At 69.5% G+C, this 57,671-nt stretch carries 37 protein-coding genes and 3 pseudogenes (1 of these 40 running past the window's edge); 27 read left to right on the top strand and 13 right to left on the bottom strand.

The window, feature by feature from the left end; all coding sequences use genetic code 11:
* Positions 1-114 carry the 3' portion of a glycoside hydrolase family 95 protein gene (locus ACZ7L9_RS21730; RefSeq protein WP_471417131.1) on the top strand. It extends 2,121 nt beyond the left edge of the window, so only the last 114 of its 2,235 coding nucleotides appear in the window; the start codon falls outside the window, past its left edge; the stop codon is at positions 112-114.
* Here ACZ7L9_RS21730 and ACZ7L9_RS21725 read toward each other — a convergent pair.
* Positions 90-2,303, bottom strand: coding sequence for a terpene synthase family protein (locus tag ACZ7L9_RS21725; protein WP_471417129.1), 2,214 nt, complete (start codon positions 2,301-2,303; stop codon positions 90-92). The genes ACZ7L9_RS21730 and ACZ7L9_RS21725 overlap by 25 nt on opposite strands.
* 384 nt (positions 2,304-2,687) lie before the next feature.
* Between ACZ7L9_RS21725 and ACZ7L9_RS21720 the strand changes: the two genes are divergently transcribed.
* Positions 2,688-4,019 carry an N-acetylmuramoyl-L-alanine amidase gene (locus tag ACZ7L9_RS21720; RefSeq protein WP_471417127.1) on the top strand — a complete coding sequence of 444 codons (1,332 nt, stop codon included), beginning with the start codon at positions 2,688-2,690 and terminating at the stop codon, positions 4,017-4,019.
* Between the two features lie 110 nt (positions 4,020-4,129).
* Here ACZ7L9_RS21720 and ACZ7L9_RS21715 read toward each other — a convergent pair whose 3' ends face one another.
* Positions 4,130-5,317: an ROK family transcriptional regulator gene (locus tag ACZ7L9_RS21715; protein ID WP_471417125.1), complete on the bottom strand. Its 1,188-nt coding sequence runs from the start codon at positions 5,315-5,317 to the stop codon at positions 4,130-4,132.
* A gap of 165 nt (positions 5,318-5,482) precedes the next feature.
* Between ACZ7L9_RS21715 and ACZ7L9_RS21710 the strand changes: the two genes are divergently transcribed.
* Genes ACZ7L9_RS21710 through ACZ7L9_RS21685 form a run of 6 tightly spaced genes read left to right on the top strand, consistent with a single transcriptional unit; the run spans position 5,483 to position 14,238 of the window.
* A complete protein-coding gene (locus ACZ7L9_RS21710; protein ID WP_471417123.1) occupies positions 5,483-6,970 on the top strand; it encodes a sugar ABC transporter ATP-binding protein in 1,488 nt (495 codons plus the stop codon).
* Positions 6,967-7,983: an ABC transporter permease gene (locus ACZ7L9_RS21705; RefSeq protein WP_471417121.1), complete on the top strand. Its 1,017-nt coding sequence runs from the start codon at positions 6,967-6,969 to the stop codon at positions 7,981-7,983. The genes ACZ7L9_RS21710 and ACZ7L9_RS21705 overlap by 4 nt, the downstream gene beginning before the upstream one ends.
* Positions 7,980-8,984 (top strand): ABC transporter permease, encoded by a 1,005-nt coding sequence (locus ACZ7L9_RS21700; protein ID WP_471417119.1) that lies wholly within the window; start codon positions 7,980-7,982, stop codon positions 8,982-8,984. The genes ACZ7L9_RS21705 and ACZ7L9_RS21700 overlap by 4 nt, the downstream gene beginning before the upstream one ends.
* Positions 8,981-10,198: a substrate-binding domain-containing protein gene (locus ACZ7L9_RS21695; RefSeq protein WP_471417117.1), complete on the top strand. Its 1,218-nt coding sequence runs from the start codon at positions 8,981-8,983 to the stop codon at positions 10,196-10,198. Before ACZ7L9_RS21700 ends, ACZ7L9_RS21695 begins: the two co-directional genes overlap by 4 nt.
* Positions 10,195-11,070 (top strand): sugar phosphate isomerase/epimerase family protein, encoded by an 876-nt coding sequence (locus ACZ7L9_RS21690; RefSeq protein WP_471417115.1) that lies wholly within the window; start codon positions 10,195-10,197, stop codon positions 11,068-11,070. The genes ACZ7L9_RS21695 and ACZ7L9_RS21690 overlap by 4 nt, the downstream gene beginning before the upstream one ends.
* Before the next feature lie 51 nt (positions 11,071-11,121).
* Positions 11,122-14,238: a ThuA domain-containing protein gene (locus ACZ7L9_RS21685; protein WP_471417317.1), complete on the top strand. Its 3,117-nt coding sequence runs from the start codon at positions 11,122-11,124 to the stop codon at positions 14,236-14,238.
* Between the two features lie 68 nt (positions 14,239-14,306).
* Here ACZ7L9_RS21685 and ACZ7L9_RS21680 read toward each other — a convergent pair whose 3' ends face one another.
* Positions 14,307-15,443: a phosphotransferase gene (locus ACZ7L9_RS21680; RefSeq protein ID WP_471417113.1), complete on the bottom strand. Its 1,137-nt coding sequence runs from the start codon at positions 15,441-15,443 to the stop codon at positions 14,307-14,309.
* A 231-nt stretch (positions 15,444-15,674) separates the two neighbouring features.
* On the opposite strand from ACZ7L9_RS21680, the gene ACZ7L9_RS21675 reads away from it, so the two are divergent.
* Complete coding sequence (locus ACZ7L9_RS21675) at positions 15,675-17,174, top strand: DNA-binding protein NsdB (protein WP_471417111.1); 1,500 nt, start codon at positions 15,675-15,677, stop codon at positions 17,172-17,174.
* 142 nt (positions 17,175-17,316) lie between these two features.
* Here the strand turns inward: ACZ7L9_RS21675 and ACZ7L9_RS21670 are convergent, their stop codons facing one another.
* The gene (locus ACZ7L9_RS21670; protein WP_471417109.1) at positions 17,317-18,777 is read right to left on the bottom strand and encodes a PP2C family protein-serine/threonine phosphatase; all 1,461 of its coding nucleotides are present in this window, start codon (positions 18,775-18,777) and stop codon (positions 17,317-17,319) included.
* 341 nt (positions 18,778-19,118) lie between these two features.
* Here ACZ7L9_RS21670 and rpmG point away from each other — a divergent pair, with 341 nt between their 5' ends.
* Complete coding sequence (gene rpmG, locus ACZ7L9_RS21665; protein ID WP_389794836.1) at positions 19,119-19,283, top strand: 50S ribosomal protein L33; 165 nt, start codon at positions 19,119-19,121, stop codon at positions 19,281-19,283.
* A 316-nt stretch (positions 19,284-19,599) separates the two neighbouring features.
* Here the strand turns inward: rpmG and ACZ7L9_RS21660 are convergent, their stop codons facing one another.
* Entirely contained in the window at positions 19,600-20,256 is a 657-nt protein-coding gene (locus tag ACZ7L9_RS21660; protein ID WP_471417107.1) for a YoaK family protein, read from the bottom strand.
* A gap of 140 nt (positions 20,257-20,396) precedes the next feature.
* On the opposite strand from ACZ7L9_RS21660, the gene ACZ7L9_RS21655 reads away from it, so the two are divergent.
* Positions 20,397-21,176 (top strand): tyrosine-protein phosphatase, encoded by a 780-nt coding sequence (locus ACZ7L9_RS21655; RefSeq protein ID WP_471417105.1) that lies wholly within the window; start codon positions 20,397-20,399, stop codon positions 21,174-21,176.
* Between the two features lie 196 nt (positions 21,177-21,372).
* Positions 21,373-21,888 (top strand): DinB family protein, encoded by a 516-nt coding sequence (locus ACZ7L9_RS21650; RefSeq protein WP_471417103.1) that lies wholly within the window; start codon positions 21,373-21,375, stop codon positions 21,886-21,888.
* Positions 21,889-22,529: 641 nt separating this feature from the next.
* Here ACZ7L9_RS21650 and ACZ7L9_RS21645 read toward each other — a convergent pair.
* From ACZ7L9_RS21645 to ACZ7L9_RS21635, 3 genes and pseudogenes are all read right to left on the bottom strand, one after another.
* Positions 22,530-23,189 carry a hypothetical protein gene (locus ACZ7L9_RS21645; protein WP_471417101.1) on the bottom strand — a complete coding sequence of 220 codons (660 nt, stop codon included), beginning with the start codon at positions 23,187-23,189 and terminating at the stop codon, positions 22,530-22,532.
* A gap of 534 nt (positions 23,190-23,723) precedes the next feature.
* Positions 23,724-23,888 (bottom strand): hypothetical protein, encoded by a 165-nt coding sequence (locus ACZ7L9_RS21640; protein ID WP_471417315.1) that lies wholly within the window; start codon positions 23,886-23,888, stop codon positions 23,724-23,726.
* Positions 23,889-24,097: 209 nt separating this feature from the next.
* Positions 24,098-24,295, bottom strand: a pseudogene (locus ACZ7L9_RS21635) (IS1182 family transposase); the annotation flags it as partial.
* Between the two features lie 492 nt (positions 24,296-24,787).
* Here ACZ7L9_RS21635 and ACZ7L9_RS21630 point away from each other — a divergent pair.
* Both ACZ7L9_RS21630 and ACZ7L9_RS21625 read left to right on the top strand, forming a co-directional pair.
* Positions 24,788-25,217 (top strand): annotated as a pseudogene (locus ACZ7L9_RS21630) (DoxX family membrane protein).
* Positions 25,218-25,367: 150 nt separating this feature from the next.
* Positions 25,368-26,456 (top strand): annotated as a pseudogene (locus tag ACZ7L9_RS21625) (cation diffusion facilitator family transporter); the annotation flags it as partial.
* Positions 26,457-27,293: 837 nt separating this feature from the next.
* On the opposite strand, the gene ACZ7L9_RS21620 reads toward ACZ7L9_RS21625, so the two are convergent.
* The gene (locus tag ACZ7L9_RS21620; protein WP_471417099.1) at positions 27,294-29,480 is read right to left on the bottom strand and encodes an NHL repeat-containing protein; all 2,187 of its coding nucleotides are present in this window, start codon (positions 29,478-29,480) and stop codon (positions 27,294-27,296) included.
* A 189-nt stretch (positions 29,481-29,669) separates the two neighbouring features.
* Here ACZ7L9_RS21620 and ACZ7L9_RS21615 point away from each other — a divergent pair, with 189 nt between their 5' ends.
* From ACZ7L9_RS21615 to ACZ7L9_RS21565, 11 genes are all read left to right on the top strand, one after another.
* Positions 29,670-30,698: a LacI family DNA-binding transcriptional regulator gene (locus tag ACZ7L9_RS21615; protein ID WP_471417097.1), complete on the top strand. Its 1,029-nt coding sequence runs from the start codon at positions 29,670-29,672 to the stop codon at positions 30,696-30,698.
* A 30-nt stretch (positions 30,699-30,728) separates the two neighbouring features.
* Complete coding sequence (locus tag ACZ7L9_RS21610; RefSeq protein ID WP_471417095.1) at positions 30,729-33,773, top strand: glycoside hydrolase family 2 TIM barrel-domain containing protein; 3,045 nt, start codon at positions 30,729-30,731, stop codon at positions 33,771-33,773.
* A gap of 89 nt (positions 33,774-33,862) precedes the next feature.
* Positions 33,863-34,930 carry a LacI family DNA-binding transcriptional regulator gene (locus ACZ7L9_RS21605; RefSeq protein WP_471417093.1) on the top strand — a complete coding sequence of 356 codons (1,068 nt, stop codon included), beginning with the start codon at positions 33,863-33,865 and terminating at the stop codon, positions 34,928-34,930.
* 793 nt (positions 34,931-35,723) lie between these two features.
* Positions 35,724-37,496 (top strand): alpha-galactosidase, encoded by a 1,773-nt coding sequence (locus tag ACZ7L9_RS21600; protein WP_471417091.1) that lies wholly within the window; start codon positions 35,724-35,726, stop codon positions 37,494-37,496.
* Between the two features lie 79 nt (positions 37,497-37,575).
* On the top strand, positions 37,576-40,404 hold the full coding sequence (locus ACZ7L9_RS21595) for a DOMON domain-containing protein (RefSeq protein ID WP_471417089.1): 2,829 nt from the start codon (positions 37,576-37,578) through the stop codon (positions 40,402-40,404).
* A 208-nt stretch (positions 40,405-40,612) separates the two neighbouring features.
* A complete protein-coding gene (locus ACZ7L9_RS21590) occupies positions 40,613-41,884 on the top strand; it encodes an enolase C-terminal domain-like protein (protein ID WP_471417087.1) in 1,272 nt (423 codons plus the stop codon).
* A 25-nt stretch (positions 41,885-41,909) separates the two neighbouring features.
* Positions 41,910-43,271: an ABC transporter substrate-binding protein gene (locus ACZ7L9_RS21585; protein ID WP_471417085.1), complete on the top strand. Its 1,362-nt coding sequence runs from the start codon at positions 41,910-41,912 to the stop codon at positions 43,269-43,271.
* A gap of 29 nt (positions 43,272-43,300) precedes the next feature.
* A complete protein-coding gene (locus ACZ7L9_RS21580; protein WP_471417083.1) occupies positions 43,301-44,200 on the top strand; it encodes a carbohydrate ABC transporter permease in 900 nt (299 codons plus the stop codon).
* The gene (locus tag ACZ7L9_RS21575; RefSeq protein WP_471417081.1) at positions 44,197-45,150 is read left to right on the top strand and encodes a carbohydrate ABC transporter permease; all 954 of its coding nucleotides are present in this window, start codon (positions 44,197-44,199) and stop codon (positions 45,148-45,150) included. The genes ACZ7L9_RS21580 and ACZ7L9_RS21575 overlap by 4 nt, the downstream gene beginning before the upstream one ends.
* Positions 45,147-49,166: a fibronectin type III domain-containing protein gene (locus tag ACZ7L9_RS21570; RefSeq protein ID WP_471417079.1), complete on the top strand. Its 4,020-nt coding sequence runs from the start codon at positions 45,147-45,149 to the stop codon at positions 49,164-49,166. The genes ACZ7L9_RS21575 and ACZ7L9_RS21570 overlap by 4 nt, the downstream gene beginning before the upstream one ends.
* A complete protein-coding gene (locus ACZ7L9_RS21565; RefSeq protein ID WP_471417077.1) occupies positions 49,163-49,987 on the top strand; it encodes an NAD-dependent epimerase/dehydratase family protein in 825 nt (274 codons plus the stop codon). The genes ACZ7L9_RS21570 and ACZ7L9_RS21565 overlap by 4 nt, the downstream gene beginning before the upstream one ends.
* A gap of 240 nt (positions 49,988-50,227) precedes the next feature.
* On the opposite strand, the gene ACZ7L9_RS21560 is transcribed toward ACZ7L9_RS21565, so the two are convergent.
* Together ACZ7L9_RS21560 and ACZ7L9_RS21555 are read right to left on the bottom strand one after the other, a co-directional pair.
* A complete protein-coding gene (locus tag ACZ7L9_RS21560) occupies positions 50,228-51,085 on the bottom strand; it encodes an SMP-30/gluconolactonase/LRE family protein (RefSeq protein ID WP_471417075.1) in 858 nt (285 codons plus the stop codon).
* Positions 51,086-51,126: 41 nt separating this feature from the next.
* The gene (locus ACZ7L9_RS21555; protein WP_471417073.1) at positions 51,127-51,909 is read right to left on the bottom strand and encodes an SDR family NAD(P)-dependent oxidoreductase; all 783 of its coding nucleotides are present in this window, start codon (positions 51,907-51,909) and stop codon (positions 51,127-51,129) included.
* A gap of 307 nt (positions 51,910-52,216) precedes the next feature.
* On the opposite strand from ACZ7L9_RS21555, the gene ACZ7L9_RS21550 reads away from it, so the two are divergent.
* A complete protein-coding gene (locus tag ACZ7L9_RS21550; RefSeq protein WP_471417071.1) occupies positions 52,217-54,250 on the top strand; it encodes a beta-galactosidase in 2,034 nt (677 codons plus the stop codon).
* A gap of 226 nt (positions 54,251-54,476) precedes the next feature.
* Positions 54,477-55,469: a LacI family DNA-binding transcriptional regulator gene (locus ACZ7L9_RS21545; protein WP_471417069.1), complete on the top strand. Its 993-nt coding sequence runs from the start codon at positions 54,477-54,479 to the stop codon at positions 55,467-55,469.
* 116 nt (positions 55,470-55,585) lie between these two features.
* On the opposite strand, the gene ACZ7L9_RS21540 is transcribed toward ACZ7L9_RS21545, so the two are convergent.
* Both ACZ7L9_RS21540 and ACZ7L9_RS21535 read right to left on the bottom strand, forming a co-directional pair.
* The gene (locus ACZ7L9_RS21540) at positions 55,586-56,662 is read right to left on the bottom strand and encodes a mannonate dehydratase (RefSeq protein WP_471417066.1); all 1,077 of its coding nucleotides are present in this window, start codon (positions 56,660-56,662) and stop codon (positions 55,586-55,588) included.
* A 141-nt stretch (positions 56,663-56,803) separates the two neighbouring features.
* Positions 56,804-57,544: a GntR family transcriptional regulator gene (locus ACZ7L9_RS21535; RefSeq protein WP_471417065.1), complete on the bottom strand. Its 741-nt coding sequence runs from the start codon at positions 57,542-57,544 to the stop codon at positions 56,804-56,806.
* Positions 57,545-57,671 lie beyond the last annotated feature (127 nt).

Raw genomic sequence — 57,671 nt, 5'->3', positions numbered from 1 at the left:
ATCACGGCGAGCCGCAGCCGCGAAGTGACCGTCCGCAGCTCGCTGTTCGCGAGCGGCGAGAAGGTCTTCAAGGCACGTGCGGGCGGGTGCTACACGCTGGTGGCCGAGAGCTGAGCGAACAGCGCGGTCACCCGCGCCGCCGAGACGCCGAGCCCCGTGGGACCGCTGAGGTGCCACGGGGTGCCGGTGCCCCGTCGCAGATCCTGCTCGCGGTAGCGCCGGCAGCCCCGGTGCCAGATCAGGATGCCCGCGAGCCAGTGCTTGAGCTCCTGCACGTACCCGGCCAGGATCTCCCGCGCCTGGGCGTCCAGCCCGAAGTCGTCGTACAGCACCGGGAGTTCCTGCTCGGCGACGTGCAGGAACTGCCGCAGCCGCGATTTCATCAGGTCGTGCACGATCGCCACCCCGGTCGGATAGTCCACCCCGAAGAAGTTCTGCACGACCAGGACACCGTTGTGCACCTCACCCTCGTACTCGATCTCCTTCTGGTACGAGAACAGGTCGTTGAGCAAGCACGCGTAGTCGGACGCGGCGTTCTCCAGCGAGCGCAGCGGCCCGCTGTGGTAGATCTCCGCCGGCACCTTCCTGCCGTGCCCCAGTCGGCACAGGCTCATCGTGAGGTCGGAGCCGAAGGTCTTGCGGCGCATCTCGACGTAGTCCACCGGGTCCGGAATGCGGTTCTGCACCTGGTTCGCCAGCTCCCACACCCAGCTCGCGGTCATATCCTCCACCGCAGTCCGGAAGGCGCGGCGCCCGCTCGCGTCCATCGGCGCCGCGGTCTTCGCCCAGAGATCCGCCAGCCCCCGCTCCAGCGCGTTGACCGGCTCGGGAGTCCCGGACCCGTCCAGCGGCATGAACAGCGACAGACGTTCATTGGCCAGCTTGGCCCCCGCCAGGTCACGGGCCCGCCCGTGCACCACCGGGAACCAGTCGTCGCCGTACGTCCCCCAGGTCAGCCACTGCGAGGACAGATCCAGCTCATCCGGTGTCGCGTCCGGGTGCAGTCCCGCCGCGCACAGCGGCAGGTCGGTCGCGATCAGCCGCTCCTCGTCCCAGATGTGCGAACCCGGCACTCCCGGCTGCGCCTCCAGGATTCCCATGCGACGGGCCCAGTCGACGATCCGCATCCGCGCCCCGTCCAGATACGGGCTGAGCGCCGTACCGAAAGGCAGCTCGAAATCGGGCAGCAGGGACGGACCGACATGCTGGTAGGGCACATGGGTGTGGCTGCGCAGCCGGGCCGACTCCGAGCGGGGGGTAAACCGGATCGAGGCCGCCGCCGTGCCGAAACCGAGAGCGGTCTCACCGGCCCCGCCGCCGTTCATGTAGCGGCTGGAACGCATGTGCCACTCATGACCGCCCGACTGCCAGTCCTGCAACCCCTTGACGTACGCCAGAACCGCCGCGGTGTCCGCCGGGCCGAGCCCTTTCGCGGCGCAGAGCGGACCGAGTTCGGTGAGCGCCGTGTTCTCGAACTGCTGCAGCCGCGACGTCAGCAGATCATTCACCGCGTCGGCGGCCTCCTGCGTGGAGCAGCCGAGAAAGTGCTCAAGGACCAGCACACCATTGCTGTTCTCACCCTCGTCCTCGACCTCCCGCTGGTACGAGAAGAGGTCATTGCGCAGATGGACGCCGTCGGAGAAGGCATCCCGCAGCACCCGCAGCGCACGTTCCTCGGCCACCGACTCGGGGACCTCCGCGCCCGCCGCGTACTCCACGAGACCCGCCGACCACGGGGCACCGCCCACCTTGCGGCGCATCTCGATGTACTCGACGGGGTTCGCGATGCGCCCCTCGTTGATGTTGGCGAGCTCCCACAACGACTCGTTGAGCAGGTTCTTCGTCGCCTCGGCGAACCGGACCCGCCAGGCGTCGGACATGCCCGGCACCGTCCGCGCCCACAGATCGGCCAGCCCCGCCTCGACCGGATTCGTCGGCTCCGGCATCCGGGCCTCGCGGTCCATCGGCATGAACGCCGGCAACCGGTCCAGATACCGCTTCCCGCCCTCACGGTCGGGAGTGCGCTTGAACAGCGCCAGGAAGTGGTCGTCGAAGAAGAAGACCCACACGTACCAGTCGGTGACCAGTGAGAGCGCCTCGGACGAACAGTCGGGATGGGTGTACGCACACAGCAGCGCGTAGTCGTGGGAGTCGAGGTCCTTCTCCTCCCAGATGCCCGAACCCTCCAGCATCCCTATGCTGCGCGCCCACTTCCTGGTGTGCGCTCGCGCCTCCTCGACATGGGCATTGAGTCGCGCCGGATACGGAACGTAAAAGTCCGGCAGGGTGAAGGGCTGAGCCATGTGCGTCCGGCCTTTCCGAGATCTCCATGCGTACGCCGCACGGACCGGTGGTGTCCGCGCGAGCACTACCCTTCGGCCGTTCGGGGCACGCACATCCAGAATTAGTCACACAAAAAGTGCGCTCGTTTGTGGCGTGCCACCGCATGCCGCCGGTCGGCCGGCCGCTCGTAAAACCCGGGTAACGAGGCGCCGCCAACGACTGGTTGCTTCTTTCCGGATGCAGGTCAGGCACCCTGCCAATGGTCTGGTCCACTGACTCGACGCATGACCCCCACCGAACCCTTGACGCGCCATCACCTCAGGTCAGAGAGTGTGCGCGCACAACGGAACAGTGAGATCGGATCACGCACGGCTCCATCACGCACGGCTCCAAGAAGGGTTGTCATGACGTCCAAGCAGAGGACCGGACTCGCACTCGCGCTGACCACGGTCGGCGCACTGAGCATGGCACTGCTCAGTCCCGCGGCGCAGGCCGGTGCGGACGGGGTGCGGCCGGAATGCCCGCGCGGCCTCGAATGCGACTGGGTACCGGCGGCCTACCGGCAGACGGGTGACCCGGCCGACAAGGAGACGTACGGGAATTACGACACCTCGGACCGGCCGCACACCAACAAGATCAGATTCATTGTTCTGCACGACACCGAGGAAGACTTCGACACCACCCTGAAGATCTTCCAGAACCCGCTGAAACAGACCTCCGCCCACTATGTGGTGCGTTCGGGCGACGGCCACGTCACGCAGATGGTCAAGGGCAAGGACGTCGCCTGGCAGGCGGGCAACTGGTACGTCAACAGCCACTCCATCGGCATCGAGCAGGAGGGTGTCGCCGTCGAGGGTGCCAAGTGGTACACCCCCGAGATGTACCGCTCGACCGCCAAGCTGGTGCGCTACCTCGCCGCCAAGTACGACATCCCGCTCGACCGTCAGCACATCATCGGCCACGACGGAGTGCCGCCCACCAGCGCCGCGGGCACCAAGAACATGCACTGGGACCCGGGCACGTACTGGGACTGGAACCACTTCATGACGCTGCTCAAAAAGCCCACTGTGCCGAGCGCCCCGAAGAGCAGTGAACTCATCACCGTCAGCCCGGACTTCAAGCAGAACAAGCAGGCGTTCCGCGACTGCGAGAAGGGCGTCGACCTGCCGGTCCAGGGCTCCAGCGCCGTCCCGCTCCACACCGCGCCGTCCACCGACGCGCCGCTCTTCTCCGACCCCGGCCTGCACACCGACGGCTCACCCGGCACGAACTGCGCCGCCGACTGGGGCAGCAAGATCAGCGCGACCCAGCAGGCCGTCGTCGCGGACCACGCACCCGGCTGGACGGCGATCTGGTGGTACGGCCAGAAGGCCTGGTTCCAGACCCCGGCCGCGACCCGGACCACCACGCCCACCGCCGGCTACGTGGTCGAGCCGAAGGCCGGCCGTACGGAGGTGCCGGTGTACGGGGTGGCGTACCCGGAGAAGTCCGAGTACCCCGCGGACTTCGCAGACCGGCGGGTGGGCTCGCCACTGCCGTACACGATCAAGGCCGGCCAGTCCTACCCCGGCGGCGGTGAGGCACCCACGGGCTTCTTCTACGCCCCGACGATCGACGCCTCGTACCCGCTCGATCACGCGTACTTCCAGGGCAAGGAAAAGTACGTGACGGTGCAGATCGGCCACCGGGTCGCCTTCGTGAAGGCGTCCGACGTGGACATCGTGCGCGCGCACTGAGACCGCGGGTGTGCCCTGTGCCCCTCTGTGCGCGGCATTCGTGTACGGAGGGGCACTTGATCCTTCCGGGCACGGCCCGGGTTCGTCCGGGCCCCCTCAACCCGCGACCTTCAGCCCGCCACCTGCCGGTTCACCTGTGCGGGAGAGAGAGCGTGCTCGATCGCGAGGATGCCCGCCCCCACCGCGGCCGCGTTCTCGCCCGTACGGCTCGGCTCGATCCGCAGCAGTTGCGTGGCCAGCGGATGTGAGCGTCGATAGACCGCCTCCCGTACCCCCGCGAGCAGCTGGTCGTGGACAGCGGCCAGTGCGCCCCCCATCACCACCGTGTCCGGGTTGAAGAAGTTCACCAGCCCGGCAAGTACCTCGCCGACCGCCCGGCCCGCCTCCCGCACCATCCGGACGGCGTCCCGGTGCCCGGACTGCACCAGTCGCACCACATCACTTCCCGATGCCGCGTGAAGCCCCAGCCCGACCAGCTTCGCCGCCAGTGACGCACCGCCCGCGACGGCCTCCAGGCACCCCGAATTGCCGCACCGGCACGGATCGTCGAGGTCCGCGACCCGGATATGGCCGATGTCGCCCGCGCATCCCTGCGCCCCCCGGTGCAGTTGTCCGTCGGCGACGATCCCGCAGCCGATCCCCGTGCCGACCTTGATGTACAACAGGTAGCGACAGTCCGGGAAGGCACGGCGTTGCTCGGCCAGCGCCATCACGTTCACATCGTTGTCGACCAGGGCCCGCACCCCGAACCGGGCCGCGAAGAACTCCGGGATCGGGTACTGGTGCCAGCCCGGCATGATCGGAGGATCGACAGGGCGGCCGGTGGAGAACTCCACCGGGCCAGGCACCCCGACGCCGATGCACCGCAGCGTCTCCGGCTCCCGGTGCGCCTCCTTGAGCAGGGTGCGCACCGTCCGCTCCACGTGCCGCAGAACGGAGTCCGGGCCGTCGCCGATGGACAGGGGTTCCTCCTGCACCGCCAGGGTGGCGCCGCCGATGTCCATCAGCGCCACTCTGCAGTGCGAGGCCCCCAGATCCACCCCGGCCACCGCGTGTTCACGCGTGCGCAGCGCGAGTCGGCGCGGCGGGCGGCCACCGGTGGAAACGCCGTCGGCGTCCTCGTCCACCAGGCCGTGCGCGATCAGCGCGTCCACCCGCTGGGAGACCGTCGAACGGGCCATCCCGGTGATCCGGGCGATGTCGGCACGGGTCGCCACCGCACCCGAACTGATCAGCGCGAGCACCTCGCCCGGCGAGTGCGAGGCGGCAGCGGATGTGCGATCCGACGGCGAAGACATGACAGCCACCCTAAGGACGACTTCCGCTGCTCACAAGGCATTCAGTGTTCGCTCATCGACCTAAGTGCGTATCAAGTCGCTTGGAAACAAAGATGCTTGAGCCCTTGACAGTCCTAAGGTGTGTCACGACTCTGCTCTGCAGACCGCTGAGCGAGGAGCCAGTCGATGCTGACGATGCACGGTGTGTCCAAAAGCTTTCTCGGGGTGCGTGTGCTCCACGAGGTGGGGCTCGATCTCGAAGCCGGAGAAGTCCATGCCCTGGTGGGGGAGAACGGCGCGGGAAAGTCAACACTGATGAAGATCCTCGCGGGCGAGCACGTACCCGACGAGGGGAGTCTCACCATCGACGGCACCGCGTACTCCTTCAGCCACCCGGCGCAGGCCCAGGCCGCCGGGATCGGCATCGTCCACCAGGAGTTGGCGCTGCTCCCGCACCGCACCGTCGCCGAGAACGTCTTCCTCGGCCGCGAACCGACCCGGTACGGACTCGTCGACCGGCGTGCCATGGAACGGCGCACCGCCGAACTCCTCGCCGAGATGGACGAGACCGGCATCACCCCACGGACCCCCGTCCACGAGCTGTCGGTGGCACGCCGACAGACCGTGGAGATCGTCAAGGCCCTCGCCTCCGACGTCAGGATCCTGGTGATGGACGAACCCACCGCCGCACTCGCCGACCACGAGGTGGAGCAACTCGCTTCACTGGTCCGTCGTCTGACCGCCCGTGGGCTCGGCATTCTCTACATCTCGCATCGGCTCCGAGAGGTCTTCGCACTTTCGCAGCGCATCACCGTCCTCAAGGACGGCCGCCGCGTCGCCACCCTCACCACCCGCGACACCGACGCCGACACGGTCGTACGCGCCATGGTCGGACGGGAACTCGGCGCCTACTACCCGCCCCGGGCCCGTCCCGGCGAGACCGGGGCGGTGCGGCTCACCGTGAGCCGCGGTGGCAACGCCCGGATCTCGGGCATCGATCTGACCCTGCGTGCGGGCGAAATCGTCGGCGTCGCCGGCCTCCAGGGTTCCGGCCGCACGTCCCTCGCCCGAGCCCTCTTCGGTGCCGAGCCCTTCACCACGGGCACCATGACCGTCGACGGAACAGCGCTGCGCCCGACCCGCCCCCGAGACGCCGTCCGGGCCGGAATCGCCCTGGTCACCGAGGACCGGAAGGCCGAGGGCCTCGCCCTGCGCCAGTCGGTGACCGACAATGCGCTGCTCGTGACCCGGGCCGTGCCCACCCGCGGCGGACCGCCCGCCGATCTCGACGTGAGCGCGCTCCTGAAACGCGTACGCCTCCGGGCGCCTGGCGGGAACCAGCAGGTCCAGTACCTGTCCGGCGGCAATCAGCAGAAGGTCGTCATCGCCAAATGGCTCGCCATCCGCCCCCGGGTCCTCCTCTTCGACGAACCGACCCGCGGCGTCGACGTCGGCGCCAAGGCGGCCATCCACACCCTCGTGCGGGAACTGGCCCACGAGGGCCTCGCGGTGCTGATCATCTCCTCCGAACTGCCCGAGCTGATCGGCATGAGCGACCGCATCCTCGTCATGTCGGAAGGCCGCCTCACCGGCGAACTTCCCGCCGGTGCCACGGAAGAGGCCATCATGCGCATCGCCACCGACAGCGACGGTACCCGGGAGGGAACCGCATGACCGCGCTCCGGCCCGACCTGAAGACCCGGCCCCGCACCGGACCGCGGCGGACCGCCGGACCGCTCCCCGCCGGCCCCGTGGCCGGAGTGTGGCTCGCCGCGCTCGCCGTCACCGTTCTCGGCTGGATCGTCGTCGCGGCCCGCGGCGGGGACTTCCTCACCGTCACCAACATGGTGACGATCCTGCAGAACTGCGTCGCCCTCGGCCTCGTCGCTGTCGGCCAGTCCGCCGTCATCCTCACCGGATCACTCGACCTGTCGGTCGCCTACCTCATCAGCCTGGGCACGCTCGTCGCCGCGGAAACGATGGAGAGCGGCAGCGTCCTCGTCGCGGTCCTCGCCGTCCTCGGGCTCGGCGCCGCCGTCGGACTGGCCAACGGACTGATCGTCACCGGCCTCAGGGTCAACGCGTTCATCGCGACCCTCGGCACCGCCTTCATCCTGCGCGGCTGGATCGAGGACAACTACACCGGCCCGGCGGGCAAGGTCCCCGCCTCCTTCCAGCACCTCGGCTACGACCGGATCGGCCCCGTCCCCGTCTCCCTCTTCCTGCTCCTCGCCCTTGCCGCCGCCCTCTGGCTGATCACCCGCCGCACCCGGCTCGGCCACCACATGTACGCGACCGGCGGTGACGAACACGTCGCCCGGCTCTCCGGGGTCCGTACCCGGCGCACCGTCATCATCGCGCACATCCTGTGCTCACTCTGTGTCGGCGCCGCAGCCCTCTTCCTCGCCGCACGGCTCGGCGCCGGAGCACCGTGGGCCGGCACGGAAGCCCGCTACGACCTGGAATCCATCGCCGCCGTCGTGCTCGGCGGCACCGCACTCGCCGGGGGCCGCGGGGGAGTGGCGGGCACCCTCGGCGGCGTCCTCGTCCTCGCCGTGCTCGACAGTGTCTTCAACCAGTTGGCCGTCGACCCGTTCTTCAAGAACGTCGTCCGTGGCGTCGTCATCATCGCGGCCGTCGCCCTCTACGCGCGAGGCCGCCGCACCTCGCAGGAGAGGACCGCATGACCACCGCACAGGCGCCCGCGGCCCGCCGTGCCGTACGCGCCCTCACCACCGGCACACCCGTCTACATCCTGCTCGCGGTGCTCCTCGCCGCACTCGCCCTAACCGACCCGGGCTTCTACGAACCCGACCGCTTCCTCGCCTTCGTCAAGCGCGCCGCCCCCCTCGTCATCCTCGCGGCGGGCCAGTACCTGGTCATTGTCTGCGGCGAGTTCGACCTGTCCGTCGGAGCGATCGTCACCGCCGGTGTGGTCGTCGCCGCCGAACTGTACGGCTCGTTCCCGGACGCGCCCTGGCTGCTCGTCAGCGTGATCCTGCTGCTCGCCGGAGCCCTCGCCGGCCTCGTCAGCGGGCTGATCACCACCCTGCTGCGGGTGCCTTCGTTCATCACCACGCTCGGCATGATGCTGATTCTCGAAGGGGCCGTCTTCTTCTGGACCGGTGGTTCCCCGCACGGCGCGCTGCCCGCGGCCTTCCGCCGGATCGGGCGCGGCACCGCGTTCGGCTGGCTGCCCTGGGCCGTCCTCGCCTGCGTCGTCGCGGGCCTCCTCGCCGTACGCCTGATGCGTTCCGGCTTCGGCCGTACGCTCCTCGCCACCGGCGACAGCGATCGTGCCGCCGCCCTGGCCGGAGTCCGGATCGCGCGGGCCCGCACCATCGCCTTCGTCCTCTCCGGCGTCGCGGCGGCACTCGCCGCCGTGCTCGTCGCCGGTTTCTCCGGAGTCTCTGCGCAGGCCGGCCGCGGCTACGAGTTCGAGGCGATCACCGCCGTCGTCCTGGGCGGCGTGGTGCTCGGCGGCGGGCGCGGCTCCGTCGTCGCGGCGATGGCCGGAGCCTTCTCGCTCCAGGCACTGTTCACCCTGCTCAACCTCCAGGGCGTCTCCGGCGCCCTGGAATCGACCGTACAAGGCGTCATCGTCATCGCCGCCGTCGCCCTCGGCGCAGCCGACTGGTCCCGGCTGCGCCGCCGCGGCACCGAGCCCCCGGGAGCGAAAACCTCATGAGCACGCGAAAGATCCGGCACACCCTCGTGTCCGTCGCCGCCCTGCTCGGCGCGGCCCTGCTCGCAGGCTGCACGAGCGACACACCTCCCGACGCGCCCGCGGCCGGAGCGGGCGGCAGCTCGGGCGACCCCGGTACCGGCAAGCAGTCGAAATTCTTCGACCGGGCGGAGTACGACCGCCAGCTCGCCCTCGCCGAGGAGACTCCGCAGGGCCCCGCCGGCAGACCGTGGGAGCAGATGCTCCGGCCACAGCTCATCGACACCACGCAGTACAGGAAGAAAAACGACGCCGATGGCATCCACCTCTGCTTCTCCAACGCGGGAGTCTTCAATCCCTGGCGCCAGGTCGGACTGAAGAACCTGCGGGCCGAGGCCGGACTCCACAAGGAGATCACCGACTTCACCGTGCTCGACGCACAGGGCAAGGACGACAAGCAGATCTCCGACATCCAGGAGCTCACCGGCCAGGGCTGCGACGCACTGATCGTCTCCCCGAACACCACGGCCACCCTCACCCCTGCCGTCGAGCAGGCCTGCGCGAAGGTGCCGGTGATCGTCTTCGATCGGGGCGTCGAGACGGACTGCGCCGTCACCTTCATCAACCCGATCGGCGGTTACGGATACGGGGCGGTCGGCGCGGACTTCCTCGTCGAGAAAGTGAAACCCGAGGGGAAGATCCTCGCCCTGCGGATCTCCCCGGGCGTCGATGTGCTGGAGACCCGCTGGTCGGCGGCGAAGGTCGCCTTCGACAAGAGCGGACTCGACGTCGTGGACGTGAAGTTCACCGACGGCGACCCGGCCAGGACGAAGGCGATAGTCACCGACGCGATCACCCGCAACGGCGACATCGACGGCGTCTGGATGGACTCCGGAGCCACCTCCGTCGCCGCCGTCGAAGCCTTCGAGGACGCCGGCAAGGACGTACCGCCCATCACCGGCGAGGACCAGCAGGACTTCCTCCAGGCGTGGAAGGAGAAGAAGCTCACCGCGATCGCACCGTCGTACCCCACCTTCCAGTGGCGGACGCCCGTCATCGCCGCGCTGAAGATCCTCAAGGGCGAACAGGTCCCGAAGGAGTGGAAGCTCCCGCAGCCCACCGTCACCCAGGACACCCTCGACCAGTACCTCAAGCCCGGCATGCCGCCCTTGCACTACGCGATGTGCGGCTGCGAGAACCTCCCGGGCTTCCCGGAGAAGTGGGGAGGCAAGAAGTGAGTGCCGCCGCGATCCCGCTCGGCGCGAATCCTTGGATCTGGCACTCGCCGGTGACGTACGAAGCACTCGGTGACGTTCTGCCGCGCCTGTCCGCATGGGGTTTCGACTGCGTCGAGATCCCGCTGGAGAACGAACGCGACTGGGCACCCGCATCCGTCGCCAAGCTCCTCGACGCATCCGGGCTCGCCCCCGCCGCGGTGATCGCCGTCATGCCGTCCGAGCGCAATCTGGTCCGCGCCGATCCGCAGACCGTCCGGGTCACCCAGGACTACTTGCACCGCTGCGTCGACGCGGCCAGGGCACTGAACGCCCCCACCGTCGCCGGGCCCGTGTACACGGCTGTCGGCCGCACCTGGCGGATGAACCGCATCGAACGCGCTGCGGCCTACGAGGAGTTACGGGAGAACCTCGCCCCCGTCGTCGATCACGCACACGCCGACGGGGTGCGCATCGCCGTGGAACCGCTCAACCGGTACGAGACGAGTCTGCTCAACACCGTCGACCAGACCCTCGAAGCACTGACCGGACTTCCCGAGGACACCATCGGCCTAGCGCTCGACGTGTACCACCAGAACATCGAGGAACGCTCACTGCCCGACGCCGTACGCCGAGCCGCGGGCCGCATCGTCCACGTCCAGGTGTGCGCCAACGACCGGGGCGCTCCCGGCGCCGACTCCCTCGACTGGCCCGGCTTCCTCACCGCACTCACCACGAACGGCTACCGCGGACCGCTCTGCATCGAATCGTTCACCGCGCACAACGACGCCATCGCGGTCGCCGCCTCCGTCTGGCGACCGCTCGCCGACACCCAGGACAGCCTCGCGACCGACGGTCTGGCCTTTCTTCGCCGCGCCCTCGAAACCACCCCCTGAACCCGCTCGTCCACGACCCACAGAGAGGACTCGCACGTGAGCCGCCAACGAATACGCTGTCATGCTCGCGACATACGATATACGTTGATCGCCCTGGTCAGCGCACTGCTCCTCGCGCTGACCGCGCTGCCCGCGACCGCAGCCACCACCGGCAAGGCCCCTGCCTTCCGCGCCCTGCTCTTCACCCGGGCCGTCGGCTATGTGCACGGATCCATCCCCGCCGGCATCCAGATGTTCAAGGAGGAGGCGGCCGCCAACAACTTCGAAGTCGTCGAGACGGCCGATCCCGCGGTCTTCGACACCGCGAAGCTCAAGGAATTCGACGTCGTCGTCATGCTGCAGAACTCGGGCATGGTCTGGGACACCGACGCGCAGCGCGAAGCCATGCAGACGTACGTACGGGGCGGTGGCGGCGTCGTCGCCATCCACAACACCCTCGACATGGGCATCGAGGACACCTTCCCCTGGTGGGACGAGGCCATCAACGGCGGCGTCCACATGCCCGCCCACTCACCCGGAGTCCTTCAGGGCACCGCCAAGGTCGCCGACCGCGTCCACCCCTCCACCGCGGACCTCCCGGAACGCTGGGAGCGCCCCGAGGAGTGGTACAACTTCGACCGGAACCCCCGGGGCGACGTCCACGTCCTGGTCACCGCCGACGAGACCACGTACAACCCCGGCGGCTCCGCCATGGGAGCCGACCATCCCATCTCCTGGTGCCGCAACACCGAGGGCGGCAGGGTCTGGGCGACCGCCATGGGCCACGACACCGCCTCGTACAGCGAAGCCGCCTTCCGTACTCATGTCCTCGGCGGCGTCAAATGGGCCGCGGGCAACAAGCCCGGCGACTGCGGCGGCACCGTTTGGAGCGGCTACGAGAAGGTCACGCTCGACGACAACACCGCCGACCCGATGGAACTCGACGTCGCCGACGACGGCCGCGTCTTCTACATCCAGCGCAACGGCGAAGTGAACATCTACGATCCGGCGTCCCACGCCACCACCACCGCAGGGAAGCTCGACGTCTACACCGGCGGCGAGGACGGCCTGGTCGGCATGGAACTCGACCCCGACTTCAAGAAGAACCACTGGATCTACCTCTACTACGCCCCCGCCGGTGCGACCGAGGACGTCAACCGGCTCTCCCGCTTCACGGTCAAGGGCAATGTCCTGGACCGCAGCAGCGAGAAGAAGCTCATCGACGTCCCCGCCTATCGCGACCGCACCTTCCCCGAGCCCGGACACACCGGTGGCGCCGTCGAGTTCGGCCCCGACCGCACGCTCTACCTCGGCGTCGGCGACGACACCCCGCCCAACCTCGACCCGAACTGGCAGGGTTACGCCCCGCTCGACTGGCGCGAGGGCAAGCAGATGCTGGACGCCGCCCGCACCGCGGGCAACACCAACGACCTGCGCGGCAAGATCCTGCGCATCAAACCGAAGGACAACGGCGGCTACACCATTCCCAAGGGCAACCTCTTCGCCCCGGGAACCGCCAGGACCCGCCCCGAGATCTACGCGATGGGCTTCCGCAACCCGTTCCGCTTCACCGTCGACCCCAAGACCGGGTACGTCCACGCCTCCGACTACGGCCCCGACCGCGGCCTGCCCACCACCGACCGCGGTCCCGAAGGCCTCGTCGAGTACAACGTCATCAAGAAGGCCGGAAACTTCGGCTGGCCGTTCTGCCACGGCAACAACCAGGCCTACGCCCCGTACAACCCCGACACCAAGGAAGTCGGGCCCAAGTTCGACTGTGCCAACCCGGTCAACCCCTCACCCAACAACACCGGCCTGACCGCACTCCCGCCGATCCAGCAGCCGGAGATCTGGTACGGCTACGGGGCGTCGACGGAGTTTCCGGAGGTCGGCAGCGGAGGCTCGGCCCCGATGAGCGGCCCCGTCTACCACTACGACGCGAAGAACCCTTCCACCACGAAGTTCCCCGCCTACTTCGAGGGCGCGAGCTTCTTCTACGAGTGGTCGCGCAACTTCGTCAAGGAAATCCGCTTCGACAAGGACCAGAAAGTCCTCAAGATCAATGATTTCCTCTCCTCCCAGAAGTTCAACAAGCCGATGGACATGACGTTCGGACCCGACGGCTCGCTCTACGTCCTCGAATGGGGCAGTTCCTTCGGCGGCGGCAACAACGACTCCGGGCTCTACCGCATCGACTATGCCCAGGGACAGCGAGCACCGGTCGCCAAGGCCGCCGCCTCCGTCACCGACGGCCCCGTACCGCTGAACGTCGACTTCTCCAGCGCGGGCAGCAACGACCCCGACGGCGACCCGCTCAGCTACGCCTGGGACTTCGACGGCGACGGTACGTACGACTCCACCGACGCGAACCCCACCCACACCTACACGGTCAAGGGCGACTTCACCGCACAGCTCAAGGTCACCGACTCCACCGGCAAGTCCGGCTACGCCAACATCCCCGTCACCGCCGGGAACACCGCACCCAAGGTGACCATCGACTTCCCGGTCAACGGCAAACTCATCGAGTTCGGCGACAAGATCCCGTACAAGGTCACGGTCACGGATCCGGAAGACGGCCCGGTCGACTGCGCCAAGGTCACCGTCAACCCGGCGCTGGGACATGACGACCACGAACATCCCACCACCGACATCCCCGGCTGCGAAGGCACCGTGGACACCGGGGACCTCGGCGGCCATCCCGAAGGCGCTGACCTCACCTACGTACTCAACGCCAAATACACCGACAAGGGCGGCGACGGCGTCTCCGCCCTCACCGGCTACGGCCGCGCCGTGCTTCAGCCGAAGCACAAGCAGGCGGAGTACTACGACGCCCAGTCCGGCACCCGGATCGTCGCCCAGGAAGGCGCCGAGAACGGCAAACGGATCGGAGACGTCTCCAACGGCGACTGGGTCGCCTTCGACCCGATGAGCGTCGAAGGCATCGGTACGGTCGGCTACCGTCTGTCCTCACCCTACGGGGTCGGCGCGATCGAACTGCGCGCAGACGCCCCCGACGGCCCGCTGCTCGCCACCACCCCGGTCCCGAACACGGGTGGCTGGGACAACTATCAGGCCACCCCGGCCGTGCCCGTCCGGGAACTGAAGGGAACCCACAAGTTGTACCTCGTCTTCACTTCCCCGCAGAACAACTCGTTCGACGTGGACGCGGTCGACTTCAAGAGTCCCTGACACCATATAGGCGTGCTGCGGGACCGGCGTGTCGGCACCGGACCCGCAGCACGCGCCCCCCAGCGGGGTCAGCGAGTGCCGACCGCGGCACGTACGGCCCGGCGGGCCATCGCGCAGTCGTCGTGCAGCCGACGCAGCAGCAGCCGCTGCTCCTCACTCGACGAGAGCACTCCCGGCCGGTCCTGACCGGTGCCCGCGGGCACCGGCTCCCGCAGGGCCCGCTGGACGGCCGTCTCGTACGTACGGATCTCCCGCGTCAGCACCAGCATCAGGTTCACCAGGAACGCATCCCGCTGTGCGGGCCCCTTGGCCTGGGCCAGCTGGCTGATCTGACGCCGCGCCGCCGGAGCGTCGCCCAGGACCGCCCACAGCGTCGCCAGGTCGTAGCCCGGCAGATACCAGCCCGCGTGCTCCCAGTCCACCAGGACCGGACCCGTGGGCGACAGCAGGATGTTGGAGAGCAGTGCGTCACCGTGACAGAACTGCCCCATGCCCTGACGGCCGCCCGCGTGCGCCAGACCGTGCAGCAGCTTCTGCAGATCGCCCAGATCGCGGTCGGTGAACAGGCCCAGCTCGTGGTACCGGGCGATCCGCGAGGCGTAGTCGAGCGGCGCGTCGAAGAGCCCCGGCACCGGCCGCCAGGCATTGACCCGGCTGATCGCGCCCAGTGCGGCCCGCACGTCGGCCCGGGGCGGGGCCTCCGACGGATGCCGGGTCAGCGCCGCTACCCGGCCGGGCATCCGCTCGATCACCAGCGTGCAGTTCTCCGGGTCGGCCGCGATGAGCCGAGGCACCCGCACCGGCGGGCGGTGCCGGACGAACGCACGATATGCAGCTATTTCGTGACGGAACCGCTCCGACCACGCGGACGAGTGGTCCAGTAAACACTTGGCGACCGCGGTCGCACGTCCGGTGGAGCCGACGAGGAGCACCGAACGGCCGCTGCGGCGCAGCACCTGTACCGGGTTGAACTCCGGGCAGATCCGTTGGACCGAGACGATTGCCATCCGCAGCTGAGCACCCTGCGGCCCGGAGAGGTCCAGCCGCCCGCTTAGCGGCGGACCGCCCAGCCCCGCCGGCCGCCGCGGCCGGACCGTGCCGACTGCCGGGGGAGCGGCGTGCGGAGCGAGGTACGGCCCGCCGCCCGCCCCCAGGGGACGAAGCGGCCGGGGCGGAGCGGTCACGGAGGACGATGCTGTGTACATGGGCGAGACAGATCCCTTCGTGCGCCGACAGGTTGCGAGCACCGCCCCGGCCGGCGGCCGTTCGGCACCCTGGGGAGTACCTAGGGCTGCCGGGCGGGGTGGCGCTTTCCTACCCGACACCGGCGCGCGGGTGGCAGACCATCTGGCGGACCCTGGCGAACCATGGCGAATACTCGCAAGGCACCTGACAGGGGGTTACTGTCAACACAGCCGAGAACCTGGGGGCTTGAAGTGACCGGAGAACCCAACACCCGCCTGTCCGACCTGTTCGGCCTCGCCGGCTGGTCCAAGGGCGAACTCGCGAGAATGGTGAACCGGCAGGCGGCGGCCATGGGCCACCCGCAGCTGGCCACCGACACCTCGCGGGTGAGGCGTTGGATCGACATGGGGGAGTCCCCCCGCGATCCCGTGCCCAAAGTGCTGGCAGCCCTGTTCACCGAGCGGCTCGGTCGTGTCGTGACCATCGAGGACCTCGGGTTCGGCCGGCGCGGGCGTGTGAGGAAACGGCGAGAGGTCGGGACGCAGCACAATCCCGACAGACTGCCGTGGGCGCCCGAACGGACGGCAGCGGTCCTCACCGAATTCACGGGAATGGACCTCATGCTCAACCGACGCGGCTTGGTGAGCGCGGGCGCCGCGCTCGCCGCAGGATCGACCATCACCGGCCCCATGCACGACTGGCTGCACAGCGACCCTGTGCTGGCGGCCGATGCTCCAAGGACCGACGACCCGTTGCACGCCGACCCGGCCGGTTTCGACCGGTACGAGGCCGCGCCCGTCGGCTCGGAGGAGATCGAGGCGCTCGAACGCTCTGTCGAGGTGTTCCGCGCCTGGGATGCCTCCCGGGGCGGCGGCCTGCAGCGCAAGGCCGTGGTGGGCCAACTCAACGAGGTGGGCGGCATGCTCGCCTACCGTCACCCCGAGCATCTGCAGCGTCGCCTCTGGGGCGTCGCCGCCAACCTCGCGGTCCTCGCGGGATGGATGTCCCACGACATCGGCCTCGAACCCACCGCCCAGAAGTACTTCGTCATCGCGGCGCACGCGGCGCGCGAGGGCGGCGACCGTCCGCGCGCGGGCGAGGCGCTCTCCAGGGCGGCCCGTCAGATGGTCCACCTGGGCCGTCCCGACGACGCCCTGGACCTGATGAAGCTTGCCAAGTCGGGTTCCGGGGACATGGTTCTGCCGCGCACCCAGGCGATGCTGCACACCATCGAGGCCTGGGCACAGGCGTCCATGGGCCGCGGCCAGGCGATGCGGCGCACGCTCGGCAAGGCCGAGGAACTCTTCGTCTCGGACAAGAGAGATGTGCCGCCCCCCAGCTGGATGCAGATGTTCGACGAGGCGGATATGCACGGCATGCAGGCCCTGGCGTTCCGTACGCTCGCCGAACACGACCCGTCAGCGGCGAGCGTGGCTCAACGTCATGCCAGGCAGGCTCTGGAGCTGCGGGCCAACGGACGCCAGCGATCCAAGATCTTCGACTACATCTCGCTCGCCTCGGCGTGCTTCATCGCCGACGATCCCGAGCAGGCCGACCGCTATGCACGGCTCGCCCTGGTGTCGATGGGGGAGACCTCCTCACACCGTACCTGGGACCGATTGCGCGAGATGTACCGGCTGACGGGACAGTATGCGGGCTATGCGAAGATCGAGGACCTGCGCGAGGAGATCAAGCTCTCCCTGCCGCAGAGCTCCATCATCAAACAGCGCAGGCGCTCGTCCGAGATCTGACATGAGGGCGCCGCAAAGACGGGGCGCCGGTCAACAACTGCCCTGCCACCGACCGCTGTCGGAGCACCGGTTGTCGGAGCGCCGCATCTGTAGGCGGCTCGTTCTCTTGTGTACCGCGTGCCGCACGCGTGTTCGCTGTGCTCTACGCCCCGATGCGGGCGATCAGCACGCACGCGTCGTTCAGGCGCTCGGTACCGCCGAACTCCGTGACGACCGTCCGTACGCACTCCTGTGCCGTACGGGCCTGCGCGAAGCGCGGTGCGAGAGCGAGCAGGGCGTCCGGGCCCGCACCCCGGTCGCTGTGACGGTTCAGTCCGTCGGTGTGCAGCACCAGCACATCACCGGCCAGCAGGTGCACTTCGTCCTGCTCGTACGCGGCCCTGGAGGCCGCGCCGAGCAGGACCCCGTCCGGTGGCAGCAGCGGGCGCCCTTCGCCGTCGCGGAACAGCAGCGGTGCGGGGTGCCCCGCCTGTGCCCAGGCGAGGATGCCGGTCGAAGGATCGAATCGACAGCACACCGCGCTGCCGAGGGCCGGCTGGGCGGAGGATTCCAGTAGCTGATTGAGGTGCCCCATCAGGGCCGCGGGCTCGATGCCGGCCACCGCCATCCCGCGCAGCGCGCCCAGGAGCATTGCCATGGCCGAGCCGGCCTGGAGGCCGTGGCCGGTCAGATCGCCGACCGTGAGCACGGTCCTGCCGTCCGGCAGTTCCAGCGCGTCGTACCAGTCACCGCCGATCAGGGAACGCGACTCCGACGGAAGACAGTGGGCCGCGATGTCCAGCGCGCCCGCTCCCTTCGATGGCAGCTGCAGCGAGCCCCGCCACGGGGGGAGCACGGCCTCCTGGAGCTCGACCGCCATCCGGTGCTCGGTCCGTGCCATGTACTGCCGGCGCCGTAGCGAATCACGGCTCCGGCGCACCGCTTGCTCGCTACGCCGCAGCTCGCTGACATCGCGCAGGACCGCCCACATGGAGGCGGTGCACCCGTCGGTGTCGAGGAGGGGTTCGCCCATCATGTGGAGCGTACGCATCCGGCCGTCGGCCCGCAGGATGCGAAATTCGCCGTCGATCGGCTTGCCGTCGACCAGACAGCCCGTAACCAGAGAGGTGAGCAGGGGCTGGTCCTCAGGCAGGAGCACGGACGGAAGCTCGTCCAACGAGAGAGGACCCGCATCGCGTGACCTGCCGAAGATCTGGAACAGCTCCTCGGACCAGGTGACTTCGTCGGTCAGTAGATTCCACTCCGCGCTGCCCACCCTGCCGATGAGTGAACCGGACTCCGGCTGGTCGAAGGCCATGTCCGAGAAGTCCCGCGCCGAACTCCCCATGGGCTCATCCGACGCCTCCGACGGAATGCCCTCCTTGAGCTGTCCCAGCTGTGCGCCGAGATCGTCGAGGTGATGGACCGCCAGCTCGTAGAGCGCGCGCTGCCAGCGCATCTGCGGGTCTTCCTCGTCGATCAGCACCGCGTCCCGCCGGACCGCGTCCTGCCGCACGGCATCCACATCGCCACGCAGCCGACGAGTCCGGTTGATCAGGGCATCGACGGCATCGCGTTCGGGTGGCTGAGGGGCGGGGCGGTCCGCAGACAGATGGGACGGCATCTCGTACTCCGATACAGGCGCGGCACGACCAGGTCTGAAAGGTGGGCCGTAGACGACTGTTGCACAGGCTGCGGGGGGCCGTAAGGGATTTGGCAACACTCGATACGTTATTGCTTCTGGCATATGCCACAGGCTGCGGAGGGCACTCGCCCGTCGAACGGCCTTGCCATCGACGGACGTTGACGCAAGTCACCCGGCGTGTGCGAACGGCTACGCGCCCGCGCGCGCCGTACCGGGCGGGCGGGAATGTGGCGGGCCTCCCTCGCGTTACAGATCCAGAACGAAAACGATACCCATTCCTATAAGGGGTATGGGGTCGGAGAAGGAGTCTGGAGGCATCCATGGCCCGCAGTGAGACCCGCCCCGTCGTGACGCTCCGGTCGACGGCCGGAACGGGGCAGAGCTATGTGACGCGCAAGAGTCGTCGGAACGACCCCGACCGGCTGGTCCTGCGCAAGTTCGACGCCGTCGCGGGGCGGCACGTCCTCTTTCGCGAGGAACGCTGAGCCCAGTCGCCGCTACGAGGGTCGGGCGGCCTCGGTCCGGACGCTGGTCCGAACCGCTGGAAGACCGCATTCCGTGCCGTGAGTCACAGTGCGGGGTGCGGCTGCAGGGAATGGGACGCAATGGTTTATTGTTCACCTATGTGTGGATGTCGCGCACCGCGCCCACACTCAGGCCGCCCCGGCTGGATTCCCCCGATCCGGCCGGGGCTTCCCGTTGCTCTCTGTGCGGCGGCGGTTCCTGTCCGGGAGCCTCTGCGCGTCGCGGCGCCTGCGCCCTGTGGTCCGTACCGGTCAAGGATTCCCGGGTCGGATGCGGTCAGCCCTGGTGCAGACGCCTGGGCACAGTCTCGGCCAGCAGCGCACCGACCGCCGGAACCACGGCCACCATGGCAGCGACGCCCGGCCAGAGCCGTACCGCCAGCGCGGTCACGGACGCGCCTGCCACGACCGCGATCAGCCGGCCGGCCACCCAGACGTCCCCCTGGTTCCACGATCGGAGCGTCGCGCGGCCGACGAGAGACGTCAGAGTGCCGGTGAAGTAGTTGGTGGGCGTGGCGAGGACGCGGCCCTGGATCCCCATGGCCGCGGAAATGAGCACCAGCAGCCCCAGCCGGTCCCCGTCCGAGGTGATCAGATCCAGCGCCCACAGCGCAGCCGCCGCCGCGAGCAGCACCACCTCGATCAGCAGCATCACCGGCAGCGGCCACCGCAACCGTTCGCTCATCAGCGCACCGCATACGACACCGGCGCCGTACGAAACGAGCGCGGTGATCACACGCAGGGCCACCGCGTGCTCCCCGACACCGGCTGCGGAAGCGCCCAGCAGCACCAGATTCCCGGTCATCACCCCGGCGAAGACCTGACCGACACAGATGAAGGCGAACGCGTCGGCCGCACCGGAAGCAGCCGACAGAAGCAGCAGGGACCATGCGTCCCGTGGATCGCGCCCGGCGGGGAGAGCAGGAGTAGACACGCCTGCATTCTCGGCTCAGTCCCGCCGAAGGTGCCGACTCGTGGCCGGCCCGGCGCGGCGAGCGGCGCGGGCGGGCGCAGCCGGGCACCGGCAGGGCGCCGGGCCGGCTGCGAGTCGGTGCTGTCTTAAGGTTCTGCACCATGAGCAGACACATAGTGTTCGATCGACTGCACAACTTCCGTGATGTGGGCGGATATCGAGGTGAAGACGGCCGCCCGGTCCGCTGGGGGCGGCTCTACCGATCCGACTCTCTGGGCAAGCTCCGCGGAGAGGACTGGGACCGCTTCCTGACCCTCGGTGTCCGTACGGTCATCGACCTGCGCTACGACTGGGAGATCGCGGCCAAGGGCCGAGTGCCCGACGCCCCGGGACTGCGTTACCACCACCTCAGCATCGAGCACCGGCCCTACGACCAGGCGGCACTCGGCCCGGACGTGGAGACCGGACGCTTCCTGGCCGACCGCTACGCGGAGGTGGCACACGACGGAGTCGCCGAACTCCGCCGCGCCCTGGACGTGCTCGCGGCCGAGGACAGCGGGCCCGCCGTCTTCCACTGCGCATCGGGCAAGGACCGCACCGGGCTGCTCGCTGCACTCGTCCTGTCCCTGCTCGGTGTGGCCGAGGACGACATCGTGGCCGACTTCACCCTCACTGAACTCGCCAGTGAACGGCTCCTGGCCGACTGGCGGGCGGACCACGCCGGTCAGGAACCGGTCTGGCCCGGGTACGGCCGGGCGCCCGCGGACATCATGCGACTCTTTCTGGCGGATCTCACCGCGACCCACGGCTCCGTCCGCGCGTACGCGGCCGAACTCCTGGGTGTCGACGAGGAATTGCTGGCTGCTCTGCGCGAGAACCTCCTCGAACCCGCAGGCGAAGACCGAACGGCCGGGCGTTTCGCGGCTGCAGGAAGTGCCTGAAAGCGGGCGCGCGCTGGTCACGCCGGCGCGGGGGCGCCCGTTCGCGCGCCCGGCGCGGGTGGCCGCACCTCGGCCCCGGCCCAGCGTGGGGCGACGTCGCGAATGCGGACGACCTGCGATCAATCACCGACGAGAGGCTGGTTGTCCGAGCGAAAAACCCTGTCCCTGCCAGGCGGGCACGGGGCAAGATCGAGGGATGACATGGACAGCACCCGATATTGAGCGCAGGCCCGGTTCGCTCGTGGCCGGTGAGCGCGAGATGCTCACCGGCTACCTCGCCTGGTTCCGCGGCAGCCTGTTGCACAAGTGCGCCGGCCTGACCGGGAAGCAACTCGCCGAGCAGACGGTTTCGCCGTCGAACCTCACACTCCTCGGACTGATCCGCCATATGGCCAAGGTCGAACGCGTCTGGTTCCGGCAGCGGTTCGCCGGTCAGATGCTCGACCCGATGTACGACCCCGAGAAGGGCAAGGACGCGGACTTCGAGGACGTGGACCCGTCCCGGGCGGCCGAGGACTACGCGCGCCTGGTCGAAGAATGTCGGCTGGCGGACGAGATCGTCGCGGATGCCTCGATGGACGACACCTTCACCCATGCCGGCGAGGTGTACTCGCTACGCATGGTCCACGTCCACATGATCGCGGAGTACGCCCGCCACAGCGGCCACGCCGACCTGTTGCGGGAGCGTACAGACGGTGTCACGGGCTCGTGAAGCGTCACTGAGAACGGCTCGGCCCGCGGACCCGCTCGCCCGCCGCGGGGCGCGGGGCGCGTTGTGTTCGACGACCGTGCGCGCAACCCGGGTTCCACCGTCACCGACCAGGTGAACTCCGGCGGCCTGACGGGCAAGCAGAAGGACCTCGCGGGTGTGGAACATCGCGGACACCGCCAACGCGTTCTGCGCCTGAATCGATGTGACTCACCGGCGCACCGTCGAACGGTGAGCAAGACACCGACAGGCGGAACCGGCCCTCGGATCCGGGGGCCGGTCACTTACGCCGAACGCGCCGTCGACATCGCCCGTCTCTGCCCGGGCGAAGCCGACATGCGGAGCAACCGCGGAAGCCGCCTGTTCGAGACGGCCGACCACCATCCCGTCATCACCATCGCATCTCGGTCATCCAGGTGTTGGTCGCCGAGGCGCAGGCATGGAAGGGGGGGAGGGGGGAGCGGCGCGGCCTTCTGGGCGGCCGGGTCGTGGATGGCGTCTGCCGCGCCGGTGCCACGTTGTGCCGGCCGGATGGCCGGGTTTGCCGAACCCGCGGGCCGTGTATGGAGTGTGGGGTGTTCTGGGTGGAACCCCGGCCCGATTCCGGCGGGCCGGGGTTCCACATCAACCGAGTGACTCGATCACTAGTCTCGGTCACCGCCGTCGCGGCCGCCGAAGCGGTGGTCGATCACGCGGAAGCTGCCCACGACGCCGTCCTTGACCCACACGCCGCCCCGGACGTGGCCGGGGAAGACGCCGTCGCTGGAGCTGTGGGGCCCGACGGTGGCGATGGGGGCGCCGTTGTCGCAGGTGGCGCCGCGGAAGACCTCGATGGTCCGGCGGCTGTCGTTGCGGATGTTGAGGCTCTTGGAGCCGAGGCCGCTGACGACGGTGATGCAGCCACCGCGCTCGGCGGTGTAGGTCCGCTCGTTGATGTGGATGCGGCCCTCTTCGTGGCGGCGGCCCTCTTCGCGGCCACGACCCTCTTCGCCGCCGCGACCCTCTTCGCCGCCACGACCCTCCTCCTGGCCACGACCCTCCTCGTTGCCCCTGCCTTCGTTGCCCCTGCCTTCGTTGCCCCTGCCTTCGTTGCCCTCGTTGTTGCCCTTGCCGGCGTCGCCGCCGAGGGCCGTGACGGGGGCGGGGGCCTGCTGGACGGCGGGGGCGGCGGGGGCGGCCTGCTGGACGACGGGGGCGGCGTGGGCCGGCTCGGAGGTGGCGGCCGACGCGTAGGTGATGCCGGTGGCGGCCAGGGCCGCAGCGGCCGCGACAGCGGCGGTAACAACGGTGGAACGGGTAGCCATGTCACTTCTCCTGTCTCAGAGGGGGCGGCTGAGCAGCCGACCCGTGTTTGAACGTACTGACGGTCCCCATACCTGTCATATCGGGCGTATTGGGTGCCGGTTCCGGAGCGCCGATCGAGGTACACAATGTACGCCATATGCTATTTTCATATTATCGGAGGAAAAGTGAACTAGTCCTGAATTCAGGGGACTTGAGATATCGTTAGCCTGTCCAGGCGACTTGCTGGAGCCCGCTCACTCCGATGACGGCGTGTCATTCATTGACACGACCCACGCAGCAGTCCCACGCCACCACCCCGAACACCCGTCTGCCGCACCCCCGCCCCCGTTCTGGCTGCTCAGACGGGCTGTGCACGGTCATCGCAGAATCCGGCACCGCAGTCGTTGATCACCAGCCCCGCCACCGGACACAGGACATGCCGCGCTTCGGGTTGGGGGCTCTCGGCGGGCTAGTGTGCTACTGCGGTTGAGCCGAAGGCCCGAGGTCGGGGTGCCGGTAAGAACCTGTCACCGATCCTGCTGGCTTATTCGGGATCACGTAGCGAGGTCGAGGTCGAGCTGGGTGAGGTGGCTGGTTCGGGTGCGGTCGAGGGGATGGCCGTTCCACCAGGCGTCGAGGCGGATGAGGTTGAGTGCGACGGCAGAGAAGACGTGTTCGAGGTGGGTCCTGTGTAGGCCTCGGTAGCGGGCGCGTCTGATGCCGGTGACCGCGACGGCCTGGTGGATGGTTCCCTCGATGCCGGCTCGAGTGGCGTACTTGGCTCACCACTGCTCGTCTGCCTGCTGGACCCGGGCGTGGTCGAGGGCTTCTTGCAGCTCACGGGGTTGCAGGGACAGGGTCCGGCCCCCGGTTTGGAGCGGGTGCACAGGTCGCGGACTGGGCAGGGGCGACAGGTCTCCTTGTCGAACTTGACCACGATGGCCTTGGTGCCGCGCTGGCTGGCTGGGCTCCACCAGGTGCTGGTCTTCCCCCGCGGACAGGTGGCCTGGCTGTTGTCCCAGTCGATGGTGAACGCGGTGCGGTCGAACCCTGTGCCGGCGCGGGCCTGCGGTGAGCTGTTGAGCAGGACCGGCGTGATCAGGGCAACGCCGAAGTTCTTCTTCATCCCCACGATCAGCTCCGCGGAGGGGTAGCCGGAGTCGAGGCAGTGCTCGGCGGGCAGCAGGTCGCGGGTGGCGAGCATGTGGTGGATCGGCTCGGTCATCTCCGCGTCGGTCACCGTGGCGTCTGTAGTCGCGATGTTGGTGATGATCCGCGGCGGCGCCTCTTTGCCTGCTGGACACGTCCCGCGATCAGCGACCCCCTCCTGGTCGTCGGCTGTGTCGTCGCAGGTCTCGCTGATGTGGACCTTGTACCCAGCCCACCAGGAGCCTTGCTTGATGTGGTCCGGCAGCCTCCCGCAGCGCAGCGGTACTCAGTGCCTGGCGTGCGCGCACAGGCGCCGCCGTGCGGCCGACCTTGCCGTGTCCCGGGGCGGTCAATCGGCACGGTCCCGGGGTATCGGAGCAGAGAGGGGCCCCATGAAGTTCGTCAATGAGAAACTGCGTGCCCCACCCAAGCCGACGGCCCGTGTACCGGCACAGTCTTCGGTCTCCTCATGGCGGGGCACGGATGCCAAAAACTCTTCGGAATATTTGGTGGTGACGGTCTCGCCGCAACGGGCGAGGGATTCGCCGGTCTCGGCTACCACCCCGGAGTGGTTTGTGCCGCCATCGGCGGCGGCTCCGAGTTCCTCGGGGGCCTCGGCCTGGCCCTGGAACTGTTCACCCCACTGGCATCGGCTGCCCTGATCGGCGTGATGATCAATGCCATGGCGAACCGTCGCCGCGCCACATGGCCTGTGGAATACACCAGGCGGCGTCGAGCTCAACGTGTGTATCGCGGTCGTGGCGCTGGCCATCGCTGCCATCGGTCCCGGCCGACTCGCCCTCGACGGACCTTTTCGCTGAGGGAAGGGCGGCTGGCCAGCAGCCGCCTTCGCCCTGAGTGTCGGCGGCACCAGCGCCGCCATCGCGCTGAGCCTTTGAATTCAGGCAGAGGTGCTGATGCCGATCAGGCTGCGGCGAAAATTGGTCCTGCCGTGACCTTGATGACCGCTGTTGCGAGGGGATCGCACCTGGTCACAGCGCGTATGACGGCTGTAGCTGCAATCGAATTCGTGTGTCACGGTGAGCCGTATGGAGGAGAACCAGCACACTCATCCACACGACCACCGCGATCACGGACACGATCACGGCGACGTCGGACACCAGCATGATCATGGTGTCACCCGTGTGGCGCGTCTGAGGCATCAGCTCGCGCACCTGGTCACGCCGCACAGCCACGAGGCCGCCGACAAGGTCGATGCGGAGATGGAGACATCCCGCGAAGGCATGCGCACGCTATGGATCTCGCTCGTCGTCCTGGGCGTCACCACCGTCGTCCAGGGCGTGATTGTCGCCCTGTCGGGGTCGGTGGCCCTGCTCGGTGACACCATTCACAATGCTGCCGATGGGCTGACCGCCGTCCCGCTGGGCATCGCGTTCCTCCTCGGCCGACGGGCAGCGAACCGCCGCTACACCTACGGCTACGGCCGGGCGGAGGATCTGGCCGGCATCTTCATCGTCGCGACCATCGCGGCGTCCGCGGCCCTGGCCGCCTACGCGGCCGTCGACCGCTTGCTCAACCCCCGCGACGTCACCCACCTGTGGGCCGTCTCCGGTGCCGCGCTCATCGGCTTCATCGGCAACGAGTGGGTGGCCCGCTACCGCATCCGCACCGGGCGTCGTATCGGTTCCGCGGCCTTGGTCGCCGACGGCCTGCATGCCCGGACCGACGGTTTCACCTCGCTGGCCGTCCTGCTGGGCGCGGGCGGCGCCGCACTTGGCTGGCGCGCCGCCGACCCGATCGTGGGCCTGCTCATCGCTCTCGCGATCCTGTTGGTCCTCAAGGACGCCGCCCGTGAGGTGTGCCGGCGTCTGATGGACTCCGTCGACCCCAGGCTTGTCGACGCCGCCCGGACCGGCCTGCGCGGTGTCGACGGCGTACTCGATACAGGCCAGGTGCGGATGCGGTGGATCGGCCACGCACTGCGCGCCGAGGCCGAGGTCGTCGTCGACCCGCATTTGACCGTCGTTGAAGCCCATCGCATCGCCGTCGCCGCCGAGCACGCCCTGATCCATGCCGTGCCCCGGATGACCGCCGCGACCGTACACATCGACCACACCCCCGTCGGGGCCGACCCGCACGCCGCCCTCGAACACCACACCACGCGCCCAGCGCGCTCCCATCCGGCCAGGACAGGCACCCGATCCCTCACCGCCCGACGGTCCTCGGGCACCCAGAACGTACGCAGACCCGGCACGCATCCCCGCTCCTCGAATCCGCTTCAACACGCCGATCCAACAGGGAAGGGGGTCGCGGATCGCCTCGTACAGGCGCTCGTGCTTGCCGCACATCGGGTCGCCGTCGCTGAGAGCGGAGGTGAGCCGGAACAGACGCCGCAGCCGGGAGTCGAGAGGCGTCATCAGATCCTGGAGCAGGGGTTCCCCGAGGCGTCGACGATCTGCTGGTGGAAGTCCGCGTTGAGGGTGACCGCTTGGCGCAGCCGGCCCGCGTCGGACGCCTTGCGGCTGCGTACCAGAAGGCGCTCCATCGTGCGCAACTGGTCCGGCGTGGCATGGCGTGCCGCCAGGCCCGCTGCCAGACCTTCCAGCTTTTCCCGTACGTTGAAGAGATGCTCGGCGTCATGCTTGCCGAACTGTGTCACCACCGAGCCCCGCCGGGCCGCCACGGCTATGAAGCCAGTCGAGCAGGCACCGGTCGGCCCGGTCGCATCGGCGAGACCCTCCGGCAGCCGTGCGCCGCATGCCCGCCCTCCCCGGCCGGGGGTGTCAGGTGCGCGGTGCGCAGGCGGGCCGGCGGAACCTTGCGACGTGTGTCGGTGGTGTGTGCCGCGCCGTCATCCGCGGACAGCGCCTGCCGTGTCCGGGGAAGCCGGATCGGACGGCGGTCGGTCCGTGCGTGCTCAGGCGGTCGGCGAGCCGGACGAACGCCCCGCCCTCGTCCAGGGCGGCGCAGACGCCGTGGACGAGGAGCGCCGGGCCCGGCCATCGGGATGACGCTCAGGGGACCCAACGGTAGAGCAGCACCTTGTTGAAGAGATCGTCCTCGACGTTGACCAGGTACTCCCCGGTGGAGCGCCGGACTGCGGAGATGCCGTAGGGGATGTCGACCCACCCGGTCCGATTGACCCCGCCGACGTTGCTGCCGGGGAGCCAGTTGCCGACGGCGCTTCCGTCACTGGCCCTCCAGACCCAGACCTGGCCGCGGGTCTGGACACCGACCGTGAAGATGTAGTCACCCGCAAAGGCGAGGCTCACCGTCGTCACGGCGGGCGTCGCCGTGGTGTCCCAGGGGAGGAGCATGGTCCAGGTCGCCGTACGGTTGCCGGTGCTCCAACCGTCGTAGCGCGCCAGGACCTTGCCGCACTCCTTCCAGTAGGCGTTGTCGAACGGAGCGGTGGGCGTGTAGCCGGACATATACATGACGTCGCCGTCAACGTCGTAGTGGAGGCGGCGGACGGTGGTGAACGGCGCGGGCAGGGGGATCGTCACCATGCTGGCGTAGTCGTACACCGGGTTGCCCTGGGTGTCGAAGCCCTGCAGGGGATAGCGGCGCAGGTTGCGGTCCCCGCCCTCCCAGACGTCGCCATTGGTGTCGACGAACCAGACCCAGCAGTTGCCCGGCGAGTTGAGGCCGGTGCCGGGCTGGAGGTATTCGCCGGCTTCGAACGCCCCGTTCCCGCTCAGGTCGCGCCATATCCACTGGCCCTGTGCCGGTTGGTAGGGGGGCCACGTGGGGTCGTCGCCGGTCCAGTGCTGTTTGAAGAACGCCCCGGACGGCTTCGCGATCTCGCCCTCGAAGCGGTAGATGAGCAGGTGCGAGCAGTACATGCCGGTGACGTACATGTACAAGGAGCCGTTCTTGCGCAGCAGCATCGGGGACGCCGCGTGGTGCTGGTGGCCGGTCAGGAACAGACGAGCGTCCTGGGGGTACTTGACGGAATCGAGAGAGTAGCCGCGCCAGGCCACATCGCGCCCCGGTGGCTTCGTGACGTCGAGACGGTAATGGCACTGCTTGGTGTAGACGTCCAGCCCGTCGGACTGCGGGTCGAAGTCGGCGGCGTCGACGAAGGCGCTCCCCTGGAGCTGCCAGACCAGGTTTCCCAGGGAGTCGAATTTACGGATCCACGACCCGAACTCGCACATGGCGATGTAGACGTTGCCCGCCGAGTCACCGCCGACACCGGTGATGCCGAAGAACTTGTCGGCGATGTTGCGTCCCGGTGTCCCCGCCCCGATACCGCCGGCGAGGCCCAGGCTTCGCGCCAGCACGGGCGTCCCGGACAGGTTGCCGTACGTGTGCACCTGGCGGAGCGGGCCGTTGTCGCCGACCAGCAGGTCTCCGTGGACGTCGATCGCGAGCGAGGTCGGGATCCAGTCGCCCGCGGGCCCGCTGATGGTTCCCGGTAACGCGGCCCCGGTGTCGGAGAAGTGCAGGATCCGCGCCGGACGCGCGGAATCGACGTGCCAGAAGTGTCCGTCGTTCGTGTCCCGTGTGATGTTCTCGACGACCCAGATGCCACCATCGGCGGCGATCGCGACCGCGCCCGGCTTGTTCACGCTCCAACTCCGCAGGAGCGATCCGGTGGCCGCGTCGAAGACCTTCACCTGGTTGGACACCCGGTCGGTGGCCACCACCTGCGTCGCCGAAGCGGCCGCTGCGGCCGGCGGGCTTCCTACATTGAACGTCAAGGACGTGCCGGTGCCGTTCAGGGTGAAGCGCGTCAGGCCGTTGCCGACGGCGAGGTAGGCATGGGTGCCGTTGACCGCTACCGCGTCGCCATTGGCCCCTCTGCAATTCCCGGTGAGGTGGCCGTCCTTGTAGATACCGGCGTAGTTGCCGGCCTCGTCCCAGAAGCTGACGGTGTAGACCGTGCCATCGGCGGCGACGGCGATGTTGAAGATGAAGTCCTGCACCCACTCGGTGGCACCGGAGAACGTGTTCCCGGTCCAGGAGGTGACGACTTCGGACGTGCTGACGTACGGGGAGGCGCCGGGCGCTGGTGCGGCAAGGCTACCTGACGCAACGTCAGGTGCCGCCGTCGCAATGACGGCGCTCTCCATGGAGAACGCGCCGGCCAGTCCTGCGGCGATCGCGGCGTTCCTGCCGTAGGCCAGCGCCTGGCGACGAGTCACCGCACCCTTGCCGGGTGAGGGGAGGTTACGTTCCGGCGTCCTGTCGCTCATGATCAGGATCCTTTGCTCGGCGAGCATGTTCCGGTCGGTCGGACAGCAAGTGACCGTTCACTTGACGTCGTTGAAGATAGAGTCGCTCAAGTAGTGAGTCAATCCATGTGAGTCGGCTTCCACTGGGTGACTGGGAGCCCTATGATCCGATGTGCTTCAAGTGAACGGTCATTGGTTAGGGGTCCTTGAGTGTCCGATCGGCCGACTTTGCGCACCGTCGCGGCCAAGGCGGGTGTCTCGCACCAGACGGTCTCCCGGGTCGTGAACGGCGACCCCACGGTCACCGACGGCGTTCGGGGCAAGGTGCTTTCCGCCATGCGTGTGCTCGACTACCGCCCGAGCGCGGGCGCTCGCGCCCTCGCGAGCGGGCGCACCGAGGTCGTCGGTGTCGTCCTCCCGCACAACCCCGGCTTCGCGTTCTCCAACGACCACCTGATCCGCCTGGTCGGCGGAGCGGACCAGGAACTCGCCGCCCGCGGCTACGGTTTGTTGCTGTCCACCCGCGAGGTGCCCGACGACGCGGCCTCGGCCCACCGGCGCTTCACCCGGCGCCGTCAGGTCGACGGGCTGCTCGTGGAGGCCGGGGCGGGCGGGGATGCGCTGCCCGCGCTGCTGTCGGCCGGCTATCCCACCGTCGTCATCGGCTACACCGACGAAGATCTCTACCGCGTCCACCCCGACGACGAGGGCGGCGCCTACGCCGTCACCCAGCACCTGCTCGCCCTGGGACACCACCGGATCGGCGTCGTCAACGGCCCGGTGGAGAACCGGCTCGCCATGGCCGCCCGGCTGCGGGGCCTGCGTCGCGCCTTCGCCGACGTCCGTCGTACGACCCCCGACGACCTGGTGGAACACGGCGACTTCACCGCCGCGTCCGGCTACGCCGCGGCCGGACGGCTGATGACGCGACCCGAGCCGCCCACCGCGATCTTCGCCTTCAGCGACAGCATGGCGTTCGGCGCGATGCGCTGGCTGCGCGAGCACGGACGAGCCCTGCCTACGGACGTGTCCGTGGCGGGCTTCGACGACACCACGGCCGCGGAACTCGTCGACCCCGCGCTGACCAGCGTCAGCCTGCACAGCGCCGACGTGGGCCGACGGGCCGCGAGGATCCTGCTCGACGTCCTGGACGGACGGCCCCCGGTGCAACGCGAGCACGTCACGCCCAGCACTCTCAAAGTCCGCGCGTCGACGGCGCCGCCCCCCATGCCGAACTGATCCGAACGCAGGGAAAGGACAGCCGAACCGATGGACCACACGCAGCTCTGCCGCACCGCGAACGCGTACGTCGAGGACGTGTCACCCGGCAACGGCCGGGCACGGCCCCGGGCGTCGTTCCGCTCCGATGCACCGGTGATCGAACTGGACGGCTCCTGGAGCTTCCGGCCGGCCGCCGGGCTGCACGACCTGACCCCGGGATTCGAGGACCCCGCGTTCGTCGCGGACGCCTGGACCCGCATCGCGGTGCCCTCCTGCTGGCAGATGGACGGCCTGCCAGGGCCCACCCGGTTCGGCGCTCCCGCCTACACGAACATCACGTATCCGATCCCGGTCGATCCGCCCCGGGTGCCCGACGACAACCCGACGGGGGAGTACCGCCAGGAGTTCGAGGCCGCAGCGGGATTTGCCGACGGGGGAGTGGCGGTCCTCAGGTTCGAGGGTGTGGACTCGTGCTTCGCGGTCTGGCTGAACGGGGTGCGGCTGGGCGACGGCAAGGGCAGCCGGCTGCCGACGGAGTTCGACGTCACGGACGTGCTGTGCCCCGGACGCAATGTGCTGGCGGTCCGGGTGCACCAGTGGTCCGCCGGAACCTACCTGGAAGACCAGGACATGTGGTGGCTGTCGGGGATCTTCCGCTCGGTGCGGCTGCTGGCCCGGCCCGCCGGGGGCATCGCCGACTTCTTCGTCCACGCCGACTACGACCACCGCACGGGTCTGGGCACACTGCGTGTCGACGTCGAGGGCGAGGCACGGCTCACCGTCCCGGAACTCGGGCTCGTCGACGCCGAGCCGGCCGGACCGCACGCCGTGGTCGGCGTCACGCCCTGGAGCGACGAAGAACCGCGCATCTACCGGGGTGAGTTGAAGACGGCGACGGAACGGGTGCCGATCCGGATCGGCTTCCGGCGGATCGCGGTCGAGGACGGTGTGCTGACCGCCAACGGCAAACCTCTGCTGTTCCGCGGCGTCAACCGGCACGAATGGCATCCGGTCACCGGACGGACACTGGCGTACGAAACGATGCTCGCCGACGTGCTGCTGATGAAACGGCATCACATCAACGCCGTCAGAACGAGCCACTACCCGCCGGATGCGGCCTTTCTCGACCTGTGCGACGAGTACGGGCTCTGGGTGATCGACGAATGCGACCTGGAGACGCACGGCTTCTCGAAGAACGCCTGGCGGGGCAACCCCGGTGCCGACCCGGCCTGGCGGGCGGCGCTGCTCGACCGGGCCGAGCGGATGGTGGAACGGGACAAGAACCATCCCAGCGTCGTGATCTGGTCGCTGGGCAACGAGTCGGGCACCGGGGCGAACCTGGAGGCCATGGCCGCATGGATCCGCGACCGGGACCCGGACCGCCTCATCCACTACGAGGGCGACTGGGACAACTGCGTGTGCACCGACCTCTATTCGGTGATGTACCCCGACCACTCCACGGTGGCGGCGATCGCCTGCGGGCAGGAACCGCTGACCGGCGACCCCGTGAACGACGCGCGGCGGCGCGCCATGCCCTTGCTGCTGTGCGAGTACGGGCACGCCATGGGCAACGGGCCCGGCGGACTGCGCGAGTACCAGGAGCTGTTCGAGGCACATCCGCGACTGGCCGGAGGCTTCGTCTGGGAGTGGATCGACCACGGCATCGCACGGCGAGATGCCGACGGAACCCTGTATCACGCCTACGGTGGGGACTTCGGGGAGCCGGTCCACGACGGGAACTTCGTCATCGACGGGCTGCTGTTCCCGGACCGCACCCCCTCGCCCGGACTGCTGGAGTACGCGAAGGTCATCGAGCCGGTCAGGATCGAGGCCGCGCCGGGCCGGGGCATCGTGGTCCGTAACCTCCACCACACACGTGACACCGGGTATCTCAGGTGGACTTGGCGCCTGGAGGCGGACGGTGTCCCCGTGGCCGAGGGCGAGTGGGACGTACCGGTGATCGGGCCCGGCGCGCAGGGCCCTGTCGACTGGCCCGACTCCCTGGCCAAGGCCGTCGACACGGCCGGGCCAGGAGAACACTGGCTGACCGTGAACGCCGAACTCGCCGCGAACGAACCCTGGGCCGACGCGGGCCACACCGTCGCCTGGACCCAGATCGGTCCGGGCGCCGACCGCGCGTCGCAGGCCGTTCCGCCGTTCGCCCCACCGGCACGCGGAGACGGCGGCCGGGGCGCGGTACCGCACCGCGACGGTGACACGATCACCCTGGGCGCCGCCCGGTTCGACGCGATCACCGGAACCCTGGTCCGCCTCGGCGAACTGCCCGTGTGCGGGCCCCGGGTCGACGTGTGGCGGGCGCCGATCGACAACGATCGGTTCTCACCGCTGGGCGCGGCGTGGCAGCAGGCCGGACTGGACCGCCTCCGGCACAAGGTCCTGCAGGTCGAGACCGACGACGACGGGATCACCGTACGGACCAGGATCTCCCCGGCGGGCTCGGACCTCGGCCTGCTCGTCGACTACCACTGGAGTGCCGAGGACGGGAACCGGCTTGTGCTGACCGTCGACACCGCACCGACGCAGCCGTGGCCCGTCCCGCTGCCCAGGCTCGGCGTCGCGATGACCCTGCCGGGCGAGTTCGACCAGGTCACCTGGTTCGGCCTCGGACCCGGTGAGGCATACCGGGACAGCGACTCCGCGGTGCGGCTCGGACGGTACGAGAGCACCGTCGAAGCCATGCAGACCCGGTACGTGCGCCCGCAGGAGAACGGTAACCGGAGACACCTCCGGTGGGCCCGCCTCACCCGCTCCCGTTCCGGCGGGTACGGCACTGGCGGCACCCCTCCAGGTCCCGCCGGGTACGGCACCGGCGGCATCGAGATCACCGGCAGCCCGTGGTTCGACCTGACCGTGAAACCCTGGTCCGCACAGGCGTTGCAGAGCGCGGCCCACACCGCCGGCCTGGAGCCCGACGGTCTCCTCCACCTCAACATCGACCTCGAACACCACGGCCTCGGCAGCGGCGCATGCGGGCCTTCCGTCCAGCCACGGCATCATCTGGCCGCGGTTCCGGCCCGCTTCGCGCTCGGGATCAGGCCCATCGAAGCGGAGGCCGACGATGGCGTAGGGTGATCCGCGGGACCTCGGCGGCTGTGTGGTTGCTCAGCGAGACAACGTTGGCACCCTCACAGCGCCATGTCGCCGAGAGGAGCGTTCCGTCCATGAGCACACCGGGTCCGAGCACGACCGGACCGCGGCGTCCGACGATGGTCGACGTCGCACGCGAGGCAGGCGTCAGCCTCAAGACCGTCTCGCGCGTGGTCAACGGTGTGTCCACCGTCGACCCGGAGCTGGCCGAGCGCGTGCTGGCCGCGGTGACCCGGCTGGGATTCCGACGCAACAACAAGGCCCGGGACCTGCGTTCGCGCAGTACGTCGGCGACGGTGGGACTGCTCATCGAGGACCTGGCCAACCCGTTCTACGCGGGCATCGCCGCCGCCGCGGCGCAGTGCGCCCTGGAGCACGACACGCTGCTGATCACGGCCAGTTCGGAGGAGGACGCCGACCGCGAGCGCAAGCTCCTGCTGCAGATGTGCGAGCACCGGGTCGACGGACTGCTGGTCGTGCCCGCCGGCAGCACCGCCGACCATGTCTACCTGCGCGCCGAAATAGAGATGGGCACCCCGGCCGTCTTCCTCGACCGCCCGCCCACCAACCTGCGCGCCGACACCGTGCTCATCGACAACGCGGCGGGCGCGCGGGGCGCGATCGAGCACCTGGTGGCCCGCGGTCATGAGCGGATCGGCGTGCTGTCGGACTGGCTGAGCATCCATCCCATGGCCGAGCGGCTGTCGGCCGCCGAGAGTGCGCTGGAGGGGGCCGCGCTGCCGTACCGGCCCGACCTGATCCGGTACGGCCTGCACACGCTGCGCGACACCGAGGCCGCGGTCGAGCGGATGCTGTCGGCGCCTCAGCCGCCCACTGCGCTCTTCGCCCTCAACAACCGGATCACCCTCGGCGCACTCGGCGCGTTGAACCGGCTGGGGCAGGACCTGGACGTGGTCGGCTTCGACGACTTCGAGACCGCCGGTCTGATGGCGCGCCCGCTGACCGTCGTCTCCTACGACGTGCGCGCCATCGGCAGGATCGGCGCCGAACTGCTGTTCAAGCGCATCGCGGGGGACACGTCGCGCCCCAAGACGGTCGTCATTCCCACGACCCTTGTCGAGCGCCGCACGTCCGGCGCCGCGGCGGCGGACCTCCCCGTCACACCGGACGCCGCCCGCTAGTGCCGTGACCGGCAATGTTTGCCCCGTAAGGAGCGTCGTCCGGTGCGTGCGATCGCAAGGCGGCCGGAAGTCCTTGTAGCGGAGCTACCAGGGCTTTTGGCCAACGCGGCGAGCGTGCGTGCTGGGTGGCGCGACGGGGCAAAGCTTGCCGGGAGGGGCACTAGCTAGGTCCTGTCCTGTCGATCCTCGTGGATCGGCCCGGGGCGTTGGGTGCGGTGCATCGCAAGGCGGAGGATCGTCCTCGTACTGGACGTACTCGGGCGACTCCGACAACCCGGCGAGGTGCGGTGCCAGGCGTTCCGGGCCCGCGAAGACCGGCAGGACAGGACCTAGGCCCGTCCGGCAGAGCGCGTCGCGCCCGGCGGGAACGGAAAGCACCGGACACAGTTCAGGCGTGACTTCCGTTTCTCCAGGCCCTGTTGGGCAAGGTGAGGCGTCCGGGAAGCACCTGTGCGCCGTCTGCGCGACCCCCTGGGCAACCGGCCGTCGACAGTCGCGCTGACCCCCTAGGCAACGTTGTCTCAACTGGCTATGGTTCAGAACCGGCCCAGGGAGGGCGACGGCTACGGCTTTGCGCCGGTACAGCTCGCGTCGCACTGGCCGACGGCCACCAGTTCATCGCCATCGGCTACCTGACCAGGGATGATCGTCCCGTAAATCGACGGGAAAACTGCTGATGCAGGGCCGGCACCTTCAGACCGATGGAGGTGTCTCGAGCGAGCGTGCTCCATCTCTAGGCAACGTTGTCTCAGCTGGCTGTGTTTCAGGGGCCGGACCTCGGAGGGAATCGAAGATGGTCGACACCATGGATCTGGCGCAGTTGTGGGCCGACCACGACGCGCTCCACGTGCATGGCGCCGAGGTCGCTCTGCTGACCGAAGGGCCGCGTCCCGAGGTGGAGCACGACGAGGACGGCTCGGTGATTCACCTTCAGGCCGGCCCCGCGGGGCCGACGTTGCTACGTCTGGCCGTTCCGATCGGCGATGCCGTCGGCTACTGGCATCCGGCGGCGGGCTGGGACCGGCACCTGGTCGCGGACTGGGCGAGTGGCTGGCGAATCGTCGGCCTCGTCGACTCGGCGCCGCTGGGCTGCCTGTACGACGCGGCCGGCGCGGCGCTGCTGGCGTTGGCGTCCGACCGGGTCACGGCGACGACCAGGATCCGGTTCGGCGTCGCGGAGGCCACGGCCCGCTTCGGGGTCTGGCTGGCCATGGACCTGCGTCCGGGAGAAAGCTGCCGCGTACACGTCCAGACTCCGGGACGGTCCTTCGCCGACACGACGCGGGCCCTGACACGCCGGCTCCACGACGGCGACGCACTGCCCACGCCCGACGCGGCCCGCACCCCGGCCTATTCGACCTGGTACTCGCTGCACCGGGACGTGGACGCAGCGCACGTCGAGGCTGAGGCGGCGCGCGCGGCCCAGGCCGGTTGCGGGGTCCTGCTGCTGGACGACGGCTGGCAGCAACGAGCCCAGGGACCCGGCTACTCCGGCAGCGGCGACTGGACGCCGGATCCGGCGAAATTCCCCGACTTCGCCGCGCACGTCAAGACCGTTCAGGGCCTCGGACTGCGCTACCTGACCTGGATCGCCCCGCTGTTGCTCGGCGAAAATACTCTGGCACACGAGGAGTTGAGGGAGTTCGCCCCGCATGCCGTACCGCGTCTTTCGTGCCGTGTCCTCGACCCGCGCCACGAGGAGGTCCGGCGGTTCGTCACCGAGGCCTGCGTGGACCTCGTGCGCCGCTACGGCCTGGACGGACTGAAGATCGACTTCCTGGACTTCGCGATGGTCTACGCCCAGGAGGAGGGCGGCCGGGCCGGGACCGACGTCGGCGTCGCGATGCGGCTGCTGCTGACCGAGCTGCGCGAGAGGCTGCGCGAACTGCGCGGCGACGAACTGCTCGTCGAACTCCGGCAGCCCTACACCGGTCCGGGCATGGCCGGCTTCGGCAACCTCCTGCGCGCCGAGGACTGCCCGGCCGACGCGACCGCCAACCGGGTGCGGACGCTGGACATCGCCGCCACCACGTCCGGATCCGTCCACTCGGACATGCTCATGTGGGACTCCGGGGCGACGGCGGAGACGGCGGCCAGGCAGCTCCACTCGGCCCTGTACGCGACCCCGCAGATCTCCGTGCCACTGACCGGGCAGTCCGCCGAGCACCGCGCGATGACGGCCTTCTGGCTCGGGTTCTGGCGGGACCACCGCGACGTTCTCACCCGCGGCGAGATCCGCGCGGGACGGCCCGACCAGCTCTACGAGACGGTGATCGCGAGCGCCGGGAAGCGAACCGTGATCACCTACTACGCCGAACACCGTGTCGCCCCGCTGCGCCTCGAAGCCTTCACCGAGACCGCCCTCGTCAACTCCACCGCCGCCGCGCACGTGGCCCTGGACGTCGACGGCCGTGCCGTGGAGGTCCGGCTGGACGCGGCGGACGCCTGTGGCCGGCCCGCCGGCTCGTCCGTCCGGACCCTGGGCCCCGGCCTGCACTCGATCCCCGTTCCCCCCTCCGGCCTGTGTGTGCTCAGGCCGGTGTCACCCGCGGATTGCCCGCGCTGACGTCTGGAGAGGTCCGCTCGTGTCCAACAGCCAAGATCGACGTCCTCGTACCACCGCGGAATCGCCGGCTCCCGGCGAGATGTCCCGCCGTAAACTCGTGGGCCTGGGGGCGGCGACCGTCCTCGGAGCGGCGGCCACCGGCGTCCTGGCGCCGCGCGCCCAGGCCGCCGGACCGGCCGCCCCGCAGGCCGCCGTGGCCGGGCCTGCAGTCACCCTCGCCTTCTCCGACCCGACCGGGCTCTACCCGGTCGACGGCGACGCCCCGGCGACTCCCGACCTGCTGGTCACCGTGACCAGCCCCACCGCGCTGAGCGGAACGGTCGCCTGGTCCGTCTCGGCCCGGAACGAGTCCCCCGGAAGCGGAACGGAGCCGTTCGAGGCGGCGGCGGGCACCCCGAGCACCGTCACGATCCCGCTCGGTTCGCTCGGCCCCGACTACTACCTGGTCACCGCGACCGTCACGGACTCGGCCGGGACGCAGTTGCTCGCGCAGACCATCGGGCTCGGCGTGATCCGGCCCACGGTCGCGGGACGTCGTCCGCAGTCGGTGTTCGGCATGGGAATCCGGCCGGAGTCCACCCCGGCGATCACCAAGCGGATCGCGCAGCGCATGGGTGTGAAGTGGACCCGGGGCATCGCGTCCGTCCAGCCCGACACCGTGTCCCCGAAAGCGGGGGTGTTCTGGCAGCAGCCCCAGATCGATGTCGCCCGGGCCGAGATAGCCGACTGGCACGAGCACGGGATCGAGACCCTCGGCGGCATCAACTACAACATGTCGTGGAACGTCCAGCCGGGCCCGAACGGCGAGCCGCTCAAGCTTTACCAGAACCGGCCCAAGGACATGGCCGCGCACGTCGAGATGGTTTACCACGCGATCGCTCCGTTGCAGGACCTGGTCCCCAACTGGGAGCTGTGGAACGAGCCGTGGGTCCACGGCTGGACGTGGAAGACCGGCGACGCACAGGACTACCGCGACATGTGCCGGATGATCTGGGAACGGGTGAAACCGGAGTACCCGGACGTGAACCTGATCGGCGGCGGCTCGGTCTCCTACAACCGCGACATCGTCTACGCCCAGGGCTCCAAGGACACCGGCTACATCGACGGTTCGGTCAACCACGCCTACGGCTACCCCGACGCGACGCAGTACGCGATGACCAAGACGCAGATCAAGATGGACAGGCTCTGGTCGCGGACGAACGGGCGCGCCGGGCAGTGGCAGACCGAGCTGGGCACCGCCACCCGCTACAACTTCGCGGACCTGCCGGCCGAGGAGGCCGCCTACGGGGTGGCCCGGACGCTGGCCCCGACCTATCTGCTGCACATGCTCGCCGGTGCCGAAGAGGACTCGCCCATCCGGATCTTCTGGTTCTCCCTGTCCTACGACAAGGGCTACTCCGGCGACGACTTCAACATCTACGACGCGAAGACCAGGACCCCGCGGCCCGTGGTGGTCGCCTACGCCACGATGACGAGCCTGCTCGAAGACTCCACATTGCAGGAGGAGTTGTACCCGGACGCGAAGTCCACGTGGGGCTTCCTCTTCCGGGGCGCGGACGGTAGGGGCAGGGCAGCCGTCTACGCCGACCAGCTCTACGACGGCACGGACGAGCACCAGAGCGCCGGCTACACCGGCACCCTCACCCTGAACGACGCGCGCGGCATCCGCGCCTACGACTACCTGGGGCGCAGGCTCACCGACGGCAGGTCGTCCCGTGTCACGTTGACGCTGAAGCCGTGGGAGGCCGTCTACTTCGACAGCGACCTGTCACCGGAGGCGCTCCGCAAGGCCCTGACCCAGGGCGCGCACTTCGACTGCACCACGCCGCTGCACGTCAGCCCCCTGTCCTTCGTGAAGCCGCTGGACTCGACCAGCACCATCGACGTACGGGTGGAGAACGTCACCCCGAAGGCGCTGGACGCCTCACTCAGGATCACCCCGCCGCCTGGCTGGCGGGTCGCGCGGCGGACCGTCCCGGTCAACGGGATCAAGCCCAGGGAGTCCCGCACCGTCTCCGTCCCCGTCACGGAGTTCGACGTCAGCGAGAAGAACCAGTACACCGTCGGATACGACGTCACTGTGGACCACCGGCCGGGCTTCCACCAGAGCGGATCGCAGACCGTGCAGGTCGCCTATCTCCCGTTCCGGCACATCACCGTCGGCGGGAGCGCCAGCCAGTGGAACGACGTCATCCCGGTGACGATGACCAGCGTGACCGCGGCCGGTGACAGCAGGATCTACTCGTTCCAGGCCGCCTGGGACGACGCCTTCCTGTACGTCAGAGCCCTGGTCGAGGACGACATCCAGGTGTCGAACCCGGCGTTCACGGCCGACGCGTACAAGTTTCCGTTCCAGGCGGACAGCGTCCAACTGGCCTTCGACGCCACGGCCGACAAGACCGAGGATCTACTGGCCGGGGATCCGCACTACGAGAAGTGCCTGCGGTCGATCTCGCACCTGTACGTGGCCACCCTGGCCACCGGAGGCCGTTCCGAGCTGCACCGGCAACTGGCGCCGGGCACCAACTACCAGACCTTCTACCCGACCAACGCGGTGCTCCCGACGCCGCTCGGCCCGATGGACGCACAGCAGGCCGACGGCACCGAAGGCCGGGTACTCGTCTCCAGGGACGACGCCAACAAGCAGACCAGATACGAGATCGCCCTCGCTTGGAACCAACTCCCTGAACTGGCGGCCGAGGTGAGAGCGACGCGGCCCGGGAGCGTTGCCCGGACCACGTTCGCCGTCCAGGTACAGGACGCCGGAACGACCGGTCACGGCGCCACCTACTGGACGACACAGGCGGCGCACCCGACATCGGGCTGCTACAACTTCGCCCCGTTCTGGGGCACCGGCGCGCAGTTCACCGGCGGTCGTGTCGACACCCGGTGGGGCATCGGGCGCTGAGCAGAGCTCGACCATCCGCGGCGCCCGCCCGGAGAAAGCCCGGCGGCAGTCCGACGGCCGGGCGGCCCCCATCGTCGGACTCCGGCCTGCCCCGCACACACAGTCAGGGATCCCGACCGACGTACCGGACCGGACAAGGCCCAGCGGTACCCGTCAGCCCGGCGCTCGCACGCGCGGCGAGCGCCGGCCAGAACCAGGAGCCACACCCGTGAGCGATACCCCCGACAAACCCATCGAGCCGCCGTGGGCGCAGCCCTCCGGCGTCCGGATCACCTCGGTCCGGGCCATCCTCACCGCACCGGCCGGTACGACGCTCGTCGTCGTCCGGGTCGACACCAGCGAACCCGGACTGTACGGACTCGGCTGCGCCACCTTCACCCAGCGGGCGGCGGCGGTCGCCACCGCGGTCGACGAGTACCTGGCGCCGCAGCTGATCGGGCGCGACCCCGCGGACATCACCGACATCGCGTCGACCTTGCACGTCAGCGGCTACTGGCGGTCGGGCCCGGTGCTCAACAACGCGCTGTCCGGGGTGGACATGGCGCTGTGGGACATCAAGGGGAAGCAGGCCGGTCTGCCGGTGTGGCAGCTTCTCGGCGGCCGGTGCCGTACCGCGGTGCCCCTGTACGCGCACGCCCAGGGGCGGGACGCCGAGGAGGTCGCCGACGAAGTACGTGACCTGATGTCCCAGGGCTACCGGTACGTGCGCTGCCAGGTCGCCGTCCCCGGCGCGGGCACCTACGGGGCGCCGGCCGCGGCGGCCCCGGCCGGCTCCCGCCCGCCCCTCACCCCGAACGCCTGGGACCCGGCGGCGTACCGGCGTACCGTCCGAGAGCTGTTCGGCCATCTGCGCCAGGAGTTGGGCGCCGAGGTCGAGTTGATCCACGACGTCCACGAGCGGGTCCATCCCACCGACGCCGTACGGCTCGCGAAGGACCTGGAGCCGTACGACCTCTTCTATCTGGAGGACCCGGTCGCGCCGGAGGACATCGAGTGGCTCCGGACCCTGCGCAGCCGGTCCGTGACGCCCATCGCCATCGGTGAACTGTTCACCAACCCCGCCGAGTACCGGCCGGTCGTCCAGGAGCGGCTGTGCGACTTCATCCGCGTCCACATCTCCGCCATCGGCGGCATCACCCCGGCCTGGCGGCTCGCGGGCGCCTGCGAACTGTTCGGCGTACGGACCGCGTGGCACGGCCCCGGTGACGTCTCGCCGGTCGGCCATGCCGCCAACCTGGCCCTGGACCTGGCCTGCCCTAACTTCGGCATCCAGGAGCAGCACCTGTTCGGGCCCGCCGCACAGGAGGTGTTCCCCGGCTGCCCCGAGATCCGCGACGGCCACCTGTGGCCGAGCACCGCACCCGGACTCGGCGTCGACTTCGACGAACGTCTTGCCCTGAAACACCCGCCCCGGTTCCCCGCCCCCGGTCGTGCGTGGAAGCCGCCGCGACGCGCCGACGGTGCCCTCCAACGCCCCTGACCGACCGCCCGAAGGAGCCCGGCCCATGAGAACCCGTACACCCTTCACGATCCTCGCCGCGACCGTCTGCCTGACCACGGTCCTCGGCGCCTGCACCACGCCGTCCTCCGGAAGTGGCGGCGGCAGCGGAGCGAAGCAGAACGTCACGCTGACCGTCGCGGAGTGGACGAACCCCGGCGCCGTGGAGTTCACCAAGGAGCTCAACGCCAAGTTCGAGAAGGCGCATCCCGGAGTCACCGTCAAACTGCAGACGGCACCGAACGCCAACGGCGCCTGGCAGCAGCTGTGGAACAGCATGCTGCAGTCCAAGTCCCTCGACGTCCTCGCCCAGTTCCCGCCGACCCAGCAGGGCTACGCGCCCGACTACACCAGCCTCAAGCCCGGCGGGGCGGCCGCGCTCATCACGTCCGGTCAGCTGACCGACCTCAAGGACCAGCCGTTCATGAAGAAGTACGACCCGGAGGTCCAGGCCGCCGCGGTCGGATACAAGGGTGGCGTCTACGGCGTCATGGCCGCCGAGTACGTCGGTGCCGGTGCGATCTGGTACAAGAAGGACCTGCTCGCGAAGCACGGCCTGTCCGTTCCCACGACGTACCAGGAATTCCTGGACGCCTGCGACAAGCTCAAGAAGGCCGGGATCACACCGATCTTCGTGTCCGCGCAGAGCGGCATGCACGGCGGCGTGTGGCAGGGCATCGCGAATCAGATGATCATGAAGGGGCGCCGGCCCTCGGAGTCCGTCAAGGTGTCCGAGGACCGGGCCACCGCATTCTGGAAGGGCACACAGTCCTGGACCGACCCGGTCTACAAGGAGATCTCGCAGCGGCACACGGAGGTCATGCAGTACATCGAGCCCAATGCCTCGGGCGTGTCCCAGCAGACCGCGCCCGGCATCTGGGCCACGAAGACCGACGACTACCCGTTCCTGCTCGACGGCTCCTGGGACGGGCTGACCATCCAGCAGGCCAACCCGAAGCTCAACCTCGGGTTCTTCGCCCTGCCGGGCACCGACGATCCGGCGGCCAACCGCGTCGCGTTCAAGCCGGACCTCACCTGGGTGGTCCCGACCACCGCGCCGCACAAGGACCTGGCGATGCAGTGGCTCGCGATGTTCTCCGAGCCCGACAACTACAAGAAGTGGCTGGAGCAGACCGGCTCCATCTCCACCCAGCCGGCGCTGCAGAACACCGGCCTGCCCTGGATGGACTGGCTGAACGGCCACATGAGTGACGCCTTCCCGCAGCTCACCAACCCGTGGATCCCGGCCGGGGCGCCCATCGAGGCGGGCGGTCCCGACCTGTACAAGATGAAGCCGATCGGCAGTAACAGCATCGACACCCTCCTGTCCGCCTCGGCGTCGGCCTACCGCAAGTCGGTCGGCAAGTAACGAACGCACTCTCGGAAAGGAGGCTCGGTGTGGCACGCTGTCCCTTCGGAAACCAACGGACGCGGCGGTTCATCCCCTGGGCCAGCATCGCGATCCCGGGAGCCGGGTGGCTGCTGTTCGGGCTCTACCCGTCGCTCGCCACCATCGGATACTCATTCACCCGGTACTCCGGGCTCCCGGGCACGCCCCTGAACTTCTGCGGTCTGTGCAACTACTCGGCGGCCTTCACATCGCTGTCGTCCGTGGTCGGGGACGCGGTGCGGGTCACACTGACCTACGTGGTCGGCGTGACCGTACTGCAGACTGCGATCGGCCTGGGCCTCGCCCTGCTGCTGAACCGGCCCGGACGCTCCTACACCCTCTACCGCGCCATCATCTTCATGCCGCAGATCTTCTCGGTCGCGGTGGTCGGCGCCATCTTCGCGCTGATGCTGGACCCCTACTCGGGCCCGGTGGAGAAGGTCATGCAGGGCATCTTCGGCACCACCTCGGCGTTCCTCGGGTCGAGCTCGATGGCCCTGCCCCTGGTGATACTGGTGAACGTCTGGATGTTCTCCGGCTACACCATGCTCATCTACATCGCCGGGCTGCGGAACATCCCGTCGGCGGTCTACGAGGCGGCGGCCATGGACGGCGCCGGGCGTCTGCGGGTGTTCCGGCATGTGACCTGGCCCCTGCTGGCCCCGGCCACCACGGTGACCGTGTTCCTCACGGCGATGGGGACGCTGGGCGAGTACGCGCTGATCATGGTCCTCACCGGCGGCAACTTCGGCACCAAGACCCTCGGGCTGTACATGTTCCAGTCAGCGTTCGGGGGCGACAGCCAACTCGGTTACGGCTCGATGCTCGCGATGCTGCAGTTCTGCCTGACCGTCGTGATCGGCGGCGGACTGCTGTTCACCCTGCGCCGACGGGAGATCTCGCTGTGAAGGCCTCTCCTGCTGTCCTGGACCGGACCGATCAGGGCCCTGCTCGGAGCAGTACGCCGCAGCCGAAGAAGCCACTGCTGTCCACGAAGGCGGCCAAGGCCGCCGGGGTGAACCTGCTCTGCTTCGTGATCGCCGCCGTGCTGTTCGCCCTGCCGCTGGTGTACATGCTGCTGCAGGCGTTCAAGACATACACCGGGTTCCTCCAGAACCCCACCGGGATGCCGGATCCGTGGACCACGGAGAGCTTCTCGACGGCGTGGAGCCAGGGCGACTTCGGTCGGCAGATGATCAATAGCCTGATCTACGCGGTCATTCCCGACACGGTCACACTGATCCTCGGGGTCTTCCTGGCCTTCCCCATCTCGCGCGGCTACTTCAAGCGCTCCAATCTCTTGTACACGTTCTTCATCTTCTCCGGGTTCCTGCCCGGGGGCCTCATCCCGCTGTTCATCGAAGCGCGGTCGCTCCACCTGTACAACAGCATGGCCGGGTACCTGATCCTGACCAGCCTGTCCGGCGCGGGGTTCTTCTTCTTCGTCGGCTACATCAAGGGCATCCCGCGCGAGATCGACGAGGCCGCCGCGCTGGACGGCTGCGGCTACGTCCGGTTCATCTTCACGATCATCATGCCGCAGATGAAGCCCGCCCTGGCCACCTTCGCCATCTTCGGGTTCGTCCACGCCTGGAACAACCTCATTCTGCCGTTGGTCATGTTGTCCGACGCGGCACTGTGGCCGGTCACCCGCGGGCTGTACTCGTTCTTCGGCGAGTACACGCAGAACTGGCCGCTCATCGCCGCCGGCACGTTCATCGTGGCCGCACCCATCCTGCTCCTGTTCGTGCTGCTCCAACGCCACCTCGTCGAAGGCGTCGCCGGCGGCGCGGCGTTCGGCACGCAGGGCGTCACCGGAGCGCCCGCCGTCCCGGCCGAGGACGGGGACGGATCATGACCGGCCCGGTCACCTGCTGGCCCGCGGACGCCGACCGGGTACGGTTCCGGCTCGCCGATCCGCTGTGCCACCCGGAGTTCGCCTGGCCCAGGACCCTGCTGCACCACCCGGTACGCTGGGCCGCCCCGTCGGTCCGCGCCGAACAGCTCCGGCTGGTCGACGAGACGGGGCGGCCGGTGCCCTTCCAGCTCTCCCGGGTGGACTCGGCGGGCGGCCACCTGGCGTTCGCCGTCGTCTGCTTCTTCGCCGACCTGCCGTCCGGCGCGACGCGCGAATTCACCCTGTGCGCCGACGAATCGCTGCCGACGGCCCGCGTGCCGCGACCGGTCCGGATCACCGAGGACGGCCTGTCCACCGTCGTCGACAGCGGAGCGCTCCGGATCCGGCTGCCCTCCTCGGGCCGATTCGCCGCCGACGCCGTACCGGGCCCCGTCCAACAGCTCGACCGAGGACACGGCTGGGTGGGTAGGTCCGCCCTGCGCTGCGGCACCGAACACCTCGAACACCTGGAAGTACGGCTCGTGGAAGCCGGTCCGCTGTTCGCCACCCACGAACTCCGCTATCACTTCACCGGCGGAGCCGCCTACACGGCGACCGTCGGCTGCCTCCAGGGCAGCGACTTCGTCGACGTGGCCGAGGAGATGACGGCGCTCGACTCCGCTACGACGGCGTGGGAACTGAGCTGGGACGGCGTGACACCGACCCACCGCTTTTCGTCGACCTGGCCGTACTCGCAGTCGCCCGACGACCACGCCGACCCGGAATCAGCGCAGTTGTACCACTGGCTCGGCATCGACGAGCCGATCGTGCTCGGCGACAGCGGCGAGGACCCGTCGTTCTCCGGACCCGGCGGCAGGGAGAAGCCGGACACCGACTTCGCCTTCACCGTGGGCCCGTACGCTCCGAGCTACGCGTGGAACATCCGCCCGCACGCCACGTTCCGGGACGCCGCCGGAGGCGATGCGATGGGCGTGTTCCTCCGCGACCACGCCCGGTGGGACGACCGCACCTACGCGTCCTGGGCCTCCGCCGACCACCTCCAACTCCGCTTCCGCCACGACGGCGTACTGCACTGGACCTGGCCCCTGCGCTCCGGGACCCGCCGGACCGCGATCGCCTTCTACGATCACGAACGCGACCTCGAAGCACTGCGCGACCAGAAGGGCACGCGGTACCCGTCCTCGTACGTGCGCCAGCTGCACCACTGGCAGGGCACGCTCAGCCTGGATCGCGTCAAGGACTGGAGTCTGACGTACTCGGGAAGGCGGCCCGCCCGGCTGTGCTCCGAAGGCGAACTCGGCTCAACAGACGACCTCACCGCAGCCCTCTTCACCGGACCGGAGGGCCCGAGCCTCATCGCCCACGGGGTGAACGAACACCCCGGCTACCTCAACATCGGCCAACGCCCGCTCTACGACCGACTGCTCGACGGCTACGACCGCCTCGCCGGCCGGCTCGGAAAGACGGACCGGGAACGAGCCGACGCGCTGCTGCTGCTGACCGCCCACGTCTCGGCCGGCGAGGAGATCGGGCCGCTCCGCCGCATGATCGCGGGCCACCCGAACTTCCTCGCCGACGGGAAGGCGGCGCTCGCCTGCCTCGCCTGGCTCTTCCCCGACCACGAGGCAGCACCAAGGTGGCTCGACCAGTTCGAGAAGTTCGTCGAACTGGCCGGCGTCTTCCACACCAGACCGGCGCTGCCGGACCACGGGTCCCGGTCCGGTCGCTGGACCGAGAGCCTCGCCACCTACGTCTGGGCCTTCCTCCGCCCGGTCACCCAGGGCAACTTCCTCGGCCGGCTGACCGACGGCCGCAACCGCCTCGCCACACCGGAGTTCGCGGCCGTCGGCGACTGGCTGGTGAACGCCCTGACCTCCCCGGTCGAGACCGGCGCCGACGGCGAACTCCGCCGCCTGCACCCCGCGCAGGGAGCCCACGCCTTCTGGCCCCGGCGCCCGCCCATCGAGATGCGGCTCCTCGGCGAGGCCCTGCTCCGCTATCGTCCACTCGTCGCGGAGCATCTGCTGTGGGGGAGCGACGAGTTCGCCCATCGGCTCGACAGCCCGCCCGGCGCGCCGGACCCGTGGCGGGTCACGGTGCGGTCCGCAGGCGACCGGGGGACCAATCCGCGGCTGAAGAGCTCGAAGTACACCGGATACGGCGTCACGCTGCGCGCCGACGTCGACAGCCCCGGCGAGGTCGCGGTCTTCCTCCAGCAAGTGGACCGCGGCCCGAACTACCGTTGGGGGATCGCCGACGACAACGGCAGCGGGCACCTCTACTACTACGCCGCGGGGCACTCCTACAGCGGCCACGGCCCCGAGGACGCCGGGGACCGCAGGGCCCCCGACGCCACCTTCGCCACCTCCTGCGCGGTCTGGAAGGACGGCGCGTACCACTCGATCGGCCAGAACACCCTGGACCGGCCCCTCCACGACCTGGACGGCGCGCAGTACGCGGAGATCACTTCCGACCCGGACGGCCCGGTGGGCGGCCTCTACCTGAGCCGTAGCGTCCTGCTCGTCGGCAGCGACTACCTCGTCACCTACGACGCGTTCGCCGCAGGCCAGCGCATGGTGTGGACATGGTCCGTGCTGACCGAGGCCACCGGCCACGACGCCAACAGTTTCCCGCACCTTGCCGAGCGAATGCCGTTCGTCCACGTGGTCCGCGGTGTGCGTACGGACGGCGCCCTCGACGGCGCCTTCGTGACCGACGTCTCCTGGGGCGTGCGCCTGGAAGGAAGGGCTGACGGCGCGAACGGCAACACGCTGGCCGTCGTGAGCCACCGCGACGACCTGGAGATCGCCCCCGCGCACTCGACACCCTGGGGCGCCCGGATCCGGACCCCGCACAGCCTGGACTTCGTGTTCCGGCACGAGGCGTCCGTGCACTACGAACCGAAGACGGTCGAGTTCGCCGAGCAGGGGTTGCGCTTCTCGGGGACGGCCGGGACCATCAGGCTCTTCGACGACGGCCTGCGGGAACTGACCCTCTTCCACGGAAGCGCCGTGGGAACCTCCGACCTTCTCCTGACCACCGGCGACGACGATCTCGGCATCACGCTCCGCTACCGGGACCCCACCGAGGCCCAAGGCGTCTACCACGCCCCGTCGGACAGTTCGGTGAGCCTGCACGTCCCCGGCGGGCGCGATGCGGCCGCCCGCTTCCACATCGACGGCGAGCGAGTACGCCCCCTCGCCGTGTCGCAGGACACGATCACCGTGGTCCTGCCCCGAGGCCGCCATCACTGGGAGCTGACGGGAGGACAGCCGCAGCCGCCGCCCTCGCAGGTCCTGCGCACCGAGACCGCCGGCGACGGCGTGCTCGTACACTTCTCCGCGGCTGCCGCCGCGGACCGCTACATCGTCCAGCTCAGCGCCGACGGCGGCCACACCTGGGCGACGGACGCGGAGACGGAACGAAGTCCCGTCCACCTGACCGGCCTTGCCGAGGACGAGAAGCGCCACGTCCGCGTCATCGCCCGGAACAGTCACCGACGGGCCGCGCCGGGCGCCGACTATCCCGTCCACCCGACCCGCCGGGCGCCCGACCCGCCGGACGGGCTCAGAGTCCGGCTCGGCCACGGAACGGTCACCGTCACCTGGGGCGAGGTGCTGGGCGCGGGCGGGTACCGGCTCTACCGACGCCGCGAGGGCGAGGCCGCCTACCGCGAGATTTTCGCCGGGTTCGGCTTCCGGCACGTCGATCACGCGCCCGGCGTCATCCCCGGACACGACGATCCGGGTCAGGCCCGCACGACGGACGTAACCGTGTACGAGTACGCCGTCGCGGCCGAGAACGGCAACGGCGTCGGGCCGAAGTCCGCGGCCGTGGACACGGATCCAGGCAGTTGGCGGCACTGGTGCCCACCGACGGATCTCGCCTTCCGCCGGCAGCACACCTACAACCAGCCTCCCTACGTGCCCGCGTCCGCGACCCCGCGCCCCTACGACCACCAGGTTCCGGCCCCGGAACTGCCTGCCGTCGCCCACCCGGCCGGGGAGGCGCCGTGACCGGGCAGCGGATCCTGGTCACCGGCGCCGCGGGCCGCATCGGCCGCGAGCTGCGCCCGCGCCTGGCCCGCGCGGGCCGGACCCTGCGCCTCCTGGACGTCGCGGAGATCGAGCCGGCCGGACCGGAGGAGGAAGTGGAGACCGTACGGGCGTCCTTCACCGACCAGGACGCCATCGACGCGGCCTGCCAGGAGGTGGACGCGGTGATCCACCTGGGTGGACTGGCCGGGGAGACGTCGTGGGAGCGGATCGCCGACATCAACATCGACGGCACCCGGCGGGTCCTCGAAGCGGTACGGAGGCAGGGCGTTCCCCGCGTGGTGCTCGCGTCGAGCATCCACGTCGCGGGGTTCCACACGCGGGACGATGCGGCCGACGGCGTCCTGCCCGCCGTCGTGCCACCGCGTCCGGACACCTATTACGGTGTCAGCAAGGCCGCGATCGAGGCGCTGGGCGGTCTGTACCACTCCCGGTTCGGCGTCGACGTCACCTGCCTGCGGATCGGCGCGTTCCGGCCGCGCCCGCTCGCCCCCGAGGACCTGGCCGCCTGGCTATCGCCAGGTGACGCGGCCCGGCTCGTCGAGGCATGTCTGCATGCCGAGCCCACCGCATTCCGCGTTCTGTGGGGCATCTCCCGCAACACCCGTCGGTGGTGGTCCCTGGCAGAGGCGGAGGCCATCGGGTACCGCCCCGAGGACGACGCGGAACACCACCTGGCGTCGATCCTCGGCTCCGGGACCTTCGGCCCGACGGACCTCGACCCCGCCGAGCCTCGCAACTTCCGCGTCGGCGCCCACTTCTGCACGATGCCTCTCGGCTGACGACCGGAGGGCCTCGGCCGATCGGGACCGGTCGCTCCGAGACCAGGCAACGTTGTCCCGGATCGGGTGGGGTAGGCGAACCCGGGCCGGGAACATCTGCTCGGCCTGTTCGACCGGTCCGGCGGCGGACGCGCCGGGCTCGGTCGGTCCGCAACCATGCCCGGCCGTTGAGCGGAGGATCGTGCCCACGCGGTCGTCGTTCATGCCGCGCCCCCGCCCTGCTCGGCCCGGCCGATCAGCTCATCCGGCAAACGTCGTCGAAGGCAGGCCCACGGCGCCACCCACCTCGTCGACGACGAATACGGACCCCGCCGGATCGTCGCCCGGGAGTTCCAGGCCGTCCCGGGCCGAGGTGACGTACAGCGCGTCGAGGCGGGGTCCGCCGAACGTGCAGGAGGACGGCTGGTGCACGGGCAGCGGGATCTCGCCGAGCAGGTCGCCGTCGGGGGAGACCCGGGCCACGCGCGCGCCGCCCCACACCGCGACCCACAGACACCCGGCCGCGTCGACGGTGAGACCGTCCGGCATGCCTGTGTGCGCGGGGAGCCGGAACAGTATGCGCCGACGGCTCATCCACGGGTATTCGTCAGTGGTGTCGAAGGCGTAGATCTCGCCCGCGATCGAGTCGGCGAGGTAGAAGGTGCGGCCATCGGGGCTCCACCCGAGCCCGTTGGGCAGAGCGAGCCCTTCGAGAACCACACGGCTCGTCCAGTCCGGCAACAGGACATGCAGGGCGCCGCTGCCCGGTCGGAAGTCCATCGCCGTGCTGCCGGCCCAGAACCGCCCGTGCCGGTCGCACTTCGCGTCGTTCATGCGCTCGCCGTCGGGCAGGAACGCGCGCCGGGTGGTCATCGAACCGTCGGCGTCGACGCTCGCGAATCCCTCGGCCGTCGCCGCCACGAAGCCTCCGCCGCGTCGCGGCACCGCGGCGCCGACCTGCGTGGGCAGCCGAAGAGTGGTGGTCCTGCTGGTAACCGGGTCACTGGTGTGGATGTGCCCGGCGGGGATGTCCACCCAGTGCAGGCACCGGAGCCCGGCGTCCCAGACCGGTCCTTCGCCCACCCTGGCTCTGCCGGGGATCGCAACCCTGGTCGTCATCGAGAGTCCTCCGTCGTCGCCTGCGGTCGAGACGCCCGCCCTCAACCGGGAAGTACCACCGCCGCGTTGGCGAGCAGCCCGCCGTCGACGGGCAGCGAGATGCCGGTGATGAAGCTCGCTCGGTCCCCGGCCAGGAAGGCGATCGCCTCGGCGACCTCGTCCGGTCGCGCCACCCGGCCGAGCGGATGCATCCGCCCCCAGGACTCGACCAGTTCCTGCGTGCCCCGGTCACTGCCGTCGGAGAAGGCGCGGGCGGAGGCACGCAGCATCGGGGTGTCCACCGACGCGGGACAGACCGTGTTGGCCCTGATCCCGTGCTTCGCCTCGTCGATGGCGATCGACCGGGCGAGCGCGTTGAGTGCCCCCTTGCTGGTGGTGTAGGCGGCGACGGCGGCCTGGGTGACGAAGGCCTGCACGGAGGAGACGATCACGATCGAGCCCGCCCCGCGTGTACGCAGGTGGGGCAGCGCGTGCTTGACGGCGTGGAAGGCGCCGGTCACGTTGACCGCGAGCACCTCGTTCCACTCGTCGGCGCTGGTCTCCGCCGCGACACCGTAGCGCTGGATCCCGGCCGCGGCGACGAGGATGTCGAGGCCGCCGTGTGCTGCTACGACCCGGGTGACGAGTCGAGCGGTGGCGGTCTCGTCGGTGACGTCGACATCGACGCGCTCGACACCGGGAGGCAGCTCCTCGTACGCGCCTTTCGGCGGGATGCCGGCCGCCACGACCGTCGCCCCGCGCGCGGAAAGGACCCGGGCCGTCGCGCTTCCGATACCGCTGAATCCACCGGTGACGATGGCGACCTTGCCATCGAACTCCGCCACGTTCCACTCCCTCGATGTGTTCCCGGGCCTCGCGCCTGGTTGGGCCCTGCCGTTGAAAGAATCCGGGAGGCAGCTGCGACGGGCGGTTTCGGCTGACGGCCACCGCACGGACGCACCGGACGAACTGCGTTCCGCTGGTGTCGACTTCACTCTAAACAACGTTGTCTCAGCCCGCTAGTCTGTGGCCGTTCCGCACTCCGGCGCACTTTCGGGCGGTGGTCCTCGGCCGCGCCCGGCTGTTGCTCGACGCCGTGTCGGGGGCATTCGCGTGGGCGCTCGTTCGTCGGGCGGTGAGGAGAAGAAGCTCGTGACGGCAGAGTGGATCAGATGGCCTGCCAACATCGTTGCGCGGTTCGGCGGGGAACCCGTGGCGTTCGGCGGCGACTACAACCCCGAACAGTGGGACGAGAGCGTATGGCCCGAGGACGTGCGGCTGATGCGCGAGGCCGGGGTCAATCTGGTCACCGTGGGTGTCTTCGCCTGGTCGACGTTGCAGCCGGAGCCCGATCGATGGAATTTCGGCTGGCTGGATCGCCTGCTCGACCTGCTGCACGTGGGCGAAGTCGCAGTCGATCTCGCCACGGCCACCGCGTCACCCCCGCCGTGGCTCACCACGCGGTTTCCGGAGATACTGCCCGTCGACCGGCAGGGGCGAACGATGGCGCAGGGCGGACGCCAAGCCTGGTCGCCGTCGTCACCGATCTACCGCGAGTACTCGCTCGCGCTGGTGGAGAAGATGGCGGAGCGCTACGGCGAACACCCGGCGCTCGCGCTGTGGCACGTCTCCAACGAACTCGGAGGCCACAACTCCCGGTGCTACGGCGAAGCGAGCGCCGTTGCCTTCCGGAGCTGGCTGAGGGTGCGCTACGGGGACTCGCTCGACGAGCTGAACACCGCGTGGACGACCAGTGCGTGGAGCCAGACGTACTCGGCGTGGGAACAGATCCAGCCGCCACGGATGACGTTCACCGACTCGAACCCGACGCAGGTGCTGGACTTCGACCGGTTCAGCTCCGACCAGCTGCGTGCGCAGTTGCGGGCCGAGACGGCCGTCCTGCGTCGGGTCACGCCCGATGTGCCGGTCACCACGAACCTGGTGCTCTTCGACGCCGGGAAGAACATGAACTACAGCTCGTGGACCGGCGATGTGGATCTCATCGCCAGCGATCACTACCTGAGACCGACGTCCGACGCCCAGGCCGAGCTGTCCTTCTCGGCCGACCGGGCCCGCGGGCTGTCCCGGGGGAAGCCGTGGCTGCTGATGGAGACGGCCACCGGTGCCACGAGCTGGCGCCCGGTCAACCCCGCGAAGCGCCCGGGGCAGCTCCGGCGGGACGTACTCTCCCACCTCGCCCGCGGATCCGACGGCATCTGCTTCTTCCAGTGGCGGGCCGCGCGTGCGGGCGCCGAGCGGTTCCATTCCGCGATGCTCCCGCACGCCGGGTCCGGCAGCAGGACGTTCCGGGAAGTGAAGGCACTCGGCGCGGAGTTGGCGCGCTGTGCCGAGGTGCTCGGCAGCCGGGTGGCCGCGGACTGCGCGCTGCTCTTCTGCGAGGAGTCGTGGTGGGCGGCCGACCGCGAGTCGCATCCGCACAACGGTCTGTCGTACATGGAGTCAGCCCTTGGGTGGTACCGGAGTCTGCGGGACGTGGGCGTCACCGTCGACATCGTTGCGCCGTCGGCCGACCTGTCGGACTACCGGCTGATCATCGTGCCCCTGCTCTACCTGGTTCGCGACCAGGACGTGGCCGCGCTCACCACTGCCGTGCACGCGGGGGCGACCGTGCTCGTCACCTACTTCTCGGGCATCGTCGATCCGCTCGACCGGGTGCGGCTCGGCGGCTATCCCGGAGCGTTCCGTGAACTGCTGGGTGTGCGCGTGGAGGAGTTCGCGCCCATGGTGGACGGGGACTTCGTCGAGATCGACGGGGTCACAGGGCCGGCCCGGGTCGCCACCTGGCACGAGGAGATCGAGCTCACGGACGCGGAAGCGGCCTGCTGGTACGACAGCGGCGACTTCGCGGGCACACCGGCGATCACCCGCGCGGACCGGGGCGAGGGGGAAGCCTGGTACGTGGGCGTGGAGCTGGACGCCGACGCGCGTGCGCGTCTGGTGGGGCAGCTCGTGAAGCGGTCCGGGGTGACGGCGGTTCCGGCCGGAAGCGCCGTCGAGGCTGTGACGCGCCGCTCGGCCGGTCATGACTACGTCTTCCTCATCAACCACGGTGACGCCGGGACCACCGTTCCGGGCTGGGGGACCGACCTGCTGGACGGATCGGCGCACGAGGGCGGGGTCACGGTGCCCGCGGGCGGGGCGCGGGTCCTCAGACGGGCCCGCTGAGCGCATCCGCTGTACCGGCCGTACCGGGTTGGGGCGTTGAGCGCACCGGCCGGACCGTGTGCGGTCCTCTGAGCGGGCGCCCGGCCGTACCACCCGCGGCACACTGACCCGCATCGCGTCGCCCGGTGTCCGGGCTGTGCCGGGGCCGGTGGCGCGGGGGAGTCGCCGAGTACGATCGAGCGCCCACAGTCGTCGGCTGGAGAGAGCAGTGCCGCGCAATCCCACCATGAACGATGTCGCCCGCGAAGCGCGCGTCAGCCTGAAGACCGTCTCGCGTCACGTCAACGGGGCAACGAACATCGATCCCGAACTCGCGGCTCGGATCAGCGCGGCGATCGTCAAGCTGGGATACCGCCGCAACCTCTCGGCGGCGAGCATCCGGCCCGGCCGGACGAGCAGGACCATCGGCCTGGTCATCAGCGATCTCGCGAACCCCTACTACTCCACGCTCGCGAGCGCCGTCGAGAGCGTTGCGGATGCCGCAGGCTACCTCGTCACGATCACGAGCTCCAACGAGGAGGGGCCGCGGCACGATCGCCTGGTCGACCGGCTCATGGAACAGCGGGTGGACGGCTTGATCGTCGTACCGCCGCAGCACGCGGCCCGCGACTGGTCCGAGGTCGCGCCGCCCATCCCTCCGCTGGTTTTTCTCGACCGGCCGACGCCGTACCCGGCCGCCGACACGGTTCTCGCCGACAACGCGGGCGGAGCCCGCGAGGCGACCTTGGCACTCTGCCGCGCCGGTGCGCGGCGCATCGCCTACGTCGGCGACTCGCCCGGCATCCACACGATGCGCGAACGGCACGCCGGATACGCAGCGGCGCTGGCCGAGTCGGGGATCCGGGTGGCGGACTCACCCACGATCACGACGGCCCACACCAGGGCGCAGGCGCAGCGCGCGGTCGACGCCCTGCTGCGCGACGGCTCGGCCGACGCCGTCTTCGCGGCCAACAACCGTGCGACGATCGGTGCGTTGCTGGCGTTCCAGCGGTCCGGCCGACGGCTGCCGCTGGTCGGCTTCGACGACTTCGAGACGTCGCTGCTCGGCAGCCCACCGGTGTCGGTGGTGAGCCAGGACATCGAGCTGATGGGGCGTACGGCCGCCGAGTCGGTGATCGGCCGGCTCAACGGCGACACCTCGGAGTTCACCACCCGAGTCTTCCCCACCCGGCTCGTCCTCAGGGGATCCGAGAGACCGGATCCGGAAGAAGCCCGGTAGGCGAGCGATCCGCTGCGGTGACCGCGAGTCGGGCGGCCATCGGGTCCCGCACCCGGCGCGGGACCCCGGCGCAGGACGCACCGCATCCTCCTCCCGACCGGGCGAACCTCACACGGCTATGCCGACAGCCGGCCGTTCGCCGGAACAGTGCGTGGGCCGACCGGCTCGTCGAGCGACAGGCCGTTCAGGACGCCTTGCAGATATCCGATCGCGTGTGCCCGTCCTCGGCTGCAGTACGCCTCGGACGAGGTGTCTCCCCAGGTGTCCAAGTCGCCGATCATGGCCGGAACATGATCATCGATCAGGAAGCCGTCGAATCCCGAGGCGTCGAGCCGGCGGATCACCCGTGCCGGGTCGAAGTTGCCCTCGCCGAGGAAGCATTCGCTGAAGCGCGGCACTGTACCGCGAACGTCCCGGAAGTGGACGTAGCAGATGGCCGGTCCCAGCAGGTCGATGACCTCGTTGACGCTCTGCTCGCCGGCCATCTCCGACACGGTGCCGAGGCAGAGGTTCAGCCCCCATGACGGGCTGCCGCCGGCCTGGGCGTGGGCCTGTCCGATGGCGTCCGGAGAGGTGAAGATCCGGGCGATGCCACCGAGGGGCTGTGGTGTGGGCGGATCGTCGGGATGGAGGGCGAGCCGCACACCGACTTCCTCCGCGACGGGCAGTACGGCGTCCAGGAAATACTGGTGGTTCGCCCACATCCGCTCGGCGGTGATCGGCTCGTCCAGAGCCTGGTCGGGGGTCAGCCGGTAGCCGGCGAGCGCGTTGCCCGCCGGGACGTCCGCCAGGTCGAATGCGGTGACCTTGGCGCCGCCGCGGCCCTTCGCCGCCATGTCCGTGCGCCATACGTAGGTGGCGAGGAAGTTGTAGCCGAGCACGTCGACCCCGACAGCGGCGACGTTGCGGATGGTCTTCTGGTAGTTCTCGATCTGCTCGTCGCGGCCGGGCAGACCGCGCTGGATCTTCCAGAAATGGGCAAGAGGTACGTTCTCGATGCCGTCGATCGCCAGTCCGTCGGCGTCGCAGCGGTCCCGCAGGGCCCGCAGCTCCGTCAGGCTCCAGAAGCCGTCGGTTCCCGGCAGCAGATCCGGAGTGTGGAACTGGACACCGGTGAGCCCGAGTTGGTGGGCGAAGGTCGCGATCCGGGCGTCGTAGGTGTCGATGTGGCCGAGGGAGAGCCGTATGGTCATGCCTGTCCGACCCGATGCCGACCGAGCCCGTCCGTGTTCTCGAAGTCCATGACGTCGCCTTTCTTCAGGTAGGGGAACGGCCGGACGATGCCACGCCCCGGGCGTGCCGTGTGGCGGGCCGGCCGGATGTCCGGATCGATGTCAATCGGTGAAGTAGCCCGGGTACTCGGCGCGCAGCGCCGGGCCGCGTTCCAGGGCGCGCCTGGCGTGCCGGCTGATCAGGGCGCGGCCCGCGGGCAGATCGGCGTTCTCCAGAGCGTCGACGATCAGCCGGTGCTCGTCGATCAGTTCGCGCATCGCGGCGGCGCCAGGCAGGGCCAGCCGGCGGAGCCGGTCGAGTTGCAGCTTCATCCGCTGCACGGCCTGCCACGCCCCGGGATAGCCGCTGAGCGAGAAGATCTCGCAGTGCAGCGCCTCGTCGGCGAAGAAGAACGCGTCGTAGTCCTCGGTACGGCAGCTGTGCTCCTGCCGTTCGAGCAGCTCTCGCAGTACGGTGACGTCAACCGTCGGGTCGGCGCACGCCACTTCGAAGGCCGCGACCTCCAGGCTCTCGCGGACGAAGCGGGCCTCTTCGACGTCACGCAGGCTGATCAGGCCGACCCGCGTGCCGACCTGTGGCACGACGCGTACGAGGCCCGCGTCGACGAGCCGTGCGAGAGCCTCGCGCACCGGTGTGCGGCTGACGTGGAGTTGTCTGGCCAGCTCGGTCTCGGACAGGGAGGCTCCCGGAGCGAACCGGAGTTCGCGGATCGCGGCGGCCAACTCCTCGTAGACGCGGTCGGACGTCCGGGTCCGCGTCCCGTCCCGGGTGATCGGGGCCAGTCCCGCATCGCGACCGGCCAATGTCTGCTCAGGGATGCGCGGTTGTTGAGGGGGATTCACGAAATGATCGTTGCACGCCGTATGCTTGTATGCAAGTATCCCAGCTATCGACCCCCACTCGTAGTGGAAGGGAAACACTGTGTGCGCCGACGCGCGTGACCCGTCACCGTAGGACCCGTCGTCAAAT

The organism is Streptomyces sp. NPDC111516, assembly GCF_055635345.1.
This window is presented reverse-complemented; position numbering and strand designations above follow the sequence as displayed.

Bases quoted from the DNA above. Each gene is read 5' to 3' on its own strand.
- ACZ7L9_RS21725 (WP_471417129.1), bottom strand. From the start codon at position 2,303: ATGGCTCAGCCCTTCACCCTGCCGGACTTTTACGTTCCGTATCCGGCG.
- ACZ7L9_RS21720 (WP_471417127.1), top strand. From the start codon at position 2,688: ATGACGTCCAAGCAGAGGACCGGACTCGCACTCGCGCTGACCACGGTC.
- ACZ7L9_RS21715 (WP_471417125.1), bottom strand. From the start codon at position 5,317: ATGTCTTCGCCGTCGGATCGCACATCCGCTGCCGCCTCGCACTCGCCG.
- ACZ7L9_RS21710 (WP_471417123.1), top strand. From the start codon at position 5,483: ATGCTGACGATGCACGGTGTGTCCAAAAGCTTTCTCGGGGTGCGTGTG.
- ACZ7L9_RS21705 (WP_471417121.1), top strand. From the start codon at position 6,967: ATGACCGCGCTCCGGCCCGACCTGAAGACCCGGCCCCGCACCGGACCG.
- ACZ7L9_RS21700 (WP_471417119.1), top strand. From the start codon at position 7,980: ATGACCACCGCACAGGCGCCCGCGGCCCGCCGTGCCGTACGCGCCCTC.
- ACZ7L9_RS21695 (WP_471417117.1), top strand. From the start codon at position 8,981: ATGAGCACGCGAAAGATCCGGCACACCCTCGTGTCCGTCGCCGCCCTG.
- ACZ7L9_RS21680 (WP_471417113.1), bottom strand. From the start codon at position 15,443: ATGTACACAGCATCGTCCTCCGTGACCGCTCCGCCCCGGCCGCTTCGT.
- ACZ7L9_RS21670 (WP_471417109.1), bottom strand. From the start codon at position 18,777: ATGCCGTCCCATCTGTCTGCGGACCGCCCCGCCCCTCAGCCACCCGAA.
- rpmG (WP_389794836.1), top strand. From the start codon at position 19,119: ATGGCCCGCAGTGAGACCCGCCCCGTCGTGACGCTCCGGTCGACGGCC.
- ACZ7L9_RS21655 (WP_471417105.1), top strand. From the start codon at position 20,397: ATGAGCAGACACATAGTGTTCGATCGACTGCACAACTTCCGTGATGTG.
- ACZ7L9_RS21650 (WP_471417103.1), top strand. From the start codon at position 21,373: ATGACATGGACAGCACCCGATATTGAGCGCAGGCCCGGTTCGCTCGTG.
- ACZ7L9_RS21645 (WP_471417101.1), bottom strand. From the start codon at position 23,189: ATGGCTACCCGTTCCACCGTTGTTACCGCCGCTGTCGCGGCCGCTGCG.
- ACZ7L9_RS21620 (WP_471417099.1), bottom strand. From the start codon at position 29,480: ATGAGCGACAGGACGCCGGAACGTAACCTCCCCTCACCCGGCAAGGGT.
- ACZ7L9_RS21610 (WP_471417095.1), top strand. From the start codon at position 30,729: ATGGACCACACGCAGCTCTGCCGCACCGCGAACGCGTACGTCGAGGAC.
- ACZ7L9_RS21605 (WP_471417093.1), top strand. From the start codon at position 33,863: ATGAGCACACCGGGTCCGAGCACGACCGGACCGCGGCGTCCGACGATG.
- ACZ7L9_RS21600 (WP_471417091.1), top strand. From the start codon at position 35,724: ATGGTCGACACCATGGATCTGGCGCAGTTGTGGGCCGACCACGACGCG.
- ACZ7L9_RS21595 (WP_471417089.1), top strand. From the start codon at position 37,576: ATGTCCCGCCGTAAACTCGTGGGCCTGGGGGCGGCGACCGTCCTCGGA.
- ACZ7L9_RS21585 (WP_471417085.1), top strand. From the start codon at position 41,910: ATGAGAACCCGTACACCCTTCACGATCCTCGCCGCGACCGTCTGCCTG.
- ACZ7L9_RS21570 (WP_471417079.1), top strand. From the start codon at position 45,147: ATGACCGGCCCGGTCACCTGCTGGCCCGCGGACGCCGACCGGGTACGG.
- ACZ7L9_RS21560 (WP_471417075.1), bottom strand. From the start codon at position 51,085: ATGACGACCAGGGTTGCGATCCCCGGCAGAGCCAGGGTGGGCGAAGGA.
- ACZ7L9_RS21545 (WP_471417069.1), top strand. From the start codon at position 54,477: ATGAACGATGTCGCCCGCGAAGCGCGCGTCAGCCTGAAGACCGTCTCG.
- ACZ7L9_RS21540 (WP_471417066.1), bottom strand. From the start codon at position 56,662: ATGACCATACGGCTCTCCCTCGGCCACATCGACACCTACGACGCCCGG.